The organism is Streptomyces prunicolor NBRC 13075, from assembly GCF_000367365.1.
Taxonomy (GTDB): Bacteria; Actinomycetota; Actinomycetes; order Streptomycetales; family Streptomycetaceae; genus Streptomyces; species Streptomyces prunicolor.
Genome location: NZ_BARF01000013.1, coordinates 1 through 57,671, shown reverse-complemented (window position 1 = coordinate 57,671; position 57,671 = coordinate 1). Strand labels below are relative to the sequence as shown.

The following is a 57,671-nucleotide window of genomic DNA, read 5'->3' as shown; positions in this document are numbered from 1 at the left end:
CCGGCCGCGCTTCGGCACCCGGCGGCCGGAAGCCGAGGAACGGGTCGGTGATACGGCCGCGCGGGGTGCGCACCTCGCAGATGATGCGCTGCCGGGTCGACCACAGCCGCAGGTGCGCGCTGTCGCAGCCCTGGGAAGCCGCGTAGCGCGTGGCGCCGGACACGGCCTGCCCGAACCGGGCCGCCTCCTCGGGGGCCATGCCGCGGGCCCGTGCCTGGTCCGCCGCGAACCGGTGACCGGCGGTCAGGTCCCCGTCGAGGCCGACCCCGACCGCGTCCGGCGGCGGCGCGGGCAGCGGGCCGAGGCCCTGGGTCGCGTAGACGGCGGGCTCCGTGAAGAGCGAACTGGGCTGCACGCCTTGCCGGTTGAGCTCCGTCGGGTGGGTGTGCCGGGCCGCGTCGACGACGTCGGGCGGGGCGGTCCGGGTGTCGTACAGGCACATCAGGTCGGGCGGGGCGCCGGTGAAAAGTTCGGTGGCGAGTGCCTCGTAGCGTTTCCACTCGGGGATCTGGCGTGCTGTGCGGCCGTCCCAGACCGGCTCGCCCGTCATGTGGAGCAGGCCCTCGGGGCTCGCGTGCGTGACGTAGTAGTCGAGGGCGGTGGCCATGCTGTTCGCGGGGCTGCCGCGGTACCAGCGGGCGGAGTCGCGGAAGTCGACCTGGCGGGCGTCGGGGCCGAGCACGTCCCGCAGCAGGTCCAGTTTGCGCGGGGTGGTGATGACCACCGGGTCCGGTTCGTCCTCGGCGAGGATGCCGTCCCTGAGGAACGGCACCACCACCGCCAGGAACTCCTCGTCGGACGAGTGGATGCCGGCGTGGTGCTTCACGAGGGGGACAGGCGGGGTGGGTTCTCCGTGTTCCATCGGTCTGCCTTCCTTGTCGGTCGGTTCACGGCAGTACGTCTTCGTTCCGTTCGCGGCCGTACGTCGTCACGGGCGGGTGGCCCGACGTCCCTCGGCCCAGACGGCCACCTGGCTGCGCGAGGTGAAGCCCAACTTGCTGAGGATGCGCTCCACATGGCCCTCCGCCGTCCGCAGCGCGACGACCAGCCGGTCGGCGATCTGCTGGTTGGTCAGCCCCTCCGCGATCAGCTCGGCGACCTCCGCCTCCCGCCGGGTGAGCGGGCTGTCGAGCACCGGCCGGGCCACGGACTCCCGCTCGCCCAGGGCGTAGGCGACCGCGTGGTCCGAGGTGAGTTCGAGGCCCTCGCGGTAGGCGCTCTTGAACGCGTCGCCCAGCAGCGCGCGGGCGCCTTCCTCGGCCTCGGTGCGCACCGGTCCGTGGGACGGGGTGCGGTCAAGCGCCACGTGGGCGTCCTGCCAGATCCGTTTGGCGGCGCCCAGCAGTACGGCGGCGGGGCGGCCCTCGCCGTCACGCGCGTGGACCGCGGCGAGCAGCTCCAGCGTCATGCCGGTGCCGAACACATCGCCGACCGCCCGCTTGAGCCGTAGGCACTCCCGGGCGTGGACCCTGGCCGCCGCCCGGTCGCCCTTGGCCCACTCGGCGAAGGCGAGGATGCGCAGGAGGTAGGAGTGGACCCACTGTTCGCCGTAGGTCAGGCAGACCTGCCGGAACTCCTCGCACAGGGCCATCGCGCGGTCGTACTCGCCCTGGATGGCGAGGACATGGGCCAGCTCCACGTACTTGAAGCCGACCAGGCTCATCGACTCGCCCTCGCGCGGCGGGAGGGAGAGCGCCTCCTCGTAGACGGCCCGCGCCCGGTCGTAGTCACCGCTGATCAGGCAGGCGCCGCCGCGACCGAAGAAGGTATGCGCGACCTCGGCCTCGTCGCCCAGCCGCAGGGCCAGTTCGCGGGCCTCCTCGACGAGGGGTGCGGCCCGGACCGCGTTGCCCTGGCTCAGCAGCATCAGGGCCAGGGCCCACAGGCACCGGGCCCGTGCGACGGACGGCTCGGGGGCGGCGGCGAGCAGTCGCTCCAGCCAGTACCTGCCCTCGACCAGGGCGCCGGTCGCGAACCAGAAGAACCAGAGGTGCCCGGCCAGCTTCAGCCCGGCCCGCAGCTCCCCCGGTGTGTTCAGGCAGAACTCGAACGCCGAGCGGATGAGGTCCGACTCCGCGTGCAGCCGGCGGACCAACTCCGGCTGGTCGGGGCCGAACCAGCGCCGCTCGCACTCCTCGACGAAGTCCAGGCACCAGTCCCGCACCCGGCGCCGGGCCGCCTCCTCCGCGTGGGCGCCGTCCTCGCGGAGCCGGTCGAGGCCGTACTGCCGGATCGACTCCAGCATCCGGTACCGGGCGTGGACGGCGTCGCCGTCCCGGACCAGCAGCGACTTGTCGACCAGACCGGCCACGGCGTCCACCATCTCGTCCCGGTCGAGGCCGGGCCCGGCGCAGACCTCCTCGGCCGCGCCCAGGTCGAAGCTCCCGGCGAAGACGGAGGCCCGCGCCCACACCGTCTGTTCCTCGGGTGTGCACAGGTCGTGGCTCCAGTCGACGGCCGCGCGCAGGGTGCGGTGCCGGGGCAGCGTGTCCTCACGGCCCCCGGTGTCCCCGCTGTCGGCCAGCAACCGGTGGCGGCGGTCGAGGCGGTCGAGCAGCTGCTGCACGCCGAGGGCGCGCATCCGTACCGCCGCCAGTTCGATCGCGAGCGGCAGCCCGTCCAGCCGGCGGCACAGGGCGGCGACCGCGTCCTGGTTGGCCGCGGTGAGGGAGAACCCCGGCAGTACGGTGGCGGCGCGATCGGCGAACAGGGCCAGCGCCGGGTACTCCAGCGCGGGCCTGGGCGGCAACGGCTCGCCCGGCGTCGGAGTCGCCAACGGCTGTACTTCCAGGACGTGTTGGGCGGGCACGTCCAGCGGATGTCTGCTGGTGGCCAGCACCCGCACCGCCGCGGTCTCCGCGAGCAGCGTCTCGACGAGCCGTGCGCACGCGTCCGCCAGATGTTCGCAGTTGTCGAGGACGAGCAGCAACTCCCGTTCCTGGAGCTGGTCGATGAGAACCCGCACCGGCGAACGCCCCGACACGTCACGGATGTTGAGCGCCTCGATCAGCGCGAGCGGCACCAGCGACGCGTCTCGCACACCCGCCAGTTGCACGATGTGCACCCCGTCGGCGAAGGCCCGTGCCAGCCGGGGCACGGCGTGCAGCGCCAGCCTGGTCTTGCCGACACCGCCCGTCCCGGTCAGACTCACCAGCCGGTGGGCGGCCACCAGCCGCTTGACCTCGGCGGTCTCCTGACGCCGGCCGACGAAGCTCGACGTCCTGACGGGTTGACCGGTGTACTGCCTTGTCACGGATACCTGCACAATCGGTCCCGCCTCCGAAAGTGGACTTCAAGAACTCTAGGGGCGGGAAACGGATGAAGCATCCACAGCCCGGCATTGCCACTTGAAGGCACTTTTCTGACGGAACCTGCGCGAAATCCGTCGTATGACGATCACCGATGGATCAGTCGTGCAACGACAGCCGTGGAGTCCTCCGGCCCGGCGGACGGAAGGACTCCACGGGACGTAAGGACTCCAGCGACCGTACGGCTCAGCCGGCGCTCAGCCGCACGAGAACAGCGGTGTCGGTGCGAGGCAGCGACACCGTCAACCGCCCCTCGGCCGCGTCCCATTCCACGCCCGCGTCCGAGGTCCCCGGATACAGCACGGTCGCGCGCACCGAGGCACCGCGCAGATGCGGGACCGTGAGAGCGCGCCCGGTGTCGTCCGACTTCCGTCTCCACACCATCACGTACGTCGACTCCGCCCCCCGCAGCCCGTGCGCGATCCACCCGTCCTCCCACCCGGGAAGACCCAGCGGCCAGAACGGATGCGCCGTACCGATCTCCCCCCGGACCTCCTTGTAGACGGAGACCGCCGAGCGGACGAGGTCGAACTGCTCGTCGTCCATGAGGTTGATGAAGCCGGAGAGGTGGACACGGCCGAGGAGCGGACCGGTGAGGGTGAAGGCGATCTCGTCGAAGGTCTGGTCCGGCTGGGGGTACGCCCACACCGCGGCCTGCTCCGGCGTCGCGGCGGTGGCCGCCGCCGCGGTGATGGGCGGGTAGCGCAGCGGGTCCTGCTGGTCGCTGGTGGACTGGAGCTGGGCGACGGCCAGTTGGGCGTAGTCCATGCGCAGGCCGCCCGATCCGCAGTTCTCCAGGACGAGTTGAGGATGGCGGTCGAGGAGTCCGGCCATCCAGTCGAGGTGGGCGCGGTGGTGCCCGAGCAGTCCGGCGCCCGCGCTCTCGGTCCCGTTCTCCGTGCCCGGGCCGATGTTGATGTTGTAGTCCAGCTTCAGATAGCCGACACCCCACTCCCCCACCAGCCGGTCCACGACCTCGTCGAGGTGGGCGCGGGCGGCCGGGTGGCGCAGGTCCAGGTGGTGCCGTCCGTGTTCCGTGACGCGCACACCGCCGCGCCGGAAGAACGCCTCGGGGGGCAGGGTCTGTGCCAACGGGCTGCGTACGCCCACGACTTCGGGTTCGAGCCAGAGGCCCGGGGCCATGCCACCCTTCGTGATGGCATCGAGGACTTCCTGTATGCCGCCCGGGAAACGGTTGGGCGCGGGCTCCCACGCGCCGACCGAGTCCCACCAGCCCTGGGCGTCGTCGTCGTACCAGCCGGCGTCGATGACGAAGACCTCGGCGCCCGCTGCCGCCGCCGACTCGATGAGCGGCAGGAGCCGTTCGGTGGTGGGGTCGCCGTTCAGGGTGTTCATGTAGTCGTTGTAGATCACCGGAAGGGTGTGGTGATCGGGGTGGTCGCGGCGGATGCCCCGGCGGTAGTCCGTGAGGGTGCCGAAGGCGGCGTCCAGGCCGCCGGTCCCCGCGCGGACGAGGACGGCGGGGACGGTGTGGAAGTCCTCACCGGAGGCGAGGAGTTGGTGCCACTGGTGGTGGGCGTCGTCGGGTCCGAACAGGGCGACGTAGGCCGCGCCCTCGCGTTCGCCGGTCTCGAAGCGCCAGCCCGCGCTGGACTCGATCTGCCACAGCCAGGCGTTGCCCTCCCGGTCGGTGAGGGCGGCGACCGGGAGGTGCCGGCCGGTGGACCAACTCCCCTGCGAGTAGCGCTCGAAGCAGCCGCGCCCCTCGCGCCCGTGGGCGAACCGGCTCAACGGCACGACCTCGTCACGGAGTTCGGCCCGGTGCCAACGGCATTCGGCGAGCCAGTCGTTGTCCGCCCAGTGCAACGTCAGCCCGTCGAGGCCGTCTTCGGCGACAGAGGATTCAGCGACGGAGGATTCGGCAACAGCGGAAGTGATCCCGCCGACGGTCAGAGTCGTCACGCTCTCCAACCGGAGGGGAGCGACGCCCTCGTTGACCAGCCGCACCCGTGAGCGCAGGAAGCTCGCGCCGGGGCTCGCCTCCAGGGTGACCTCGGCGGCCAGTCCGGTCACCGGGTCCGCGAGCCGGATCGTCGTACGCTCCAGGCCGCCGTCCCGCAGTGTCTGCGTGTCATGGCTGCGGTAGGCCAGGCGCTCGCCGATGGCCGTCTCGATGAAGCGCTCCCCCGACCACAGGCGCCCGTGACCGGTCGCGGTGACCTCGACGAGGGGGACCAGGCGGTCCCAGTCCTGGCCTGAACTCCCCAGCCTCACAGACCCGTTGGCGTCCAGGACGGCGTGCAACCCGAGCTCCGGGTGCGACCAGATACGGGACCTCTCGACTGTTTCGACGACACCGGTCAACACAATTTCCCCTTCTGGGACAGTTCGGTCCTGCGGCTCTCGTACAGGCGCTGAACTGGGGCTTCTCACTCGCCGGGCGGGATCTCCCCGCTCCGGTCGGCGTGTTCGAAAGGTAAATCCCCAGTTACGGTCTCTTGACGCCCACGTTGTGACCGCTCACAATCCTCGCATGGATGTGACCGGTCACACAAGCTTCGGCGGCCACGGCGACCCCCCTCAGGGGCCGCAGAAAGCCGCCAGTATCCGCGACGTCGCGGCTGCCGCAGGCGTCTCCTACCAGACCGTTTCGCGGGTCATCAACGGCCACCCGAACGTCAAGGAGGAGACCCGAAAGCGCGTCGACGCCGCCATCCAGACCCTCGGCTTCCGACGCAACGCCACCGCGTTCGCCCTGGCCAGCGGGGTCACCCGCTCGGTCACGGTCATCACGTCGAACACCGTCCTCTACGGCTATGCGGCCACCCTGCAGGGCCTGGAGGAGGCGTCCCGCGCCGCCGGATACGCGCTCGGCGTACGGGTCGTGACCCCGGAGGACGACCTGGACCGCACGATCGCCGCGGCCGCCGACACCGGTGGCGGCGTGGTGGTCATCGGCTTCGACGCGATCGGTGCCGCGGCCCTGGACCGCGTACCGGCGCATGTGCCGTGCGCGGCGCTGGTGGAGGCGCCACGGCCGGGCCGGACACCGAGCCGTCCCGCGGTGTGGGCCGACGACCGTGAGGCGGCCCGGGCCGCCACCGAGCACCTGCTGTCACTCGGGCACGAGACCGTCCACTACGTGGCGATCCCCGCCTCGACCGGAACCCGCCGCCTGGCACCGCGCGCCGAGGGCTGGCGCCAGGCCCTGGAAGCGGCCGGCGTCACCCCTCCCCCGACGTCGGGCAAGGGCTGGGACGCCCAGGCCGGCTACGAGGCGGGGAAGAAGCTCGCCCGGAACAAGGACGTCACCGCGATCCTGTGCGGCAACGACGACCTGGCGCTGGGTGTACTGCGGGCCCTGCATCACGCGGGCCGGCGGGTCCCGGAGGACGTCAGCGTCATCGGCTTCGACGACGCCCCGCACTCCGCATTCGTCACCCCGTCCCTCACCACCGTCCGCATGGACTTCCACGGTCTTGGCCGCGCCGCGTTCGGGCTGCTGCGCGCCCAACTCGACACCGATCAGCAGGAATCGGCGCCGGTACCGGCCGAACCCACCCTCATTCTCCGGGAGAGCTCGGGGCCACGGGACGCGTGAGCCGGACCGGAGGTCCGCCGTCGCCCCATCCGTTACGTCCGCCGCGCTCGCCGTATCCGTCGGCCGCCCTCCCCGCAGCCGTCGCACAACTCCGCAGCACCGCCCTGCCTTCCTCCCTTCCGCGTACGAACAGGGATCCGACATGAGAAGAGCCGTCTCCGTCCTTGCCACCGCCTGTGTCCTCGGGCTGACCGCGACCGCGTGCAGTGACAGCACGGGTGCCACCACGGCCGCCGCGCCCGAGGGTTCGGTCAACCCGACCGCCTCCCTCAAGGGCGTCAAGCTCACCATGTGGGTCGCCCAGAACAGCGTCTCGGAGCCCAAGCAGGCCATCGAGGCGTTCCGTTCGAGAAGGCCACCGGCGCCAAGATCAGCACCGAGGTCATACCGGACCCGTACGAGTCGAACGTCCCGACCAAGCTCGCCTCGGGCGTCAAGCCGGACCTGATGTTCTGGCAGCCCACGGGCAGCACCCTGCCGTTCGTGCAGCCGGCCAAGAACCTGCTGATCCTGGACAACGAGGACTGGGTCGCCAAGCTCGGCACCACGGAGAAGACCCTCGGCCAGGTCGACGGTCACCGCTACGCGGCCATCGTCACCAGCCCCGCGGTCCTCGGCGTCTACTACAACAAGGACGTCTTCGCGAAGGCCGGCATCACCACCCTGCCGAGCAGCTACGACGAGCTGCTCGCCGACGCCGCGAAGATCAAGTCGAAGGTCTCGGGCGTCGCGCCGTTCTTCGAGGTCGGCGGCGACAAGTGGCCGTTGCAGTGGCAGGTGCAGGTGCAGATGACGGATCTGCCGCAGTCCTTCTGGCACAACCTCAACAAGAACAAGGACAGTTGGACCAACAAGACCATCGTCGCCGCGATCACCAAGTACAAGACGAAGGTCCTCGACGGCGGTCTGGCGCAGAAGAACTACAAGACGGCCACGTTCGTCGACCAGGGCAAGGCGATCATGGACGGCACCGCCGCGATGGCCGTGAACGTCACCGCGCTCCAGTCCGAGATCCAGGCCACCTCCAGCACGGCGGAGATGGACAAGAAGCTCGGCTGGTTCCCGATCGCCAACAGCTCCGCCAAGGCCGAGTACTCGCCGGACCAGACGAACGGTGTCGTCGCCTTCAACACCGGTGACACCAAGCGGCAGAACGCGGCCCGGCAGTTCATGTCCTTCTGGCTCGGCCCGGACTACCCGGCCTACATCAAGGCCAACAAGCTGGTGTCGGTGGAGCCTTCGGTGGCCAACCCCGACGGTCTGCCGCAGACCGCGATCGCCCAGGCCAAGGCCCTCTCCAGCGCCCAGGGCGTCTTCCAGGTCAAGGCGCTCACCGCCCCGGACCTGCACCTCGCGCTCGCCGACATGATCTACGGCAAGAAGACCCCGCTCCAGGTCGCCCAGGCTGCCGAGGACCAGTTCAAGCAGGTCCTCGAGGCGCGCGGCGTCTCCGGTTTCTGACCGGCGCCCCTGAGCCCAGCCCGCCCCCGGGCCGCCGTCGGCGGCGTGCCCGGGGACCGTACCGGAGGTAAGAAAGTGGTGGACACCGCCACGATGGACGCTCTCGACGCCACGCGCGCGAAGAGCCGGGAACAGGACGAAGCCCGGGTCCGGCCGTCCCGGCGCGACCGGCTCCGCGGCAAGGCCAACCAGCCGTGGTGGTTCGCTCTGCCCGCGCTCGCCGTGTTCGGCGTGTTCTTCCTGCTGCCGAATCTACTGAACTTCGTCTACCCGTTCACCGATTGGTCGGCGTTCCACTCGCAGATCGGCTTCGTGGGACTGTCGAACTTCAGCACCATCCTGCACGACGGGTCGATGGCCCGTGACATCCGCATCACCCTGGAGTACGCGGTCCTCGTGGCCGTCTTCCAGAACGGCTTCGGTCTCGCCCTGGCCCTGCTGCTGGAGCGCGACACCCGCTTCAACCGCTTCTTCCGCGCGGTCTTCTTCCTCCCGGTACTGATCTCCGCGCTCGCCGTCGGCTACATCTTCCGCGCCCTGCTCGCCCAGGACGGAGCGCTCAACAGCGTGCTGTCCTCGCTCGCGGGACACCATGTCGACACCCCCTGGCTCGGCTCGACCACCTGGACGCTGGTGGTGGTGACCCTCATCCACGGCTGGAAGTGGATGGGCCTGGCCATGCTGATCTACTTGGCGGGCCTGAAGAGCATGCCCGGTGATGTGCTGGAGGCGGCCCGGATCGACGGGGCCGGCTGGTGGCGCACTTTCTGGTCGGTCAGGTTCCCGCTGCTCGCGCCCGCCGTCACCTTCAATGTGACGACCGCGCTGATCGGTTCCATGAACACCTTCGACATCGTGCAGGCGACCACCGGAGGCGGTCCCGGCGGCGAGACCGAGGTCTTCAACATCTACATGTTCCGCATCTTCGGCCAGGGCCTGTACGCGCAGGCGTCCGCGATGAGCCTGGTGCTCTTCCTCATCGTCGTCGTCCTCGCCGTGCCCGTCATCGTCGGCCTGCGCCGCAGGGAGAACAACCAGTGACCACCGCTACCGCGTTCGCCCCCGCGCACCGGCGCCCGCTGCGCTGGATCCAGCCGCTCGTCGTCCTGATCGTCGCCGGCGTCACCATCGGCATCCCGCTCTGGCTGGTCGCGGTCACCTCGTTCAAACCGCAGTCCGAGGCGATCAAGCCCAACCTGTCCCTGCCCCACCACGTCCAGGCCGCCGCGAACTACAAGCAGAGCTTCGACGAGGGCAAGATCGTCCAGGGCTTCGTCAACAGCCTCCTGGTCGTCGCCCCGTCCGTCGTCCTCGTGCTGCTCCTCGGAGCGGGCGCCGCCTGGGTGTTCGCCCGCCGCAAGGGCCGCCTGGTCAACACCCTGTACGCGCTGAGCATCAGCGGCCTGCTGCTCCCGCCCGCCGTGATCACCATCGTCATGGAACTGCGCCAACTCGGCCTGGCCGGCACCCGACCCGGCATGATCGGTGTCTACGCCGGGATGTACCTGTCCACCTCGATCTTCTTCATGACGGGGTTCATCCGAGCCCTCCCCGAGGAGCTGGAGGAGGCCGCCCGCATGGACGGCGCGGGCCCGATCCGGGTCTTCTTCCGCATCATCCTGCCGCTCCTGCGCCCGGTCATCGCCACCGCGACGATCATGGTGATGCTCTACGCCTGGAGCGACATCTTCTACGCCTTCTTCGTCCTCGGCGGCGGCGACAAGGCCACCCTGCCGCTCAACCTCTACCAGGTCGCCAACGCCCAGCTGTACCTCAACAACTGGCACCTGATCTTCGCCTACGTCGTGATGATGAGCCTCCCCATGGTCCTCGTCTTCGTCATAGCGCAGCGCCGCATCGTCTCCGGCATCACGAGCGGCGCCGTCAAGTAGGCCAAGCAGCCCCGGGGTTCGGCCTGTTGAGCCGCCCCGGTCACCCCCGAAGTACCCGACAGCCTCCCGCAACGCTGCGGGAGGAGGAGGACAGCCATGCCTCGAACACCCCGTAGATCCCGTTCCGTTCGCGCCCTCATGGGCGTGACCGTGGTGACCGCCGCCCTCCTGGGCACGGCGCTGACCGTCCCCGCCGCGCAGGCGGCCACCCCGACGCTGAGCGTCGACCTCGGCACCACCACCGGCGCGGTCATGCACGGAGCCAACGGCGCCCTGTACGGCCTCAGCGACGACGGAGTTCCGGGCGACAACCTCGTAACTCCCCTGCACATGACGTCCATTGCGCAGAAGGCGCCCGACGGCACCCAGCACCCGAACGGTGACGCGCTGGTCGTCCAGCCGGAGTTCGCCCGCGGTGGCGGCGGAGACAACCTCATCTACATGCAGGACATCTACGCCTCGTGGCCATACGAGAACCTCGGTCTGAGCGACTACCTCACCAAGGTCACCACGATGGTCACCAAGGTCGCGGCCCGCTCCGACGCGAGCACGTTCGTGTGGGTGCCGTTCAACGAGCCGGACGGCAACTGGTATACGGGGCTGGGCAGTTCGGCCACCGCCACGTACCAGAGTGCGCTCGCGAGCTTCGAGAGCGACTGGACGACGGTCTACAACAAGATCCGCTCGATCATCCCGAACGCGCGGATCGCCGGCCCGAACGAGACGCACTACGACGCCCGCCTGATGGGCGACTTCTATCCGTGGGCCAAGGCCAACAACGTCCTTCCGGACATGACCACTTGGCACGAGCTGGACCCGACCTCCCTCTCCAACTTCGAGGGCAACCTGGCCGCCTACCGCACCATCGAGACCAACGCGGGCATCAGCCCCCGCCCGGTCAACATCAACGAGTACGGCGACCGCCGCGACCTCTCGGTGCCGGGTCAGATGGTCCAGTGGATGTCCATGTTCGAGCGGAACAAGGTCTACGCCGACCAGGCGTACTGGGACATCGCGGGGAACCTGGACGGCAACGTCAGCCAGACCAACATCCCCAACGGCGACTGGTGGCTGCTGCGTTGGTACGCGGGCCTCACCGGCCAGACCACCAAGGTGACCCCGCCGCAGTCCAACGTCATCGACACACTGCAGGCCATCGCATCCCTCGACACCGGCCGCAAGCAGGCCCAGGTACTCCTCGGCGGCGGCACCTCCGGCTCGGCGAACACGGTGATCAAGAACGTACCGTCGTCGTTCGGCAGCACCGTCAACGTCTCGGTGGAGCGCACCGCTTGGAGCGGTTACGAGGGTGCAGGCCCGGCGCCGACCGTGCTGGCCCGCAGCACGTACACGGTCGCTTCTGACGGCAGCATCACCGTCCCGCTGACCAGCCTCGACCCGATGTCGGCCTACCGCATCGTCGTCAACCCGGCCGGCACCGGCACACCCACCGCCGCGAGCACCCCGGCGACGGCGTCGTACGAGGCCGAGAACGCGACCATCACCGACGGCACCGTCTACACCCAGGGCAGCGTCACCAACGCCTACGGGTACGCCACTTCGGGCACGAAGGACGTCGGCAGCCTGAACCAGTCGGACAGCAAGGTCGCCTTCACCATCAACGCGCCGACCACGGGCACGTACAACCTGAACGTCTTCTACGGCAAACTGTCCAGCGGCCCGGCGACCCAGACCCTCACGGTCGACGGCGGCTCCTCCCAGGCGGTCACCTACACACCGACCCTGAACTGGACCTACCGCTCCACGGCGAGCGCCTCGGTCTCCCTGACGGCGGGCACGCACACGATCACGCTGGCCAAGGGCACGAACGAAGTCACCCTCGACAAGATCGACCTCACCGCGGCCTCCACGGCGGACACCTCGTACCCGGCCACGTACGCGGACATCACCGGCTCGCCGACCTACAACTACACCGCGTCCGGTACGACGGGTGCCGGTGCGCTGGCCCTGACCTCGGGCACCTCCGCCGCCTTCGACGTCTACGCGCCGACCGACGGCTACTACACCGTGCACACCGACTACTCCTCCAACGGGTCGGGCACCCTCACCCTGGACGGCGCGACCGCCGTCACGCTGGCCTCCACGAGCGGCACGCTGACCGACAAGAGTTCGCGGCTGTATCTGTCGGCGGGCAACAACCGCATCACGGCGGCCACTTCGGGCTCGACCACGCTGACCCTGCGCGATCTGCGGGTGGCCGCGAGCGGTGACACCACGGGCGTCTCCGCCTACGAGGCCGAGAGCGCGACCCTCGCGGGTACAGCCGCCGCCACCTCGGACAGCTGGGCCTCGGGCGGCAAGTACGTCGGCTATGTCGGCAACGGCTCGGCCAACACGCTCACCTTCCAGGTAACGGCGGCCAGTGCCGGGCGGTACGTCATGAACGTCCGCTACGCCAACGACCAGGTCTCCGGCTCCGGGAACTACAACACCAACGTGGTCTCTCGGGCGGCCCAGATCTCCATCAACGGCGGCACCGCGCAGACCGTCATGTTCCGCAACAACTACAGCTGGTCCAGCTACTGGGACCTGCCCGTCCCGGTGACCCTCACGGCCGGCACCAACACCATCAGCTTCGCCAACGCGAGCGCCTACGCACCCAACATCGACCGCATCTCGGTCGCGCCGGTCTCCGGCTGACCGCCGACTCCGGTCGGGGCCCGGGCACTTGTGCCGGGGCCCCGACCGGGGGTTCCATCCCAGAGATTTATTCTCCACTACATTCGACATGTCGAACAATGCCTGAAATATCGAACAGAAGGGTGGCCCGGTGGTGAACGCCGAGAACAGCGAACACACCCATCCCGACACCTTCGTCATCGGAGTCGACTTCGGGACGTTGTCCGGGCGGGCCGTGGTGGTTCGTGTCGCTGACGGCGCCGAACTGGCCGCCGCCGAGCACCCGTACACCCATGCCGTCCTCGACCGGGCGCTGCCCGACGGGACGCCGTTGCCGCCCGACTGGGCGCTCCAGGTCCCCTCGGACTACGTCGACGTGCTGCGTATCGCCGTACCCGAGGCGCTGGCCCGCTCGGGTGTCCGGCCGGACCAGGTCGTCGGTATCGGCACGGACTTCACCGCGTGCACGGTCCTCCCGGTCCTCGCCGACGGCACGCCCCTGTGCGAACTCCCGGACCTCGCCGGCCGCCCGCACGCGTACGTCAAGCTCTGGCGTCACCACGCGGCGCAGGCCCAGGCCGACCGCATCACCGCCCTGGCCGCCGCCCGCAAGGAGCCCTGGCTGCAGCGGTACGGCGGGAAGATCTCCTCGGAGTGGGAGTTCGCCAAGGCCCTGCAACTCCTCGAAGAGGACCCCGAGCTCTACGCGTTGACCGAGTGCTGGACCGAGGCCGCCGACTGGATCGTCTGGCGGCTGTCCGGCATGTATGTCCGCAACGCGTGCACCGCCGGTTACAAGGGCCAGTACCAGGACGGCAGTTACCCCTCCCCCGACTACCTGGCCGCGCTCAACCCCGGCTTCGCCGGCTTCGTGGCCGACAAGCTGGACCAGCCGATCGGCCAGCTCGGCGACCGCGCCGGTGGGCTGACGGCGGAGGCGGCCTCGTGGACGGGTCTGCCCGAGGGCATCGCCGTGTGTGTCGGGAACGTCGACGCCCACGTCACCGCCCCTGCGGCCACCGCCGTTGAACCGGGCCGGATGGTCGCCATCATGGGCACCTCCACCTGTCATGTGATGAGCAGCGACCGGTGGGCCGAAGTGCCGGGCATGTGCGGGGTGGTTAAGGGCGGCATCCTGCCCGGCCTGTGGGGTTATGAGGCCGGGCAGAGCGGCGTCGGCGACATCTTCGGCTGGTTCGTGCGCACCGCCTTCCCCGCGTCGTACGCCGAACAGGCCGCCGCGCTCGGCCGCGACCCGCACGAACATCTCACCGCGCTGGCCGCCCAACAGCGGGTGGGCCAGCACGGGTTGATCGCGCTGGACTGGCAGAGCGGCAACCGCAGCGTCCTCGTCGACCACGACCTCAGCGGTGTCGTGGTGGGCCTGACCCTGTCCACCCGCCCCGAGGAGATCTACCGGGCGCTGCTGGAGGCCACCGCCTTCGGCACCCGCACCATCATCGAGGCGTTCGAGACGTCCGGCGTGCCGGTGCGCGAACTGATCGTCGCGGGCGGCCTGATGAAGAACCCGCTGCTGATGCAGATCTACGCCGACGTGACCCGCCTCCCCCTCGGTGTCATCGACTCGGCGCAGGGTCCCGCACTGGGTGCGGCGATGCACGCGGCGGTCGCGGCCGGCGTGTACCCCGACATCCGGGCCGCCGCCCACGCGATGGCCAAGGCCCGCCCGGCCGTGTACCAGCCCGACCCGGAACGCGCGGCCGCCTACGACCGCCTCTACGCCGAATACCGGCTCCTGCACGACTACTTCGGCCGCGGCGCCAACGAGGTCATGCACCGGCTGCGCCACCTCCGCGCCGAGGCCTCCGCCTGAGCGGCACCCCTTCCGCGCTCCGCCCCCGCTCGGCGGTCAACTCCCTTCGAAAGGAACCCTCATGAACACCAACCACGCGCCCTACCCCGGCCAGGAGATCTGGTTTCTCACCGGCAGCCAGGGCCTGTACGGCGACGACATCCTGCACCAGGTCGCCGAACAGTCCCGCAGCATCGCCGAGATCCTCTCCGGCCCCGGCAAGATCCCGGTCAGGACCGTGTGGAAGCCGGTCCTCACCGACGCCGACGCGATCCGCCGGCTGTGCCAGGAGGCGAGCGCCTCCGACACCTGTGTGGGCGTGATCGTGTGGATGCACACGTTCTCGCCGGCCAAGATGTGGATCGCCGGACTCAGCGCCCTTGACCGGCCGTTGCTGCACCTGCACACCCAGTACAACCTGTCGCTGCCCTGGCCCAGCATCGACATGGACTTCATGAACCTCAACCAAGCCGCCCACGGCGACCGGGAGTTCGCCCACATCGAGTCCCGGCTCGGCATCGACCGCAAGATAGTCGCCGGTCACGCCACCGACCCGAGGGTCGTCCGGCGGGTGGCGGCCTGGGCGCGGGCCGCCGTCGGCCGGCACGCCTCACGCACCCTGCGCCTGGCCCGCTTCGGCGACAACATGCGCGATGTCGCCGTGACCGAGGGCGACAAGGTGGAGGCCCAACTGCGGTTCGGCTACTCGGTGAACACGTACGCGGTCAACGACCTGGTGGCCGTGGTCGACGAGGTCGAGGACAAGGAAGCCGCCCAACTCGCCGCCGAGTACGCCGAGTCGTACGACGTCGTCCCGGCACTGCGCCCCGGCGGCATCCGCCACGACTCGCTGCTGTACGCGGCCCGCCAGGAGATCGGCCTGCGCACCTTCCTCACCGAGGGCAACTTCACCGCGTTCACCACCACCTTCGAAGACCTCGGCGGGCTGCGCCAGTTGCCCGGTCTCGCCGTCCAGCGCCTGATGGCCGACGGCTACGGCTTCGGCGGCGAAGGCGACTGGAAGACCTCCGCGCTGCTGCGCACGATGAAGGTCATGGGCGCCGGCCGGCCCGGCGGCACCACCTTCATGGAGGACTACACCTACCACCTCGGCCCCGGCACCCCCCGCATCCTCGGCGCCCACATGCTGGAAGTCTGCCCCTCGATCGCCGATGGCCGCCGAGCGCCCCAGCTGCGAAATCCACCCCCTGTCCATCGGCGGCCGCGAGGACCCGGTCCGCCTCGTCTTCAACGCGGCCCCCGGCCCCGCCGTCGTCGTCGGCCTCTCCGACCTCGGCGACCGCTTCCGGCTGACCGCCAACACCGTCGACGTCGTCACCCCCAGCGAACCCCTGCGCCGCCTGCCGGTGGCCCGGGCCGTATGGAAGCCGCGCCCCTCCCTCGCCGAGTCCGCCGAGAGCTGGCTGCTCGCGGGCGCCCCGCACCACACCGTGCTCAGCTCGGCCGTCGACACCGAGACCCTGACCGACTACGCCAACATGGCCGGCGTGGAACTGCTGACCATCGACGAGACCACCAGCACCGGACACCTCGCCAAGGAGATCCGCTGGAACGCCGCCTACCACCGCCTCGCCCAGGCCCTGTGACACCCGTGATCCTGATCTCTCTGCAAGGAGAACACCGATGACCGCGCGAGTCCGTGACGGCCTGCGGCACGAGGTACTGGACGCCAACCTGACCATCCCCCAGGCCGGACTGGCGACGCTGACCTGGGGCAACGTCAGCGGCGTCGACCGCCAGGCGGGAGTCTTCGTCATCAAGCCCTCGGGGGTGCCCTACCAGGACCTCGCCCTCGACCACCTGGTGACGGTCCGCCTGTCCGACGGCAAGGCGGTCGACGGCGACCTGCGCCCCTCCACCGACACCGAGACCCACCGCTGCCTCTACCTCGCCTTCCCCTCCATCGGCGGCATCACCCACACCCACTCCACCCACGCCGTCGCCTTCGCCCAGACCCGCCGCGACATACCGGTCCTGGGCACCACCCACGCCGACACCTTCGACGGACCCATCCCCTGCACCCCCGACCTCACCCCCGACCAGTGCAAGGAGGACTACGAGTACAACACCGGCCGGATCATCGCCGACCTGCTGAAAGGCGACGACCAACGGGCGACCGAGGTCCCGGCCGCCCTCGTCGCCAACCACGGCCCCTTCACCTGGGGCCCCACCGCCCGCACATCCCTCGAACACGCCATCATCTGCGAAGCCGTAGCGGACATGGCCATCAACACCCTGGCCCTGTCCCCGACAGCCCACCACCCCCACACCTGCTGGCCCGCCACTACACCCGCAAACACGGCCCCGACGCCTACTACGGCAACCCGGGACCGGGGGCGACCGCTGCCACAGTCACCCGTCTCGCTCAGAGCGCGACTCTCGGGCCGTCCGGGTGGCTGTGGCGTTGTTCGACCATCTCGCGGGTCAGGGCCTCGGTCTCCGGCTCGGGGAGCCGCTCAAAACCGTCCTCGGTGATCACCGAAACGATGGGGAAGATACGGCGGTTGAGGTCGGGGCCGCCGGTGGCCGAGTCGTCGTCGGCCGCGTCGTACAGGGCCTGAAGTGCGGCGAGGGCCGCGTCACGCCGGGACATGCCCTTGTGGAACAGCTTCTTGAGAGAGCCTCTGGCGTACGGGGAGCCGGAGCCCTCCGCGTGGAAGTCCGGCTTCTCGTAGGTGCCGCCGACGACGTCGAAGGTGAAGATACGGCCCTTGGCGCCTTCGGGGGCGGCGGGGTCGTAGCCGACGAGGAGCGGGACGACGGCGAGGCCCTGCATGGCCTGGCCGAGGTTCTGCCGGATCAGTCCTGCGAGGCGGGTGGCCTTGGCGTTGAGGGTCATCGGGATGCCCTCGATCTTCTCGAAGTGCGTCAGCTCGACCTGGTACAGCTTCACCATGTCCACCGCGAGCCCGACCGTACCGGCGAAGGCGACCGCGGTGTAGTCGTCCGCGGGGTGCACCTTCTCCAGGTCGCGTTGCGCGATCACGTTACCCATGGTGGCCCTGCGGTCGCCGGCGATCAGCACGCCGTCGCGGTAGGAGAGGGCCAACACCGTGGTGCCGTGCGGGAATTGGTCGGCTCCGGCGCGGACGCCCGCCGGGAACGGGCGGCGGGTGGGCAGCAGTGCGGGCCGGTGTGCCGCGAGGAACTCGGTGAAGGACGAGGTCCCGGGAGTGAAGAACTCGTCCGCCAACCGGCCACTCGTCTCATGCTCCGCCATACAACTCCCCCTCGCCCACGGACAGATAACAGATATTCGGAGTACTACCTGAACCGGCCGGGCGGGAAACGCGGTTGGGGTCAGAGTGCCTTGCGCCGGACCAGTACCCCGAGCACCAACAGGCCCGGGATCAGGGGCAGCCACACCGTGAGCAGCCGGTAGCCGAGGACGACGGAGGCGGCGGCCGACACCGTGGTTCCGGAGGCGGTGAGAGCGAAGACCAGGGCGGCGTCGAGGGAACCGATGCCGCCCGGGGTCGGCAGCAGGGCCGCGGCGCTGCTGGCGGCGAGGTACAGCAGTGCGACCCTGGCCGGGGACAAGGGCAGTTCGACGGCCTGGGTGACACAGATCAAGACCAGGCAGTTCAGCGCGGCGAAGGCCAGCGAGCCGCCCCACAGGGCAGCCGCCCGCTGCGGCCGGACGTGCACGGCCCGGATGTCGGTCAGCACCGTGCCGAGGGCCCGCCGACACCGGGGCCACAGTGGGCAGTTGAGAAGTACGGTCACGAGCACGACGATCGCGAGGACGACGCCCACCACACCCAGGGAGATGTCCGGGACGCGCAGCACCCCCGGACAGACCGTGGCGAGGACGCCGATGAGCACGACCCGGACGACCACACCTGCGGTGGCCTTGACCGCGAGAGCACTGGCCGAGCGCCCGACCGGCAACCCGCAGCGCATCAGGAAACGCAGATTGACGGCACCGGCGCCGAGCCCGGCGGGCAGCACATGGTTGGCGGCGGACGCGGCGAGCTGCGAGGCCACCAGCCTTCCGCCGGGCAGCCGTTGAGGCACCGCGCCCTGCTGGGCGAGGGCCGAGGACACCCACGTCCCGAGCGCGGCCGTCCCCGCCACCGCCAACCACCCCTGATCGGCGACAGCAAGCCGCCCGGCCCCGCTCTCGAGCACAGGCCAGTGCCGCCGCACCATGCAGACCACAGCGACCAGGACAGCGAGGGTCAACCCGGTCTGCCAGTAGGCGCGTCGGCGGCGGGTGGTGGGGGTCGTCGTCGGGGTGGGGGCGGGCGGTGCCGTCATCCGCCGCCGCCCTTCTCCGCGCTCGGCGCGACACGTAGTTCCAGCGTGCCGTAGCGATGGGCGGGCCAGTCGCGGGCGTACGCGGGTGGGCGGCCGCCGGTCGGCCCGATGTCGGCGACGGGCATACGGCGGGCCGTCCGATCGAGGGTCGTCAGGGACGTGTTGGCGTTGTGGCCCCCGATCGCGGCGGAGCCACAGCCCGCGTAGAAGGCGATCGGGATGGCGTCCTGGCCGGTGAGCAGACAGGGCTTGCGTACGCCGAGGCGGTGGAGTTCGGCGGCGGTGCGGAACCAGTCGCGGTGCTGGGTGTTCGTACGGCTCACCGTCCGTTCCAGGACAGCGAGTTGGATCGCGAGGTGGCCGACGAGGCCGATCGCGAGCAGGGTCACGGCCGCCCGCCGCCAGGCTCCGGCCGGTCTGGTGACCAGGTGGATCAGCGCGTCGGCGACCGGGATCGCCACCAGCGCGTAGGCGGGCAGCAGGAAGCGCGGGGCCGCGTATCCGATCATGAACAGGTACGGGAAGGCGGCCGTCACGGCGCAAGCGAGCGGGATGAGAGTGACCACGGTGCGGCGCGCGCGGACCGCGACGACCAGCCCGACGACGGCGAGCACGGGCAGCACGAGCCACCACACGTCGACCACCGGGTTGGGCATCTCCGCCGTGCACGGGCGGCACAGCGCGCGTCCGCCCAGGCTGCGCAACTGGTCGAGGACCGCGACGTTCCAGCCCAGTCCGCCCTCGATCGACGAGGCCTCGTGCAGCCGCTGCGTCAGGCCGCCGTAACTGACGTACGCCTCGATCACCCACTCCGCCGCGCCGGACGCGAGCCCGGCGAGGAGGACGACGAGCAGGCGCCACCGGCGGACGGCCACCACGAGGACGAGCAGGGGCAGCGTCGCCCAGACCGCGTCGGTCGGACGCATCCACGCCAACAGGGACGCGCTCGCCGCCAGGCCCCACAGCGCGGCCCGGTCCGAGCGGTCGGTCCAGGCCCGCAGGCAGCAGCCCGCCGCGGCGAGGGCGCCCACGGCGACCCAGTAGTTGGGCATGGCCTGCAGGCCGTAGAGGAGGGTCACCCAGAGGGAGGCGAACAGGGCGCCCGCCAGGGCGAGGACGCGGGCGGGGAACAGGCCGCGCCAAGCGCGGAGGGCGAGGAAGAGGGCCAGGCCGGAGAGTGCGGCGAGGTAGACGCGGAGCAGGACGGTGGACGAGGACCAGGAGGTGACGGGGGCGACCAGGAGGGAGATGCCGCGGGCCCGGGGTGCGCTGAAGAAGGCGGCGGGGGCGTGCGCGCTGAGCTGGCTGACGTACACGGTCTCGTCCCAGCCGAGGCCCAACCCGGGGCGTACGAAGACCAGTTGGGCCAGGGTGAAGGCCCCCGCCACGGCCGCGAGCGAGTACTCCGCGCGGCGGGACGCGGTCGGCGGTCCGAGCCGTCGGGTCCCGGCGAGTGTGGCGTACGCGCTGCCGGACATTGCCCACCCCTCCCCCTACAGTTTGTAGGGTTTCCAGCACCCTACAGCCCGTAGCCCTGAAGGCCGGAGCCAGGGAAAACATGGACAAACTACCGCGCTGGAGGCTGGACCGTGGTCGGTAATTCAGCCAAGCGGCTGACGGCCCTACACCTTGTAAAGCAGCGCCACCCACCTCACCACGCTGGCCAGGCGGGATGCCCCGGCGAACAAGAAGACCATGACTTACGCAACCGACCGCATCGAAGCCCTGCTGGACGAAGGCGTCCGCGACAAGGTCTACCCCGGTGCCGTCTGGGCCGTCGGCGACGCCGCCCGCGTGCGCGCCTCCGGCACGACCGGTGTCCTGGACCCCGACGAGCCGGGGGCGAAGATTTCCCCGGGCAAACCAAGTGACACACGCCCCCTCGCCTCACCAGCCGATCCAGCGCGAGCGCGAAGCCCAGAGGACATCGCCGCCCCGAACCAGAACACCTCTGATCCGGAGACCATGCGCCCTGGCCGTCCGTCCGGCGCCGATCAGCCCTTGGCCCAGGGCGGTCAGGTGGCCAGTACAGCCAACCCCATGATCGGATCCGGGACTCAATTTCATTCCGAACACTTTGTTGGTACGTCCTGACATACCTGTTGACATCCCCACAGAGACGGCCTCATAGTCTCTCCAACTAGAGCGCGCTACTAAAGCGCTCCAGTCGCTGAACAGGCGGTCTACACCAACGACCGCCGCAGAAGACGAGCCGCCACGCACGGCACATACACACCCCTCGCGCACCACGTCGCCACTCGGTGAACATGCATCGGCCGCCGACGCGGGACGCGCTTCCGACCGCCACAGACTCCACCCTGACAAGCACAGCGAGGTGCAAGGGACATGCGCAGAAACCACCGAGCCGCAGTTTTCACCGCCACCGTTCTGGTCGGCACTCTGTTCGCCGCCGGCTGTTCCAGCAGCTCGGGCGGCAAGAAGTCCACGGAGGACACCTCCGGCGCCTCCGCCGGCAAGGCCACCACCCCGCGCATGACAGTGGCCATGGTCACCCATGCCGCCCCCGGCGACACCTTCTGGGACCTGGTCCGCAAGGGCGCCCAGGCCGCCGCCGCCAAGGACAACGTCAAGCTCGTCTACTCCAGCGATCCCAGCGCCGGCAACCAGGCCAACCTCGTACAGAACGCGATCGACCAGAAGGTCGACGGCATCGCGCTCACCGCGGCCAAGCCGGACGCCATGAAGGACGTGGTGGCCAAGGCCAAGTCGGCCGGCATCCCCGTGGTCGGCTTCAACTCCGGTGTGAGCGACTGGAAGAAGCTCGGCATGCTCGAGTACTTCGGACAGGACGAGAACATCGCCGGCCAGGCCTTCGGCCAACGCCTCAACAAGCTCGGCGCCAAACACGCCCTCTGCGTCATCCAGGAACAGGGTCAGGTCGCCCTGGAGGCCCGCTGCGCCGGTCTGAAGAAGGGCTTCAGCGGCAAGACCGACATCCTCTACGTCAACGGCACCGACATGCCGTCCGTGAAGTCGACCATCACCGCGAAGCTCACACAGGACTCCTCCATCGACCAGGTGGTCACTCTCGGCGCCCCGATCGCGCTGACGGCGATCCAGTCGTTGACCGACTCCGGCAGCAAGGCCAAGCTCGCCACCTTCGACCTCAGCAAGGACCTGGTGAAGGCCGTCCAGGACGGCAAGATCGAATTCGCCGTGGACCAGCAGCCGTATCTCCAGGGCTACTTGGCGGTCGACGCGCTGTGGCTCTACAAGACCAACGGCAACTTCAGCGGCGGCAGCACCGCGCCCGTTCTCACCGGACCGGCTTTCATCGACAAGACGAACGTCGACAGCGTCGCCAAGTTCGCCGCCAACGGAACCCGGTGATGAGTATGACCCAGCATGCCGAGCCGGCGGTGACCTCACCGCCGGCCCCCGGCCCCAAGGAGGTTGACGGCCGGACCGTCGAACGTCCGCAGGTGCTACGGCTGTTGGCCCGCCCCGAGGTGGGCGTGTTCCTCGGCGCCGCCGCGGTGTACGTGTTCTTCCTGATCGCCGCTCCGCCCGTGCGCGAAGGCGCGTCGATGGCGAACATCCTCTACGGGTCCTCGACCATCGGCATCATGGCACTGCCGGTCGCCCTGCTGATGATCGGTGGCGAGTTCGACCTCTCCGCCGGTGTCGCGGTCATCACCTCCGCGCTCACCGCGGCCATGCTCAGCTACCAACTCACCATGAACGTATGGGTCGGTGTGATCGCCGCCCTGGTGGTCTCGCTGGCAATCGGCTTCCTCAACGGCTGGCTGGTGGTCAAGACCGGGCTGCCGAGCTTCCTGATCACGCTGGGCAGCTTCCTGATCCTCCAGGGCGTCAACCTCGCCGTCACCAAGCTGGTCACCGGCAACGTCGCCACCGACGACATCAGCACCATGGACGGCTTCAGCCAGGCCAAGAAGGTCTTCGCGTCGTCCTTCGACGTCGGCGGCGTGCAGGTGAAGATCACCATCGTGTGGTGGCTGGTCTTCGCGGCCATCGCCACCTGGGTCCTGCTGCGCACCAAGTACGGGAACTGGATCTTCGCGGTCGGCGGCAACAAGGACTCCGCGCGGGCCGTGGGCGTGCCCGTGGCGTTCACGAAGATCTCCCTGTTCATGCTCGTCGGCTTCGGTGCCTGGTTCATCGGGATGCACCAGCTGTTCTCCTTCAACACGGTGCAGTCCGGCGAGGGCGTCGGCCAGGAGCTGATCTTCATCTCGGCGGCCGTGATCGGCGGCTGTCTGCTGACCGGCGGCGCCGGCTCGGCGATCGGCCCCGTCTTCGGGGCGTTCATGTTCGGCATGGTGCAGCAGGGCATCGTCTACGCCGGCTGGAACCCCGACTGGTTCAAGGCGTTCCTCGGCGTGATGCTGCTCGGCGCCGTCCTCATCAATCTGTGGGTCCAGCGCACCGCGACCCGGAGGTGACCGACAACATGACAGGCAAAGAAGCCAACACCCACGGCGCCATCCTCCAGGACACGGAGCCGGAAGACGGGGACCGTCCGACCGTCCAGCTCCGGAACGCGGGCAAGGCGTACGGCAACATCCGTGCCCTGCACGGGGTCGACCTCGCGGTCCGCCCCGGCCAGGTCACCTGCGTCCTCGGCGACAACGGCGCGGGCAAGTCCACGCTCATCAAAATCATCTCCGGGCTGCACCAGCACACCGAGGGCGAATTCCTCGTCGACGGGGAGCCGGTGCACTTCACCACCCCCCGCCAGGCACTCGACCGGGGCATCGCGACGGTCTACCAGGACCTGGCCGTCGTGCCGTTGATGCCGGTGTGGCGCAACTTCTTCCTCGGCTCGGAGATGACGAAGGGCCCCTGGCCGTTCCGCCGTCTCGACATCGAGAAGATGAAGAAGACCGCGGACGAGGAACTGCGCAACATGGGCATCGTCCTGGACAACCTGGACCAGCCCATCGGCACCCTCTCCGGCGGCCAGCGCCAGTGTGTCGCCATCGCCCGCGCCGTCTACTTCGGCGCCCGCGTCCTGATCCTGGACGAGCCGACCGCCGCCCTCGGCGTCAAGCAGTCCGGTGTGGTGCTGAAGTACGTGGCCGCAGCCCGCGAACGCGGGCTCGGGGTCATCTTCATCACCCACAACCCGCACCACGCCTACATGGTCGGCGACCACTTCAGCGTGCTGCGGCTGGGCACCATGGAGTTGTCGGCGGAGCGCAGCGAGATCACCCTCGAAGAGCTCACCAACCACATGGCCGGCGGTACCGAACTCGCCGCGCTCAAGCACGAGTTGTCCCAAGTCCGCGGCCTCGACGTCGACGAACTCCCCGACGCGAGAGACCTGACAGCGCTGTAGCGGCATGTCCCCAGCAGGCAAGGCCAAGAGCCCCAACTGCTGGGGGACGTGCCCGGTCGCCAATGCCTCAGGCCGACGTCTCCGGTGCCTTGCCACTCGTACCGCGCACCACGAGCTTCGGATCCAGTACGGCCTCTCGGGCCTCCAGCTCCGGATTCTCCAGCCGTTCGACGGCGAACCGCACGGCATGTTCCGCCATCAGAGCCGCGTCCTGGCGGACGGTGGTCAGGCCGATCGGCATGAGATGGGAGAGGTGACTGTCGTCGTAACCGACAACCGACACATCACGCGGGACGTCGACGCCTGCGCGCGTCAGGGCCATCAACAGGCCCCACGCACACCGGTCGTTGCCCGCGAGGACCGCCGTCGGCAGGTCCTGCCCCCGATCGCGCTCCGCCAGGAACAGGCGGCCCGACTCGATGCCCGACTCCTCCGTGTGCTCCCCGGGAATGACCCGAACCTCGGCCTCCAGTCCGTGTCGGCGCATCGCGGCCCGGTAGGCACGCCGCCGATCGACCGATCCGGGGCCCCTGCCGCCGTCGATGTGCACGATTCGACGGTGCCCCAGTTCGACGAGATGCTCCATGGCCTGGTGCATCCCCTTGCCCTCGGCGCTGTGGACGAAGTCCACGCGGGCGCGGGGCACTCGGCGGCTGACCGAGACTGTCACCGCTCGGTGTCCGAGTTCGTCGAGATACGCGGCCTCGGCTTCGGGGCCGAGCAGGATCAGCGCCTCACAACGGTGGCTGAGCAACGCCTCGGCCGCCTTCGTCTCGCTGCGGCCGTGGGTGGCCGCGGAGAGCAGGACGTCGTAGCCGAGGCGTTCGGCCTCGGGGTAGATCCCCGCGATGAGGTCCGCGTGGAAGGTCTGGTGCACGGTGAACATCACGCCGAGCGTCCGGCTGCGGCCGCGGGCCAGCAGCCTGGCCGCGCTGTCGGGGTGGTAGCCGATCTCGTCGGCCACCCGCAGCACCCGCTGCCGCGTCTCCTCGCTCGCGCCCGGCTGACCGCGGAAGATGATCGAGACGAGCGCCCGCGACACGCCTGCTTTCGCAGCGACGTCCGCCATCGTGGGCCGCTGCTTTCCTGACGCATCCACCTGTGAATCCACCTTCCGCCGCGGCCAACCCTACGGGCCTCTCGAAATCTCCTGGCAACAAGGTATTGACATGACATTTGGACAGGAGTCATCGTACACAGACTAGAGCGCGCTAGTAGAGCGCAGCAGTGAATCTCCTGAACGCCTCCGTCTCCGGCACGAAAGGGAAACCAGCGTGATGCCGTTCGAAGTGCTGACCATGGGCCGCGTAGGGGTGGACGTATATCCGCTCCAGACCGGCGTGGGGCTGGCCGAGGTCACGTCGTTCGGCAAGTACCTGGGCGGGAGTCCGACCAACGTCGCCGTCGCCGCGGCCCGTTACGAGCGCTCCGCGGCCGTGATCACGAAGACGGGCCGGGACCCTTTCGGGGACTTCGTCCGCACGGCCTTGGACGGGTATGGCGTCGACAGCCGGTTCGTCGGCACGTCGGACATCGCGCCGACCCCGGTGACGTTCTGCGAGATCTTCCCGCCGGACGACTTCCCGCTGTACTTCTACCGGCTGCCCAAGGCTCCCGACCTGGACATCCAGCCGGCCGAACTGGACCTGGACGCCGTCCGGGACGCCCGGATCTTCTGGGTCACCGGGACGGGGCTGAGCGAGGAGCCGAGCCGCTCGGCCACGCTCGCCGCGCTGGCGCACCGGGCGAAGTCCGGCCCGACCGTCTTCGACCTGGACTGGCGGCCGATGTTTTGGACCGCCGCGGATCAGGCTCGTACGTACTACGCCGAGGCCCTGCGCCACACCACGGTGGCCGTCGGCAATCTCGACGAGTGCGAGGTGGCGACGGGTGAGCGCGAGCCGTACGCCGCCGCGAAGGCACTGCTCGCCGCAGGGGTGGAGCTGGCGGTGGTGAAGCAGGGTCCCAAGGGTGTCCTGGCCGTCGGCCGCGACGGTTCGGCCGTCGAGATACCGCCGGTGCCGGTGGACGTCGTCAACGGGCTCGGCGCCGGTGACGCCTTCGGCGGCGCGCTCTGCCACGGTCTGCTCTCCGGCTGGGACACCCGCCGCACGGTCTCCTTCGCCAACGCCGCCGGCGCCCTGGTCGCGGGCCGGCTCTCCTGCTCCGACGCGATGCCCACCGAGGCCGAGGTCGAGGCCAAGCTCCGCGAGGCCACCACCGCTTCCACCGAACGAAAGGCGTGACGACGTGCCGTCCGACATTGTGAGCCGGATCGTGGAGGCGCGGGTCAACGACCCCGGCGCCATCGCTACGGCGGCAGCACGCCGCGTGAAAGCCACCTCGCTCCTCGGCGCCCACGGCAAGGCGATGATCGTCGCGGCCGACCACCCGGCCCGCGGCGCCAACGGCGTCGGCGCCGACCCCACCGCGATGGCCGATCGCTTCGAGCTTCTCGACCGCCTGTGCACGGCGCTGGAGCGGCCCGGCGTCACGGGCGTCCTGGGCACGGCCGACATTCTGGAGGACCTGCTGCTGCTCGGCGTCCTGGACGGCAAGAGCGTCTTCGGTTCCATGAACCGGGCCGGGCTCGCGGGCTCCGTCTTCGAGATCGACGACCGCTTCACCGGCTACGACGCCGAGACCATCGCCGCGATGGGCTTCGACGGCGGCAAGATGCTCACCCGTATCGCCCTCGACGACCCGGCGACACCCTCCGTCCTGGAGAACACCGCCCGTGCCGTCAACGAGCTGAACGACCGTCAACTCATCGCCATGATCGAGCCGTTCCTCTCCTCCTGGCAGGACGGCAGGATCCGTAACGACCTCTCGACGGACGCCGTCGTCAAGTCGGTCACCATCGCCTCGGGCCTGGGCCGCCGCACCGCCTACACCTGGCTCAAGGTCCCGGTCGTGGCGGACATGGAGCGGGTGCTGGCCTCCTCGACGCTGCCCGCGCTGCTGCTGGGCGGCGAGGTCAAGGACGCCGAAGCGGCCTTCGCCTCCTGGGGCAAGGCCCTCAAACTCCCCACCGCGCAGGGCCTGATGGTCGGCCGTTCCCTGCTCTACCCCTCGGACGGCGACGTCGCCGGCGCCGTGGACCGGGCGGTGAGCCTGCTGTGACGGACACGAGCAAGTACCACCTGCCGAAGGGGACTTCGGCCGACGGCCCCTACGATCTCCTGGTCACGCCCGAGTCGGCGGGCTGGGGACACTCCGGCCTCAGGATCCTGACCCTGAGGCCGGGCGAAGCACACACCCTGTCCACCGGGGATTCCGAGTTCCTGGTCCTGCCGCTGACGGGTTCCTGCACCGTCACCACGGACGGCACGGCCTTCGAACTCACCGGCCGGACAGGCGTGTTCGCCTCCGCCACCGACTTCGCGTACCTCCCCCGCGAGTCGGTGGCCCTGATCAGCAGCGCGGACGGCGGGACGTTCGCGCTGCCCTCCGCCCGTACCGAGCGGAGCTCACTCTCCGCTCGGTACGGGCCCCAGAAGAACGTGCCGGTCGAACTGCGCGGCGCCGGGGCGTGTTCGCGGCAGGTCAACAACTACTGCCTGCCGGGCACGTTCGAGGCCGAGCAGCTGCTGGTGTGCGAGGTCCTCACCCCGGGCGGCAACTGGTCCTCCTACCCGCCGCACAAGCACGACACGGCGCGGCCGGGCCAGGAGTCGGAGCTGGAGGAGATCTACTACTTCCAGGTCGCGGGCGAGGACGGCTTCGCCTACCAGCGGGTCTACGGCACTGAGGACCGGCCGATCGACGTGCTCGCCGAAGTCCGCTCCGGCGACACCGTGCTGATCCCGCACGGCTGGCACGGCCCGTCGATCGCGGCACCCGGCTACGACCTCTACTACCTCAACGTCATGGCGGGCCCTGGACAGGACCGCGCCTGGCTGATCTGCGACGACCCCGCCCACGGATGGGTGCGGGGGACCTGGAAGTCCCAGGACGTCGACGACCGGCTTCCCTTCGAAGGACTCACCCAGCGATGACCACCGTACGACTCACCACCGCCCAGGCCCTGGTCCGCTTCCTCGCGAACCAGTACAGCGAGCGCGACGGCCAGGAACAGCGGCTGATCCCCGGGGTCTGGGGCATCTTCGGGCACGGCAACGTGGCCGGGATCGGCCAGGCCCTGCTGCAGGCCGCCGTCACCCAAGAGGCCGATCTGCCCTACTACCTGGCCCGCAACGAGCAGGGCATGGTGCACGCGTCGGTGGCGTACGCCAAGATGCGCGACCGGCTGGCGACGTTCGCCTGCACGGCTTCGACGGGGCCCGGTTCGACGAACATGATCACGGGTGCGGCGCTCGCGACGACCAACCGCATACCGGTCCTGCTGCTGCCCAGCGACATGTTCGCCACCCGCGCCGCCGACCCCGTGCTCCAGCAGTTGGAGGACACCCGGGGCGGGGACGTCACCGTCAACGACGCCTTCCGTGCCGTGTCGAAGTACTTCGACCGGATCTCCCGCCCCGAGCAGCTGATCCCGGCCGCACTCGCGGCGATGCGGGTGCTGACCGACCCGGTGGAGACCGGCGCCGTGACGTTGGCCCTGCCGCAGGACGTACAGGCGGAGGCGTACGACTGGCCGGTCGCCTTCTTCCGGCGCCGGGTCTGGCACGTGGGCCGCCCGGTGCCGGAACCGGCCGCCGTGGAGCGGGCCGTACGGCTGCTGCGCAAGGCACGCAAACCGCTGATCGTCGCGGGCGGCGGGGCCGTCTACTCCGGCGCCGAGACCCAGCTGCGGGCCTTCGCCCAGGCCACCGGCATTCCGGTCGCCGACACCCATGCCGGCAAGGGCGCCGTCCCCTGGGACCACCCCTGCGCGGTCGGCGGCATCGGCTCGACCGGCTCCTACGCGGCCGACGAACTGGCGAAGGAGGCCGACGTCGTCCTCGGCATCGGCACCCGGTACAGCGACTTCACCACCGCGAGCCACACCGTCTTCGGCAACCCGGACGTCGCCTTCGTCAACCTCAACGTCGCTCGGCTGGACGCGGTCAAGCACTCCGCGGAGCCGCTGGTGGCGGACGCCCGGCTCGGCATCGAGGCCCTCGCGCGAGCCCTGAAGGGCTGGGAGGTCGACCCTCAGTACCGCGAGCGAACCCGTCAACTCATCGGCCGTACAAGGGAGATCGAGGACGCGTGCTTCACCGTAGGCCACGGTCCGCTGCCCGCCCAGACCGAGATCCTCGGCGCGCTGAACGACGTACTGGGCGACCGTGACGTCGTCATCAACGCCGCCGGCTCCATGCCCGGCGACCTGCAACAGCTGTGGCGGGCGCGGGATCCGAAGGCGTACCACGTCGAGTACGCGTACTCCTGCATGGGCTACGAGGTCGCCGCCGGCCTCGGCGCCAAGATGGCCGACCCCTCGCGCGAGGTCGTCGTACTCGTCGGTGACGGCTCGTATCTGATGATGGCTCAGGAGATCGTGACCATGGTCTCCGAGGGTCTGAAGGTCATCGTCGTCCTCGTCCAGAACCACGGCTTCGCCTCGATCGGCGCCCTGTCCGAGTCGCTCGGTTCACAGCGCTTCGGCACCAACTACCGCTTCCGGAACGGTGGTTCGGGCCTGCTCGACGGAGACGTCCTCCCCGTCGACCTCGCCGCCAACGCCTCCTCGCTCGGCGCGGACGTCCTGCACGCCACCTCCGTCGACGAGTTCCGTACGGCGATGGAGAAGGCGAAGGCCGCGACCCGCACCACCGTCGTCCACGTCGAGACCGACCTGTACGGGCCGAACCCGCCGGGCCACGGCTGGTGGGACGTCCCCGTCAGCCAGACCTCCGCCCTGGAGACCACCCGGACCGCGCACGAGACGTACGCCGCCCACAAGCAGGCCCAGCGCCACTACCTGTAAGGACACCCTCCCGTGAAGACCATTCAGCACTGGATCGACGGCACGGCCGTCCCCGGCACGGACACCGCTCCGGTGTTCGACCCGGCCACCGGACGGCAGCAGGCCCAGGTGGTCCTGGGCGGGGCCGCCGACGTCGACACCGCCGTCACGGCCGCCGCGCGGGCCTTCGAGACCTGGTCCGAGTCGTCTCTCACCCAGCGCACCCAAGTGATGTTCGCCTTCCGTCAGTTGCTCGTCGAGCACGAGGAGGAGCTGGGCCGGATCATCTCCGCCGAACACGGCAAGACCGTCGACGACGCACGCGGCGAGATCACCCGCGGCCGTGAGGTCGTCGAATTCGCCTGCGGCCTCGGCGACGTCCTCAAGGGGTCCTTCTCCGACCAGGTCTCCCGCGGCATCGACGTGCACAACTTCCGTCAGCCACTCGGCGTCGTCGCGGGCATCACGCCCTTCAACTTCCCCGCCATGGTGCCCCTTTGGATGCACCCCATCGCCATCGCGACGGGCAACACCTTCATCCTGAAGCCCAGTGAGCGCGACCCGTCCGCCGCGAACTTCGTCGCCGAGCTGTACCAGAAGGCGGGCCTGCCCGACGGCGTCTTCAACGTCGTGCACGGCGGCAAGGACGCCGTCGACGCGATCCTCACCCACCCCGGCATCGAGGCCGTCTCCTTCGTCGGGTCGACCCCCATCGCCAAGTACGTGCACGAGCAGGGCACTTCGGCAGGCAAGCGCGTCCAGGCCCTCGGCGGAGCCAAGAACCACGCCGTCGTCCTCCCGGACGCCGACCTGGAGTTCGCCGCCAACCACATCACCGCCGGCGCCTACGGCTCGGCCGGCGAACGCTGCATGGCCGTCTCCGTCGCCGTGGCCGTGGGTGACGCGGCGGACGGGCTGGTGGAGGTGCTGGAGCGCAAGGCGCGCGAGGTGAAGGTCGGACCCGGTGACGCCCCCGGCGTGGAGATGGGACCGCTGGTCACCAAGGTCGCCCAGGAACGCGTCGAGAACGCCGTCGGCACCGCTGCCACGCAGGGCGCCACCGTCGTCGTGGACGGACGCGGGCTGAAGATCGACGACCCCACGTACGCCGACGGGTTCTTCACCGGCCCGTCCCTCCTCGACCACGTCACGGTCGAGATGGACGCCTACAAGGAGGAGCTGTTCGGCCCGGTCCTCGCGATCGTCCGCGTCGACACGCTCGACGAGGCCATCGCCGTCATCAACGCCAACCCGTACGGCAACGGAACCGCCCTGTTCACCGCCTCCGGTGAAGCCGCCCGCCGATTCCAGCGCAACGTCAAGGTCGGCATGATCGGCGTCAACGTGCCGGTGCCCGTGCCGATGTCGTACTACTCCTTCGGCGGCTGGAAGGACTCCCTCATCGGCGACTCCCCCATCCACGGCCCTGAGGGCATCCGCTTCTACACCCGCCCCAAGGTCGTCACGACCCGCTGGCCGCAGCCCGCCCAGCAGGTCGCCGCCGGCTTCAACTTCCCCACGTCCAGCTGATCCACAGAGTTCCCCCTCCCCCCTTCGCAAAGGACCGACCATGGCAACGGCGCCAACTCCCCTCCGTACCGTCGCGGGCAACCTCTGCCTGGGCTCCGCTCCCGACTCCTGGGGCATCTGGTTCCCCGAGGACGAGCACCAGGTGCCGTACACCCGCTTCCTCGACGAGCTGGCCACGGCCGGCTACCAGTGGCTGGAGCTCGGGCCGTACGGCTATCTCCCCACCGACCCGCAGCGTCTGAAGGAGGAGCTGGACGCCCGTGGGCTCCAGGTCTCCGGCGGCACCGCGTTCGGCGGGCTGCACCGTCCGGAGGCGTGGGACGAGATGCTCGCCCATGTCCGGCAGGTCGCCGCGCTGACCGCGGCCGCCGGCGCGCACCACCTCGTCCTCATCCCGCCGATGTACCGCGACGAGAAGACCGGCGCGTTCACCGAGTCGCCCGAGCTGACCGCCGTCCAGTGGGCGGGCTTCGGCCGATCCGCCGACCGGCTGGGCAAGTTGCTGCTCGACGAGTACGACGTACAGCTCGTCATCCATCCGCACGCCGACAGCCACATCCAGACCCAGCCGGAGATCGAGCGGTTGCTCAACGAGTCGGACTCCCGCTACACCAACCTCTGCCTGGACACCGGGCACGTGGCGTACGGCGGCGGCGACAACCTCGACCTGATCCGCCGCTTCGGCGAGCGCGTCGGCTACGTCCACATCAAGCAGATGGACCCCGCGGTGCTCGCCCAAGTCACCGCGGAGGACCTGTCGTTCGGGGAGGCGGTCAAGCGCGGGGTGTGCGTGTCACCTCCCGCAGGCGTGCCGAATCCGGCCGACGTGGTGGCCGAACTCGCGCGGCTGGACGCCGAGTTGTTCGTCATCGTCGAGCAGGACCTGTACCCGTGCGCTCCCGAGGTGCCCCTGCCCATCGCAATCAGCACGCGTGAGCACCTGGCCGGTTGCGGACTGACGGGTACCAGCCGCCCGCACCTCGACCGATAGGAGGCGGTGGCTATGGACGTCAGGGACGACACGACCACATCCCCGGCCACCGCGTTCGCGGACGACGCCCCTCTGGCGGTGTCACGGCGGCTGCGGCTCATCACCGTCATCGCCACCTTCGGCGGACTGCTCTTCGGTTACGACACCGGCGTCATCAACGGCGCCCTGCCCTACATGACCGACGACCTGGGCCTGACCCCCTTCACCGAGGGCATGGTCACCAGCTCGCTGCTGCTCGGCGCCGCGGTGGGCGCGATCACCGGCGGACGGTTCTCGGACGCGCGCGGACGGCGCCGTACGATCCTCGTCCTCGCCGTGGTGTTCTTCGTCGGCGCACTCGGCTGCACCCTCGCGCCGAACACCGCCGTCATGGTGGTGGCCCGCTTCGTGCTGGGCCTCGCGGTCGGCGGCGCCTCGGTGACCGTGCCGGTCTATCTGGCCGAGATCTCGCCCGCAGAGCGGCGCGGAGCACTGGTCACCCGCAATGAACTCATGATCGTCAGCGGTCAGTTGCTGGCCTTCACCTCCAACGCGGTCATCGCGCGGGTGGGCGGTGAGTCCGGCGGAGTGTGGCGCTACATGCTCGTGCTCGCCACGATCCCGGCCGTCGTGCTCTGGTTCGGCATGCTGGTCATGCCGGAGAGCCCACGCTGGCTGGCCTCCAAGACCCGCTTCGCCGAAGCCCTCGAAGTGCTCAAGCAGGTCCGGTCCCAGCAGCGGGCCGAGGCCGAACTCGCCGAAGTGTCCGCGCTCGCCGTCAAGGAGGACCAGGCGAAGCTCGGCGGCTGGCAGGACATGAAGTCCACGCCGTGGCTGCGCCGGCTGATGTTCGTCGGCTTCGGCATCGCGATCGTGCAGCAGATCACCGGCGTCAACACGATCATGTACTACGGCACCCAGATCCTCACCGACGCCGGTTTCACCGCCGACAGCGCCCTGACCGCGAACATCGCCAACGGCGTCATCTCGGTGCTCGCCACCTTCGTCGGCATCTGGCTGCTGGGCCGCGTCAACCGCCGCCCTATGCTGATGACCGGTCAGATCGGCACGACAGCGGCCCTGTTGCTGATCGGAGTCTTCTCCCTCCTGCTGCCCTCGGGCGACGGACGGGCCTTCGCGGTGCTCGCCATGACGGTCACCTTCCTCGCCTTCCAGCAGGGGGCGATCTCGCCGGTGACCTGGCTGATGCTGTCGGAGATCTTCCCGATGCGGATGCGCGGCTTCGGGATGGGTGTCGCGGCCGTGGTGCTGTGGCTGACCAACTTCGCGATCGGGCTGGTCTTCCCGTCCCTGGTCTCCGCCATCGGGGTCTCCAACACCTTCTTCCTCTTCGTGGTGGCAGGCGTCTTCTCGTTCACCTTCGTCAAGCTCTACGTCCCCGAGACCAAGGGCCGCACCCTCGAAACCCTCGAAGCCGAACTCCGGGCGCGCTTCTCCTGACCTCGTCTGCATAAGGAATGACCATGACCGTACGTGTAGGAGTCATCGGCGCCGGCTGGATCGGCAAGGAACACATCCAGCGCCTCACCCACACCGTCACAGGCGCCCGCGTCACCGCGGTCACCGACATCGACGCCGCCCGTGCCGAGGAGGCGGCGGCGCCGGTCGGTGCCCGGGTGCTGCCCGACGGCGCCGCCGTGATCGCGGCGGACGACGTGGACGCCGTGCTCGTGACGTCCTGGGGTCCGACCCACGCCGAGCACGTGCTGACCGCGATAGCCGCCGGGAAGCCGGTGTTCTGCGAGAAGCCGCTGGCCACGACCGCCGAAGACTGCCTGCGGATCATCGAGGCCGAGACGGCACACGGCCGCCGCCTGGTCCAGGTCGGCTTCATGCGCCGATACGACGCCGGCTACCGGCAGTTGAAGCAGGTCATCGACTCCGGCCGCATCGGCCAGCCGCTGATCGTGCACTGCGCCCACCGCAACCCGACCGTGCCCGAGTCGTACACGTCCGACATGGCGGCCCTGGACACGGCGGTGCACGAGGTGGACGTCCTGCGCTGGCTGCTCGACGACGAGATCGTCTCCACCCAGGTGGTCACCCCGCGCGCCACGAGCAAGCGGTTCGCCCACCTCAAGGACCCGCAGATCATGCTCTTCGAAACCGCCAAGGGCGTCCGGATCGACCTGGAGGTCTTCGTCAACTGCCAGTACGGCTACGACATCCAGTGCGAGGCGGTGGGTGAGGAAGGGCTCGTCCGGCTGCCCGACCCGGCCGCCGTCGGCGTGCGCAGCGCGGGGCAGCACAGCACGGAGGTGCTCACCGACTGGGTGGGCCGCTTCGCGGACGCCTTCAACACGGAGTTCCGCGAGTGGATCGCGGGGATCGCCGCCGGCAACGAGCCCACCGGCCCCTCGGCCTGGGACGGCTACGCGGCCACCGTCATCACCAGCGCGACCGTCGAAGCCCTGGAATCGGGCCACGTCATCGCCACCGACCTCAAGCCCCGTCCCGCCTTCTACGGAGGTGCCGCGTGAAGATCGCCCTCGACCCCTACATGTTCCGCGCCCTGCCCATCGACGACATGGTGCGCACGGTCGCCGAACTCGGCTACGACTACATCGAGTTGTCACCCCGCGACGACTTCATGCCGTTCTTCCTGCACCCGCGTGCGGACGACGACCGTGTGGCGGAGCTGAAGAACTCCCTGCGCACGCACGGGGTGAAGCTCTCCTCCGTGCTCCCGCTGTACAAGTGGTCCTCGCCCGACGAGACCGAGCGACAGACGGCCGTACGGTACTGGAAGCGGATGATCGAGATCACCGCCGAGCTCGAATGTCCGCTGATGAACTCGGAGTTCAACGGCCGCCCCGAGCGCGCAGCCGAGAGCGAGGCCGCCTTCTGGCGCTCATTGGAGGAACTGCTCCCGGTCTTCGAGCGGGAGGGCATCGCCCTCAACCTGGAGGCCCACCCGGACGACTTCTGCGAGGAGAACACCCCCGCCGTCGGCCTCGTCCGCGCCATCAACAAGCCCTGGGTGAACTACCTCTACTGCGCCCCGCACTCCTTCCACCTCTCGGGCTCCGACCCGACCGCGGACATCGCCGCGATGATGCGCTACGCCGGCGACAAGCTCCAGCACGTGCACATCGCGGACTCCTTCAACCACAAGGGGTCCAGCGGTCTGCGCTACATCCTCAACCCGCCGGGCACCACCGCACGCATCCACCAGCACCTCGACATCGACCAGGGTGAGGTCGACTGGGACGCCTTCTTCGGCACCCTGCGCGAGCTGAACTTCGACGGCGTGGCCACGGCCTGCGTCTTCGCCTGGGAGGAACGCGCCCGCGAGTCCTCGGCGTTCATGCTCGACCGCATCACCAAGGAACTCACCGTGTGAACGACCGCCTCATCAGGCCGACTTGAGATGCGCGTCGGCCGGCCGTGGCGCCGGTCCCGTCCAAGGGGCCGCGTCACGGCCGCCCGTACGTTACCCGCGCCGAACTGAAGACCATGCGCCCTCGGCGCGCCGTGCACTCACGGCATCCGGCCCACGGACTGACGGATGACCAGCTGAGTGCTCAGCACCACGTGGTCGTCCCCGGCGAGACGCTCCTCGCTTCCCAGTGCCAGACGTACGGCGGTACGGCCCACTTCCTCGTACGGCACCCGGACCGTGGTGAGCGCCGGGGACAGGTCGCCGGCGAAGGGCACGTCGTCGAATCCGACGAGCGACACATCACCGGGGACGTCCAGACCGGCCTCGCGGAGGGCGGCGAGCACGCCGACGGCCACCATGTCGGTGCCGGCGAAAACCGCCGTGAAGTCCAGTCCGGAGCGCAGGGCGTCCCGGGTCCGCCGATAGCCCGAGACGCGGGTGTACAGACCCGAGCTGTCCAACTCCTCGGCATACGGCACGTCATGGGCCCGCAGAGCTTGGCGATAGCCGGCCCGGCGCTCCTCGGAACTGCTCTGCAGCGGCTCGCCGCCGAGGAAGAGGATGCGCCGGTGGCCCGCCGTGAGCAGATGGTCGGCGGCCTGGAAAGCGCCCCCTTTGTTGTCGTACTCCACCACCGTGACCGGCAGCCCCTCGGGCAGCGGCGGGCGCCCGCACAGCACCAGCCGGGATCCGACGGCGTCCAGGGCGATGGCGTACCGCGCCATGCGCCGGTGATAGGCCTCGCCCGGAACCGCTCCGCCCACGAGGACCACTGCCGCCGCGTGCTGCTCTCGCATGAGCTGCACCAGGTCGTCCTCGCGATCCGTGTCACCGTGGGTGACACAGACGAGGCTCAACTTGCCTCGGTCGGCTGCCTCCTGCTCGACTCCGGCGGCGACATGAGCGAGCGACGGGCCGGTGATGTCCTGGATGACCAGTGCGACGGGGCCCGCGACCCGGCCGGACAGCGCCTTGGCATGGACGTTCACGACGTAGTGAAGTGACTCGACCGCCTTCATGACGCGGGCCCGGGTCTCCTCCGAGACCGGGTAGTTGCCGGCCAGGGCCCGGGAAACGGTTGCTACGGACACACCGGCCCGCGCGGCGACGTCTCGGATCGTGCTGGGCTTGCCCTGAACGGCGTTACCACTTGGACGCTTGCCGTTCCCGGTTCGAGGGCTCGTCGTACGAGCTCCGGTTTCCTGATCCGTCACAGCTCGACGCTACTGCATCGGAAGCCGCTTGAAGCGGGGGACGACGAGAACCGCCGCCATCCCGGCGGTAAACGTTTTCGCGTCCTGAGATCAGTCCGAAGGGAGGCCGGCCTCAGGCACTTCTGACGAGGTCCGAGCGCACAACCCGGTGGGTGGGATCGTCGCCCGCGGCGAGGCGTTCCAGCTCGTCGACCACTGTACGGCCCAGGCGCTCCAGTTCATTGCCGAGCGATCCGGCGATGTGCGGCGTCAGGAACACGTTCGGCAGCCGGTACAGCGGGGAGTCGGCGGGCAGCGGCTCGGGTTCGGTGACGTCGAGCACCGCACCGATCCGGCCGCTGACCAGTTCGTCGGTGAGTGCCAAAGGGTCGACGAGAGCGCCGCGCGAGGTGTTGATGAGCACGCCGCCGTCCGGGATCAGCGCGAGCTTCGCCCGGTCGAGCATCCGGTAGGTCTCGGGAATGTCGGGGGCGTGCAGGCTGACGATGTCGCTGGTGCGCATCAACTCGTCGAGCGGCAGGCGTACGACACCCAGACGGGCGGCCTCGGCATCGTCCACGTACGGGTCGTAGAGCGCGACCGTCAGGTCGAAGGGGCGCAGCAGTTCCAGGAGCCGTCTGCCGACTCTGGACGCCCCGATGATCCCGATGCGCCGGCCGAGGTTGCCGATCGGCCCGTGGTCTCCCGGCGCCGGGTAGACGTGCTCGGTCCGGAAGCGTTCGCGCAGGCCGAAGGCGCCCTTCCCGGCGAACAGGATCGCCGCGAGGGTGTATTCGGCGACCGGAAGCGCGTTGGCCCGTACCGCGCTGGAGACGGCGATGCCGCGCTCCCAGACCGCGTCACCGAGCAGACCGCGCACACTGCCCGCGGCGTGCAGGACGGTCCGCAACCGGGGTGCGGCGGCGAGCGCGTCCGCGCCGATGTGCGGACAGCCCCAGCCGGTGATCAGGATCTCCGCCTCGGCCATCGCGCGTACCGCTTCCGGATCGGTGAAGTCCCGTACGACCAGCGTGGGATCGATCTGTGCCACGTCCTGGAGCCGGGCCATCAGCCGGGGCGGGAACAGTTCGGGAAGGTGCACCGGGTCCATGGCGAACAGGGCGCGTGGCAACGGTGGCATGGGCATGGAGCTCCCGCTTCGGCCTGAGGTGGAGTGGAATCAAGAAGAAAACGTATTCCACGCTACTGATGAAATCGTCGACAGGTCAACGGGCCCTGCCGCGCTGTCGTCGACTGCCCGGAGCTCGACAACTGCTCGCCGGATTCGACAGGTTCGACAAATAACCAGGTCAAAGCTCATACGGAGGAGCCAGTAGGAGAGATCGGCGAAACACACGCGTTCCCGCCTCTTGTGGTCAGCCCTCTCCGAGCCCTACGGTCCCACGGTAAACGGTTACCGAATCATGTCGGACCGTAGCCCTTTCCCTCCCCTGAGCCGACCGCGCCGTCCCCTCATCGCAGCGCTGTCCCGTCCTTCCCCGGAGGACCTGATGAGTACTTTCCGCACGAGATCCGTCACCGGCGCGGCCGCCGCCCTCTCGCTGTCCCTCGTCCTTGCCGCCTGCTCCGGCGGCAGCGACTCCGACTCCGCCGCCGAGACCGGCACCCAGGGCAAGGTGAGTCTGGAGTTCTGGAGCTGGACCGAGGGGATCGAGGCCCAGACCAAGGTCTGGAACAAGGAACACCCCGAGACCCAGATCAAGTTCGTCAACGCGGCCGGCGACACGGTCTACCAGAAGCTCCGCGCCGCGGTGACCTCCGGCGACGCCCCCTGCCTTTCCAAGATGGACGGGATGAACCTGGCGAACTTCGCCGCCGACGGCCTGCTCACCGACATCACGAAGATCGCCGCGAAGTACAAGGCGAGCTACACCACCCCGGCCTGGAACTCCGTCAGTCCCGGCGGTGCCGCGTACGGCATCCCCACCGGCTCCTCCCCGCTGTTCACCGCCTACCGCGCCGACCTGTTCCAGAAGTACGGCATCTCGGCTCCCAGGACCTGGGACGACCTGATCGCGGCGGGCAAGGCGGTGCAGAAGAAGGACAAGAACGTCAAGATCTTCAACATGGCGGGCGAGGACCCGAGCACCCTGGTCGACCTGTCCTGGCAGGCCAACGCCCAGTGGTACAAGGTGGACGGCGACCACTGGGCCATCGCCTTCACCTCGCCCGAGGCACTGAAGGCGGGCGACATCGTCCAGGAGCTGGTCGACAACGACCTTGCCTCGAACGCCTCGTACGCCGATCCGGGCGTCTTCAAGACCTGGGACCTCGGCAGCACCATCCTGATGACCACGTCCACCTGGCAGTTGCCGATCTACGACACCAACTTCCCCAAGTCCAAGGGCAAGTGGCAGCTCGCGGACGCCCCGCTCTTCGACACCGCGCACCCGCAGACCTCCAGCAACTTCGACGTGACGGCCGTACTGAAGGGCTGCAAGTACCCGGACCGCGCGGCACAGTTCGCGGCCTGGCTGTCCAGCAGCAAGGAGTCGCTGACCGCGCTCACCGACCCCGCGTCCAAGTCCGGTCTCTTCCCCGCGGTCGACGACGTCTCCCCGTACGTCGACAAGATCATCCCGACCGACATGTTCAACGGGAAGTCGGACAGCGCGAACGTGATCACCACGGCCGCCTCGCGCGTGGGCGGCCAGTGGCAGTACGGCCCGGACTACGCCGCCATGTACTCCGAGATGCAGAAGCAGTGGGGCAAGGTCATGAAGAAGCAACTCACCGTCAAGGCGATGCTGACGCACCTTCAGGACTGGGTCCTCGCCGACCTGAAGAACAAGGGCGTCAAGGCCGTCGCGGGCAGCTGACCGGCCCCGCGCACCGCTTCGACACCCGCACGCACCTCACCTGGAGACATCCGTGTCCACCCTGACGCGACCGCCCCGAGTCGCCGCCGACTCCCCGGTCCGCCGGCGGACCTCCCGCCGCCTGAGCGGAAGGAAGGGAGCCTACAAGGGCGTCCTTTTCGCCCTGCCCTTCCTCGTGGGCTTCCTGTTCACCTATGTCCTGCCGATCGCCTACGCCTTCGGCCAGAGCCTGCACGAGAAGAAGAGCAGCGGCCTCGGCTTCGGCCCGACCAAGGTCGTCTACACCGGCTTCTCCAACTACTCGGCGATCCTGTCCGACGGCGCCTTCTGGTCGAGCATGCTGCGCACGCTGCTCTTCGGGCTCGTGCAGATCGCCGTCATGCTGGGGATCTCCCTGCTGCTGGCGCTGCTCCTCGACGGGGTGGCGGCGCGGGCGGTGCGGCTCTTCCGGGCCGGACTCCTCATCCCGTACGTCGTGCCGAGTGTCGTGTCCACCTTGATGTGGCTGTTCCTCTACAGCCCGACGATCAGCCCGATCGTCGATGTCGCCGGCCGTGCGGGGGTGCATCTCTCGTTGTTCGGCGGCCTCAACACCTATCTGTCGCTGGGCAATCTGCTGACCTGGCAGGGCATCGGTTTCAACATGATCCTGATCTCCGCGTCGCTGCAGGCGCTGCCCCGCGAGCTGTACGAGGCGGCCCGGCTCGACGGGGCCCGCGAGTGGCGGATTGCCTGGTCCGTCAAAGTGCCCAACATCACCGGCATCCTGGTGCTGACCGGCATGTTCTCGCTGATCGGCCGGCTGCAGTTGTTCGCCGAGCCACTATTGCTGAGGTACGTGGCGCCCGAGTCCATCAGCACCGACTTCACGCCGATGATGGAGATCTTCGACAAGGCGTTCAAGACCGGCAACTACCAGTACGCGGCCGCCGAGTCGCTGGTCCTGGCCGTGGTCACCGGCATCCTCGCCCTCGTCTTCTACCGCGTCACGAACAGGAAGATGTCATGAGCAGCCCCTCCCGGGCGGTCCGCCCGAGCAAGGTCGCCGGTGCCTCCGGCGGCGGGGTACGTCCCACCCGTGGTGCGATGGCCCTGACCACCGGACTGCTGATCGTCTTCCTGCTGTACTCGATCGCGCCCACGTGGTTCCTGCTGGTGTCGTCCACCAAGAACCAGACCGACCTGTACTCCACCTTCGGCCTCTGGTTCTCCGGCAACCACTTCGTCGACAACCTCCAGGCGATCTGGAACTACCACGACGGCGTGTTCGGGCGCTGGATCGGCAATTCCGTCCTCTACTCCACCGTCGGCGCGGCCGGCTCCACCTTCATCTCGCTCGCCGCCGGGTACGGCATCTCGAAGTTCGGATTCCGGGGCCGGGGCGCCTTGTTCGCGGTCATCGTCGGCGCGTCGCTGCTGCCGAGCACTCTGCTCGCGTTCCCGCTCTACCTCGTCTTCTCCGACATCGGGCTCACGAACACGATCTGGGCCGTGCTGATCCCGTACTTCATCAACCCGTTCGGCGTCTACCTCGGCAAGGTCTACGCCGACAGCTCCGTGCCCACCGAGCTGATGGAAGCTGCCCGGATCGACGGGGCCGGCGAGACACGGATCTTCTTCTCGATCGCGCTGAACCTCATGCGCACCGGTGGAGTCACGATCTTCATGCTCGACTTCATCAACATCTGGAACAACTTCTTCCTGCCCCTGTTCATGCTCAACGGCGAGCGCACCTTCCCCGTCACCCTGGGACTCTTCTCTTGGGTGCAGCAGGCACAGACCGCCCGAAACATGAACACACTCGTCCTCTCCGGTTCCCTGCTGTCGATCATTCCGCTGGCGATCTTCATGTTCGCGCTCCAGAAGTACTGGCGCAGCGGAATCCTGATGGGCAGCCTCAAGTAGTCCCGGTCGGACCGACCGGCACCACTTGTGTGACGGTCCCCCTGTGTACCCACACCGATGTCGCTCAGGCCACTCACTTACCGGGAGAACCACCAGTGAAGGACTTGGGCCGCATCCGACTCTTCTGCACCGATCTCGGCCCGGCCGCCGCTCCCCCGCTGGTCCTGGTGCACGGCTGGGGCGGCGACGGGAGGGAATGGTCGCGGCACGCCGAGGAGTTGGCCGGACCGTTCCGCGTCATCGTCCCCGATCTTCGCGGCCACGGTCGCTCCGAGGTACCGCAGGACGGCAACACCCCTGTGGAGATGGCCGACGACCTCGCCGCTCTCGTCGCCGCCCTCGGCGCCGGACCCGTGGTCGCCGTCGGACACTCCATGGGCGGCCAAGTGGTCAACCTGCTCGCCGTCCGCCATCCGCAGGCCGTACGGTCGGTCGTCGCCCTCGACCCGGCGCACGGCGCACACGGAACCGAGGTCGACGGAATTCCCGGCCGCCTGGCCGAGTATCAGGCCCACGGCGCCCGCGCGGCGGCCTCCTTCGTGGCCCGGGCCTTCGCACGGGATGCCCCGGCCGGGCTGCGCACGGCCCATGTCCGCACCATGCTCGGCACGCCGGACCACGTCGTCGCCCAGGCGTACGCGGGCATGTACACCGACCCGGGCGCGGTCGGTGTCCGCCCGGACAGCGAGGAGTACTTGCGGCGACGCCCGCAGCCCGCGCTGACCGTGTGGACGTCCGAGGAAGCCGCGGCCTGGGAGCGCACCACCCTGCACGTGCCGGGCTCCCGTGTGGATCACTGGGCCGGAACCGGCCACTATCTCCACGAGGAGCGGGCGGAGCGGACGATCCGGCTCCTCGGAGACTGGACGACGGAGACCTTCGCGTCGGGTTCGTGAAGCGGACCGCCCGCCTGCGCAAGGCAGTCGGGCAGCTTCGGTACGAGAGCCTCTCACTGAACCAGCTGCACACACCCGCGGCCCCAGAATGCGCTCCGCCCGGCGCGCGCTGACGGCACCGTCACCGCCAGGAAGCTGCGCGATCTGCTTCAGCGACTGATCACGGCGGGGCAGCGGCGCAGGGGCGTCCCGGACGATCGTCCTGCCCACCGAGCTCACCGCACAGCCTCAGAACGAGATCACCGAGCGGCCTCGTCGCCGTAGCAGCCCCTGTGTCGTGTTCGCCAGAGCCCATCTCCAGAGCCCGCCGACGTGGCCTTCCGCCAGACCGTGAGGCATTCGCAATGCGCCCGAAACCTCCACCAGAACCTGCGGACTTCACCTCCCGTACGGACGGCCTTCGGCGAATCGCAGCGAGCCATTGACACGTCCAGGGCCGTGAATCATTCTGGTCATCTGATCCGGTCATTTGATCAGAGCCCCCACCAGAGGGCTCCGGATCCGTCCCGACAGGGCGGCAACGCCTGGTCGGCCGGTGCCCGCACCTCCACGTCGCATCTGTCGAACACACACCCATCTCGGCTCGAAAAGGGATGATCAGCAATGAGTGCTACCACCACGAACGTCACACTGCGGTCGGTGCCGAACAGCACCCCGATCGAGGAAATCCTCGCGATCGTGGCCGACGACGGCGGCGTGATCATCAAGCAGTTCCTCACCCCCGACCAGGTCAGCCGGTTCAACGCCGAGGTCGAGCCCGCGATGCAGGCGCTGAGCCCCGGCACGAAGAACGACATGGAGGGCATCGCCGACTTCCACGGGACGAACACCAAGCGGCTGACCAACCTCGTCACCCTGAGCAAGACGTTCCGCGAGGAGATCGTCGATCACGAGCTGGTCAAGCCCCTCGCCGACGCCATCTTCAACGAGGAGTCCGGCTCGTACTGGATGACGACGGCCCAGGTCATCGAGATCGGGCCCGGGAACAAGGCGCAGCCGCTCCACCGGGACCTGGAGAACAACTACCCGTTCGTCGGGATGGGTCCGGCCGGCCCGATGGTCATGATCAACTTCCTGATCGCGCTGACCGACTTCACCGAGGAGAACGGCGCCACCCGCGTCATCCCCGGCAGCAACCACTGGCCCGACTACGAGGACCGCGGCACCCCCGAGATGACCATTCCGGCCGAAATGCAGGCCGGTGACGTCCTGTTCATCAACGGCAAGGTCTCCCACGGCGGCGGCGCCAACCGCACCACCGACTGTTACCGCCGTGGTGTCGCGTTCGCTCTCCAGCCCGGGTTCCTCACCCCCGAAGAGGCCTACCCCTTCATCGTCGACCGCGAGCTCGCCCGGTCGCTGCCCGAGCACGTGCAGCGTCTCCTCGGCTTCCGCTCCCAGTACCCGACGGGCTCCCCGGGCCTGTGGCAGGTCGACTACACCGAGCTCGCCGACTACCTCAAGTTCTGACTCCTCTCGCCGGCAACAGGCACCAAGAGAGCGACACGATTGGAGAGTCGGCCATGACCGACCCCGCTGTTTCGGTGGTACTTGAGGACGATCCGACCCCGCTCGTGCTGACGGTCGGCCGCACGCTGCGGGCCGGCACCCGCGACCCGGAGTCCCGTCGTCTGCTGGCGTCTCTCCGGGAGACGGTCGTCGTCAGGTCGAAGGACGACCCGCAGTCGGTCACGATCCGGTTCGGAGAGGGCCGGGTGTGGGTCGGTCATGGCAGCGCGTCCGATGCGGACCTCGTCCTCACCGTGGACCTGGCCGACCGTTTCGCCGTCGAGTCGGTCACCGGTGCCGAGCCCGACGCACCGCTCGTGGCCGACGTACTGCGCGTCCTACGACCGCCCCTGCCCCACTGGCGGAACGCGGCCGTGCGTTTCTGGGAGCTGACCTCCCAGGACCCCGGAATGCCCCGGGAGTTGGTCGTCGTATGCGAGGAGGAGGAGTTGGTCCTCGGCGGCGGTCTGCCGCGGTACGTCCTGTGCGGTGAGGCCGAGAAGCTCGCCCGTGTGCTGTCGGGGACCGACGTGTTCCTCGACGAGGTCTACACGGGCTCTCTCGCCGTCCGCGGCACCATGACCCAGTTGTCCGTCATGGCGGGCGCTTCGCTGAAGGTGAGGTTCCATGCCTGAGAACATCGAAAGCTGGCTCGCTGAACACCGCATCGAGAGCATCCGGATCGAGGGGACGAACCTCGAAGGCGCGTTCATCGGCAAGAACGTCTCGCCGCGGAAGTTCGCGTCCGGACTCAAGTCCGGATTCGCCTTCGCCGACGTGGCGTTCGGGCTCGATCTGGGCAACGCACCGCAGTTCGGGTTCGCCATGCCTTCCTGGCGGGGCGACCTGGCCGACATCTTTCTGCACGCCGATCTGTCGACACTCGTCGAGTGGTCACCGGGAAGGGCCTCGGTCATCGGCGGATTCTGGGCCCCGGACGGCGATCCGGTCTCGGCGTGTCCGCGCAACGCCCTGCAGCGGATGACCAAGCTGCTCGCCGATCGGGGCTACGACGCGAAGGTCGCGGTGGAGATCGAGGCCACCGTCTTCGAGGAGTCGATCCAGGAGGCACGGAGCAAGGGCTACCGCGACCTCACCCCGCTGGGAGGGAACGCCGGTTCGGCCTATCACCTCGCCAAGTCCAAGGACTGGGAGGACTACATGCTGGCGGTCGCCCGCCGGCTGGAGGAACTGCACATCCCGTGGGAGGCCTGGGGCGACGAAGCCGCCTCGGGGCAGATCGAGTTCAACGTCGCCCCGGCCGATCCGGTGACGGCCGCGGACTACTGGGCACGTATCCGTCAGGTCATGCGGGAGGTCGCCTTCGAGCAGGGCCGCTGTGTGACGTTCATGGCGAAGTGGTGCGACGAGTACGGACAGGCCTCGCACATCAATGTCTCGCTGGAGCGGGACGGCGAGAACGCCTTCTACGACGAGTTCGGCCCGTCGCAGGTGATGACCCACTTCCTGGGCGGTGTCATGGCCACCCTGGCGCCGGCGACCTCGTTCGCGTTGCCCGCGATCACGTCGTACCGCCGCCTCCAGGAGCTGGAAGGACCGCCGACGACGGTCGCCTGGGGCGTGGCCAACAAGAGCACGGCGGTACGCGCCGTCGTGGGCCACCCGAAGTACTCGCGCCTGGAGTACCGGACCCCCGGCGCCGACGCCAACATCTATCTGGTGCTGGCCGCGGTACTGGCGGGCGGAGTGGCCGGGCTCGACGGCAAGATCGAGCCGCCCGAGCCGTTCGACGACATGGCCTGGTGCCTTCCGCCGGGGATGCCGAAGATCCCGAACACCATCAGCAAGGCCGCCGAGGCCCTGCGGGCCGACACGCTCCTGACCGGTGTGCTGGGCCAGGAACTCGTGGACTACTGGCTCGGCACCAGGCAGTGGGAATGGCTGCAGTTTCACACCACGGGCGGGGACCCCGACGCGGGCCTCACCGAGTGGGAGTCCAACCGCTACTTCGAGCTGCCGTGATGGGGGCGACGATCGAGGCGGCGGTCCTCAACACCGCACCCGGAGCACTGGAGATCGAGCAACTCCAGCTGGACGACCCCGGACCCGACGAGGTGCTCGTCCGGGTCGTCAACGCGGGTCTGTGCCACTCGGATCTGCACGAGATCGACGGGACCTTCGAGACCGAGCCACCGATCCTCCTGGGCCACGAGGCCTCCGGAGTCGTCGAGGCCATCGGCTCCAACGTCATCGGGCTGCGTACGGGCGACTACGTCGTGACCTGCCTGTCCGTGTTCTGCGGGCGGTGCCGGTACTGCACCAACGGCCAGTTGACGCTGTGCGAGAACCGCAACGGGCTGTCGCACGACCGGCCCCGGCCACGCCTGCACAACGCGGCGGGCCACCCGGTTCGTCCGACGGCGGGGATCGGGGCCTTCGCCCAGGCCATGGTTGTCCACCAGAACGCCCTCGTGGCCATCCCCCGGGACATGCCCCTGGCCACCGCGAGCATTCTGGGCTGCGCGGTGACCACCGGACTCGGCGCGGTCTTCCGCAGTGCGCGGGTCCAGCCGGGAACCAGCGTCGTGGTCATCGGCACCGGTGGCATCGGCATGGCCGCCATCCAGGGCGCGAAGATCGCCGGCGCCGCCCAGGTCATCGCCGTGGACATCGTCCCGGAGAAACTGAAGGCGGCGGAGCGGTTCGGCGCGACCCACACCGTGAACGGGCGAGACGTGGATCCGGTCGAGGCGGTGCGCGAACTCACGCGCGGCGGCGCCGACTTCAGTTTCGAAGCCGTGGGAAACAGTGTCACGGCGGGGCAGGCGTTCTCGATGCTCGGACCCGGCGGCCTCGCCACGGTCGTGGGCATGGTGCCGGACACCGTGCCCATCGCCATCAAGGGCTCGGAGCTCTATCTCCAGGAGAAGCGGCTCCAGGGCTCCTTCATGGGATCGAACCAGTTCAAGGTGGACGTGCCCCGGTACGTCGACCTCTATCTGCAGGGACGGCTGCTGCTCGACGAGATGGTCTCCGAGCGCGTCACCCTGCGCGACATCAACAGCGGCTTCGCGACGCTGAGTTCGGGCAGCGCGACCCGGGTGGTCGCCGACATCGGGGAGATCTGATGCGACCGCTGGTGGGCATCACCGGACGCCGGCTGAGCGCGAGCCTGGTCCACGGCATGGACAAGAGGTTCGCCGGGCGTCACTACGACTCGTTCTTCTCCGACTACGCGCGCGGTGTCGCCGAAGCCGGTGGCATCCCCGTCCATCTGCCGTTCGAGGCGGGCAGCGCGGAAGCGGTGGAGCGTCTCGACGGCCTGATCATCACAGGTGGCCAGGACGTCCACCCCGGTCGCTGGGGCGGGGACGAGAGCGCGGTGCCTGCCGACGCCGACCCTCGCTGCGCCACCATGGCCCACGACGTCGAGCGCGACGCGTACGAGGCGGCGCTGATCGGCGCCGCGATCGACCGCGGCGTTCCGGTGCTCGGGGTCTGCCGGGGGCACCAACTCCTCAACGTGGCGCTCGGCGGCCGCCTCGTGGCCGACCTCCCGCCGAGCGTGGTGGAGCACTACTCACCGAACGCGGCCCTGACCGACGGCGAGCCCGACCACGTGGTGACGTTCACGCCCGGCTCGCTGGCCGCGTCGGTGTACGGCGGGAGCGCGCGGGTCAACTCCTGGCACCACCAGGCGGTGGACGCCCTTGGCAGCGGGCTGGTCGTCTCGGGACGGGCGTCCGACGGTGTCGTGGAGTCGATCGAACTGCCGGGCCTGCCCGTCCTGGGCATCCAGTGGCATCCCGAATGGCAGGAGACCACCGACCCCGCCTTCGGTTGGCTGACGGCAGCCGCATCCGGCACACACCCCAACCCCGGTCCCGTCACGGCCCGTTGAGCTCGTCGAGAGGAAAGCGATACCCATGAGCAGCACACACAAGCCCGCACCCACGACGAAGGACGAATGGCTCGCCCTGCTCGGCTCCCTGCGCATTCCCGAGGGAATGTGGGTGGACGGCGCATGGGCAGGTGCCCGCAGTGGGGCGACCACTCCTCTCACGGCGCCGCGTGACGGCCGGGTCGTCGCACACCTTCCGGCCGCCGACGAGGCCGACATAGACGCTGTCGTCAAGAGCGCGCGCAAGGCCTTCCTCCGCGGCGACTGGTCACGCCTCCAACCCCGTGAACGGGGCGAGGTGTTGATCCGCTGGGCAGACCTGCTGGAGGAGCACCGCGACGAACTCGCCCTCCTCATAGCACTGGAGATGGGCAAGCCGGTCACCGACGCCTGGGCCGTCGAGATGCGCACGGTCATCGGCCTCATCCGCTGGTACGGGGAACTCGCCGACAAGGTCATGGACGAGTCGCCGCGCGGCCGGGAGAACTCTCTGGCGCTGGTGACCCGCGAACCCCTCGGGGTGATCGCGGCCATCACCCCGTGGAACTTCCCCATGACCCTGTCGACGTTCAAGGTGCCCGCGGCCCTGATCGCCGGGAACAGCGTCGTGCTGAAGCCGGCCAGCCAGTCGCCCCTGTCGATGCTCCGCGCGGCGGAACTCGCCCACCAGGCGGGCGTTCCGGCCGGAGTGCTCCAGGTCGTCACCGGCAGCGGCCCGGTCACCGGCGCCGCCCTCGGCCGGCACCCGGACATCGCCACGCTGACCTTCACCGGCTCCACCGACGTGGGCAAGCAACTCCTCACCTACGCGGGCGAGTCCAACGCCAAGCCGGTCTGGCTGGAGCTCGGCGGCAAGTCGCCGAACATCATCTTCCCGGACGCCCCCGACATGGCCGAGGCGATCAGGACGGCCGCCTGGGCGATCGCATTCAACTCCGGTCAGATGTGTACGGCCGGGTCCCGGCTCATCGTCCACGAGTCGGTACGGGACGAGGTCGTCGCGGGCGTGGTCGAGCACCTCAAGGCTCTCCGCATCGGCGACCCGCTGGACCCGGCCACGCAGTTCGGCCCGCTGGCGAGCAGGCGCCACCGTGACGACGTACTGGCCGAGATCACCAAGGGAGCGGAGACCTCCGCCAAGCTCGCCCTGGGCTCCGACCAGCCACTCGACCAGCCCGGCTGGTACGTCGAACCGGCGGTGTTCGTCGACGTCCGGCCCGACGACCGACTCGCCCAGCACGAGATCTTCGGGCCGGTCCTCTCCGTCCTCACCTTCTCCGACGAGGCCGAGGCCGTCGCGATCGCCAACAACTCGGACTACGGCCTGGGTTCGTCGGTGTGGACCGGGGATCTGAGCCGCGCCCACCGGATGTCGCGGGCCATCGAGGCCGGTCTCGTCTGGGTCAACTGCTTCGAGGAGGGCGACTATTCGGTCCCGTTCGGCGGGCGCAAGCTGTCCGGCCACGGCGCGGACAAGAGCGTGCACGGGCTGGAGAAGTTCACCGCCCTGAAGACGACCTGGATCGCGCTGTGACCGCGACACGGGTGAGCGTGCTCGGCATGGGCCTCATGGGATCGGCGGTGGCGAAGGCATTCCTCGACGCCGGACACGACGTGGCCGTGTGGAACCGCACCCCGGCCAAGTGCGTGGCACTCGCGGACCAGGGCGCCCGGACGGTATGGACGCCGAGTGAGGCCGTTGCCTGGGGAGAAGTGACGGTCGCCGTGCTGTCCGACTACCGGGCGGTCGAGGAGGTCGTGACGTCGGTGGCCCCGGGATGCGCGGCTGCCGGAACGGTGTTCCTCAACCTCACCACCGGGGATGCCGCCGCGGCGGCGGACATGGAGAAGGCCTTCGCGTCCACGGGCATGACCTATCTGGACGGGGCGGTTCTGGCGTACCCCAAGGACGTCGGCACCACGGCGGACATCCTGGTCTCCGGCCCCGAGGCCGCCTGGCACAGGTACCGCGACGTCCTCGCCGCGATGGGTGCGGGAACGGTCCACACCTCGGAGGCCATCCACGAGGCGAATGTCATCGACACCGCCGCCACGGGCAGTTTCTTCTGCACCGCCCTCGGTGCCTTCTACGAGGCGAGCGCCTACGCCTCCCACCACGGTGTTCCGGCGGACCGGCTCGCCGTACACGCGCTGCGGTGGCTCGATCTGCTCCGTACGGAGATCCGGGAGGGCGCGGAACAGATCATGTCCGGTGCCTACGAGACCGATCAGGCCACCGTCGACACCTACGAGGCGGCGATGGCCCTGATCACCGACACCACCCGCGCGATCGGGCAGCCCGCCCACATCGGCGCCGGATTCCTCGCGAACCTCCGGGCGGCGCAGGCCGCCGGGCTCGGTGACCGGTCGCTGGCCGTCACCCATGAGGTCCTCGGGAGGGCCGGATGACCTTCGTGACCCGTGAGATCCAGCTGGCCTCCCGGCCGGCCGGCTGGCCCACCCACGACGACTTCCGCCTGGTCGAGACCGAACTGCCGGATCCCGGCCCCGGGCAGCTCCTCGTCCGCAACACCGTCATGTCGGTCGACCCGTACATGCGGGGCCGGATGAACGCGGGCAAGTCCTACGTCCCGCCCTTCGCGGTCGACGCGCCCCTTGAGGGCGGGGCCGTCGGTGAGGTGATCAAGTCCTCCGACGACGCGTTCACGGTGGGCGACATGGTCGTCCACGACTACGGCTGGCGCGAGCACGCCGTGGTCGATGCCGTACGGGCCACGTCGATCGACACCGGCCGCGCGCCCGCTTCGGCCTACCTCGGGGTGCTGGGCATGACCGGCCTCACCGCGTACACGGGCCTGGTGCGTGTCGCCGAACTGGAGCCGGGCGACATCGTCTTCGTCTCCGGGGCCGCGGGCGCGGTGGGCAGCGCGGTCGGCCAGATCGCCCAGAACCTAGGTGCAGCGAGGGTCATCGGCTCGGCGGGATCCCCGGCGAAGGTCCGCTACCTCCTGGACGAACTCGGCTTCGACGCCGCCTTCGACTACCACGACGGACCGGTCGCCGAACAACTCGCCCGGCACGCCCCGCAGGGCATCGACGTCTACTTCGACAACGTCGGCGGCAAGCACCTCGAAGGCGCGCTCACCCACATGCGGGACTTCGGCCGGCTCGCCCTGTGCGGCTCCATCGCGTCGTACAACGACGACAGCGCGATCCACGGGCCGCGCAATCTGGGACTCGCCATCGTGCGACGGCTGAAGCTCCAGGGATTCATCGTGTACGACAACGACGACCTGGCCGGGGAATTCCAGGCACGGGCCGCCGAATGGCTGGCGAACGGCCGGCTGACATATCAGGAGACCTACGTAGACGGTCTCGAAAACGCCGTGGACGCACTTCTCGATGTCTTCCGGGGTGCCAACCTCGGAAAGATGCTCGTGCGTCTCGCGCACTGAATCCCTTTGATGTCCCCCTGAAATACCCGGTATTCCCAAGGAGTTCGGCATGCGGAGAATTCGAGCGGTCGTGTACGGCGCCGGCGCCATGGGTGCCCTGGCGACCAGGCTCATGACCGAGAAGGGCGTCGAGATCGTCGGCGCCATCGCGCGGAATCCCGATAAAGTCGGCCGCGATCTCGGGGAGTTCGCCGGAATCGGCCGGCTCAACGTCCCGATCGAGGCGGACGCGGAACAGGTGCTGGCCACCCGCAGGCCGGATGTCGTCCTGCACGCGACGCAGAGCTTCCTGCCGGAGATCAAGGACCAGTTGGCGCTGTGCGTCCGCAGCGGCGCGAACGTGGTGACGATTTCCGAGGAATCCCTCTATCCCTGGTCCTCCTCCCCCGGCATCGCCGCCGAACTGGACGCGCTGGCCAAGCGGAACGGTGTGACGATCACCGGCTCCGGCCACCAGGACTCCTTCTGGCTCCACCAGGTCAGCGCCCTCCTGGGCAGCGCGCACCGCATCAACTCGGTCTACGGAAAGGCCACTTGGAACGCCGACGAATACGGCGCCGCCATCATCCAGAGCAAACACGTCGGAGAGACCCTGGAGCAGTTCCAGGAGTCCATGGCGTCCGAACACCGCCCGCCGACCTTCGGCGGCAACCTGCTCTCGGCACTGGCGCAGGCCACCGGCCTGACTCCCAAGGAGTGGAAGACCGAGATCAGCCCCGTCGTCGCGGACGAGGACCGGTACTCCAACAGCATCGGCGTAACCCTCTCCAAGGGGACGGTGATCGGCTACGCGGACATCGACGTGATGACCACTGTCGAGGGGCCCACCTTCACCTTCGAGATGTCGGGCTATGTCTTCGGTGAGGGCGAGAGCGACATGAACAGGTGGGTCGTCAAGGGCGAGCCCGACCTCTATCTCGACAACGGCCCGGTGCCCAGCTACACGACGACCTGTACGCAGTGGGTGAACCGCGTCCCGGACGTCATCAACGCCCCGGCCGGCTTCGTGACCCCGGACCAACTGCCCCCGCTCCGGTACCGGGCGCTGCCGATGCACAACTACGTCACCCCCGGCGCTCTCGCGTAACGAGCAGCCGACACACAGCCGCACCGGCACGGACATCCACTGCATCGAAATCGAAGGAGACACACATGACCCGCACCGTCGCGGTGGTCGGGCTGGGACAGATGGGCCGCAGCGCTCTCGGCATCCTGCTCGACCGGCTCCCCGACACACAGTTCGTGGCCCTGGACCGGTCCGAGGAAGCGGTCAGGCACGCGGAATCGCTGGCACCGGAGCGGGTGACCGGGCGGATCGCCGACGTGTCGAAGGGCGAGGTGGACCTGACGGGAGTCGACGCCGTCGTCAACCTCACGGGCCCCTTCTTCGCCGGTTCCGACGCCGTGGCGCGCGCCGCGCTGGCCGCCGGCGCCGCCTACGTCGACATCTGCGACGACGTCGAGGGTACCGAGGCCATCCTGGCCCTGGACGACGAGGCGAAGAAAGCGGGTCTGCCTCTCATCACCGGTGCGGGCCTCTCCCCCGGCGTCTCCAACTGGATGGCCAGCCGCCTGCTGGACGCCCACCCCACCGCCGACGGCGTCCAGGTCGTCTGGCTCGTCCACGAGAGCGACCCGGGCGGTCTCGCCCCGCTGCGGCACATGCTGCACATGGCCGTGAGCACCTGCCCCGTCTACCGGGAGGGGAAGTGGGAGCAGTCGGCCGGCTTCGTACCGTCGACCGCCGCGTCGTACGCGTTCCCCGAGCCGCACGGTGTCATCGAGGCCTACGACACCGCCCACCCCGAACCGGTCACGCTGTCCCGGCACTACCCGCAGCTGACGTACGCGAGCTGCAAGGGCACGCTGCGGCCCGCCTGGGCCAACGCCGCCTTCTCAACGCTCGGCCGGATCGGCTTCGGCCACACCGACGTCACGGTCGACATCGACGGCACGCAGGTGGAGCCCGCCGAGTTCCTGTGGAAGCTGATGTGGGCCCGCTACAACCGCAAGCCCGAGAAGCAGCCCAGCGCCTCCTCGGCGGTCCTCGTCCAGGCCCTGGCGGGCCAGGAGGTCCTCGGCTCCCTCGCGATCACCGACGACGCCCCGATGTCGCGTACCACCGGACTCGGCGCCGCCGTGGCGGCGGTCGTGCTCCTGGACCATGGTGCCCTGCCGGGCGCCTGGGGACCCGAGGCACTGCGCTGGGACGTCGCACTGCCGCTGTACGAAGACATCCTTGTGTCCCTCGCCGGCGAGGGCTCCCGCATCACGCGCGTGCAGCCCACGCCCGCGGCCTAGTTCAAAGGTTGCCGCCATCATGCAGACAGAGAATCGGAGCGAGCCGGTGCGGACGCTGCCGGCGGCCTTGCGCGGCTGGGCACGCGAGAGTCCGGACCGAGTGGCCCTGCGCCATGGGGCAGAGCAGCTCACCTACGCCGAACTGGACACCGGCGTCGACCGCGTCGCCGTAACACTGGCGGCGCGCGGCGTGGGCAAGGGCGACCGGGTCGTCCTCATCGGCCGGAACAGCGTGGCCTGGGTCGTGGCGTACCTCGCGTGCCTGCGCCTGGGCGTCATCGTGGCCCCGGCCAACAACCGCCTGAACCCAGGGCAGTTGAGCGACCAGTGCGAACTGGTCGAGGCGAAGGCCGTCCTCCACGACGCCTCCACCGCCGAACTCGTGCGGGGCAGCGCGCAGTCGGACCGTGAGGTGATCGAGCTCGGCGAGCTGCTCCGCCGGGCCGACGAGTCGGCCGAGCCTGCGGCCCCTGCCCTTCCGGACGCGCCGAGCCCCGGTGACCTCGCCCTCATCAGCTTCACGTCCGGGACGACGGGCGTCCCCAAGGGCGCGATGCTGAGTCACGAGGCCCTGTTCAAGGGCGCCCTCGCGGTCGCCGAGTTCCACGGGAGCACCCAGGACGACAGCACGCTGGTCCTCGTACCGATCTTCCACAACACGGGATTCAACGACCAGTTCGGGCACATGCTCCTCGTCGGCGGCTGCACCCATCTGCTGACGAAGTACCGTACGGCCGACGCGATCGCCGAACTGCGGGAACGCCCGGTCACCTTCCTCGCCGCGGTCCCGAGCATCCTGCGCATGCTCATGATGTCCGAGGAGGCCGAGCACATCTACGGCCCCGCCTCGAAACTCTTCTTCGGCGGCAGCCCGATGCCCGCGGCGTGGATCGATGAACTCCTCGGCCGATGGCCGCACTTGCGACTCACCCACGCCTACGGGCTGAGTGAGTTCACCTCGATCGTCAGTTTCCTGCCGCACGAACTCGTCGCGTCCAAGGGCGAGTCGGTCGGCCTGCCGGCGCCACGCGTACAACTCAAGGTCGTGGACGGGCAGGGCCGTCGGCAGTCCCCGGGGGTGACCGGCGAGGTGTGGGTGTCCGGTCCCACCCGGATGACCGGCTACTGGCGTCAACCCGGGCTCACCGAAAAGAAGTTCAAGGGTGAGTGGCTCCGCACCGGAGACCTCGGCTATCTCGACGACGAGGGCCTGCTGTGGCTCACCGGGCGGGTCGACGACGTGATCAACCGGGGCGGCGAGAAGATCCTGCCGTCCTTCGTCGAGTCGTGCATCGCCCAGCGTCCCGACGTCGGTCAGGTGGTGGTGTTCGGTATCGACGACCCGGTCCTGCAACAGCGGGTGGCCGCGGCCGTCGAGCCCCGCCCGGACACTCTCTTCGACGAGCGCGCGGCCCGCGACCACCTCGCACAGCGGCTCCCCGACTACGCCGTCCCCGAGCGCTGGACCGTCTACGACAAGCTGCCACTGACGGCCTCGGGGAAGGTCGACCGCCGCGAGGTCGCGCGGCGGTTCTCACACCAGGCGGCCTCGGCAGCACCGGACGTATAAAAGCGTCTGCTGTCTTTGTGCGCGGAGCAATAATTCCGACGTCGTCATTGACATGGTTACCGGGCGGTAGAAACATCCCGCACAACTTCATCGAAGGAGATGAGTTGTGCGCCTGAAAACGCCCTTACGATTACGGACCGCTGCCGCCACCGGAATTGTCGTGGCCCTCTCGGTCGCCGCGTCCGGGCCCGCGGCGGCCACGCCGACCGTCGGTGCCTATGTCGCACTGGGTGATTCCTACGTGGCCGGGCCCGGCATCCCGCAGACGGTCGACGACTCGGGGATATGCGCCCGTTCCGACCACAACTACCCTTCGCTGGTGGCCCGGGCGGCCGCCCCCACGGCCTTCATGGACGTCAGTTGCAGCGGCGCGGTGACGAACGACATGACGGGCCGCCAGCTCGGCATCGCGCCGCAATTCGACGCGTTGACGTCCGATACGGGACTGGTCACGCTCACGATCGGCGGGAATGACGCCGGATTCGCAGGAATTGTCGTCACCTGCGTCGTGCTCAGCTTTTCCGACCCCACGGGCGCACCCTGCGAGAAGAACTACGACAGCGGCGGCACCGACCAGATTCTCCAAAAGCTCAACGAGACCGCGCCGAAGGTCGGAGCCGTGATCCAGGGGATCCACCAGCGCTCCCCGCAGGCACGGGTGGCCGTCGTCGGCTACCCGGATCTGCTGCCCGACACCAAGTCGAAGTGCGCGGTGGACGTTCCCGTCGCGACCGGCGACGTGCCGTACCTGAACGGCATCGAACAGCGGCTGAACCAACTGCTCTCCGCCCAAGCCGCCGCCAACGGCGCCGAGTTCGTCGACACGTACAGCTCCGGCGTCGGCCACGATCTCTGCCAAGCGGCCGGCACCCGCTGGGTCGAGGGCCTCCTGGACGTCCAGGACGCGGCGCCCATCCACCCGAACGCTCTCGGCATGGCGAACACGGCAGCGCAGGTGCTGTCCGGACTTCGGTGAGTGCCAGCTACACCATCACCGGCAAGCGTCTCTGGGCCGAACAGCTCCTGCCCGAATCACCGATGGATCAGCTCGCGTACCCGTAGAACCCACGACCGCTCTTGCGCCCCAAATGCCCGGCAGCGACCATGCGGCGCAAGAGCGCGGGAGGCGCGTACAGCGGCTCCTTGTACTCCTCGTACAGCGTGTCGGCGATGGACTCGACGGTGTCCAGGCCGACGAGATCCAGCAGCCGCAGCGGCCCCATGGGGTGCGCGCAACCGAGCTCCATCCCGCGGTCGATGTCCTCGGCGCTCGCCGAACCGGCCGCGACCATCCGCACCGCGGCGAGCAGATACGGCACCAGCAGGGCGTTGACCACGAAGCCCGAGCGGTCCGGGGCCTGGACGGTCACCTTGCCGAGCTGCTCGGTCGCGAAGCGACGCGTACGGTCCAGAGTGTCCGCACTCGTGGTGAGCGCGGGGATCAGCTCGACCAGCTGCTGGACCGGAACGGGATTGAAGAAGTGCATCCCGATGACCTGCCCGGGGCGCTCGGTGGCGACGGAGAGATCGACGATGGGCAACGAAGAGGTATTGGTGGCCAGGACCGCGTCCGGATCGGCGACGACCTTGTCCAGGGTCCGGATGACGTTGGTCTTGATGTCCCGGTTCTCGGCGACGGCCTCGATGACGAACTGACGGTCCGCCATGTCCCCGAGGTCGTGGGTGAACGAGAGCCGGGCCAGGGCGAGGTCGCGTAGCTCCTCGGTGAGTTTTCCGCGCCGGACTCCGCGGTCGAGAGAGCCGGTAATACGGCGCCTGCCGGCGACGGCGGCTTCAGGAGTGGTCTCCGCGACGAGAACGTCGAGGCCACCGCGTGCGGCGACTTCGGCGATACCGGAGCCCATCAGGCCACAGCCGACGACACCGAGACGGGAGATGGTTTCCATGGTGAAGTCCTCTGCGTCTAAGGGAGGTTCCGGGCTATGACGATGCGCTGGACCTGGTTCGTGCCCTCGTAGATCTGGGTGATCTTCGCGTCGCGCATCATGCGCTCGACCGGGTAGTCGCGGGTGTAGCCGTAGCCGCCCAGGAGCTGGACCGCGTCGACCGTGACCTCCATCGCCACGTCCGACGCGAAGCACTTGGCCGCCGCGCCCTGGAAGGTGAGGTTCTTGTCGCCGCGTT

The 57,671-nt window shown here is 69.2% G+C and carries 45 protein-coding genes and 3 pseudogenes (1 of these 48 running past the window's edge); 37 read left to right on the top strand and 11 right to left on the bottom strand.

The genetic code is table 11. The features are described from left to right. The 3 genes from SPR02S_RS05670 to SPR02S_RS05660 all read right to left on the bottom strand — a co-directional run. Window positions 1–862 carry the 5' portion of an anti-sigma factor RsbA family regulatory protein gene (locus tag SPR02S_RS05670; RefSeq protein ID WP_019055962.1) on the bottom strand. Its footprint begins 116 nt before the window's first position, so only the first 862 of its 978 coding nucleotides appear in the window; the start codon lies at window positions 860–862; its stop codon lies off the left edge, out of view. Between the two features lie 66 nt (window positions 863–928). Continuing rightward, entirely contained in the window at window positions 929–3,253 is a 2,325-nt protein-coding gene (locus tag SPR02S_RS05665) for an ATP-binding protein (RefSeq protein ID WP_026150258.1), read from the bottom strand. Window positions 3,254–3,494: 241 nt separating this feature from the next. After that, window positions 3,495–5,633, bottom strand: coding sequence for a glycoside hydrolase family 36 protein (locus tag SPR02S_RS05660; RefSeq protein ID WP_019055960.1), 2,139 nt, complete (start codon window positions 5,631–5,633; stop codon window positions 3,495–3,497). Between the two features lie 169 nt (window positions 5,634–5,802). Between SPR02S_RS05660 and SPR02S_RS05655 the strand changes: the two genes are divergently transcribed. From SPR02S_RS05655 to araD, 8 genes and pseudogenes are all read left to right on the top strand, one after another. Further along, window positions 5,803–6,870, top strand: coding sequence for a LacI family DNA-binding transcriptional regulator (locus tag SPR02S_RS05655; protein WP_052346921.1), 1,068 nt, complete (start codon window positions 5,803–5,805; stop codon window positions 6,868–6,870). Between the two features lie 291 nt (window positions 6,871–7,161). After that, the gene (locus SPR02S_RS55190; protein WP_306305714.1) at window positions 7,162–8,331 is read left to right on the top strand and encodes an extracellular solute-binding protein; all 1,170 of its coding nucleotides are present in this window, start codon (window positions 7,162–7,164) and stop codon (window positions 8,329–8,331) included. Window positions 8,332–8,406: 75 nt separating this feature from the next. After that, the gene (locus tag SPR02S_RS05645; RefSeq protein WP_019055958.1) at window positions 8,407–9,372 is read left to right on the top strand and encodes a carbohydrate ABC transporter permease; all 966 of its coding nucleotides are present in this window, start codon (window positions 8,407–8,409) and stop codon (window positions 9,370–9,372) included. Next, complete coding sequence (locus SPR02S_RS05640; protein ID WP_019055957.1) at window positions 9,369–10,223, top strand: carbohydrate ABC transporter permease; 855 nt, start codon at window positions 9,369–9,371, stop codon at window positions 10,221–10,223. The genes SPR02S_RS05645 and SPR02S_RS05640 overlap by 4 nt, the downstream gene beginning before the upstream one ends. 96 nt (window positions 10,224–10,319) lie before the next feature. Beyond that, on the top strand, window positions 10,320–12,884 hold the full coding sequence (locus SPR02S_RS05635; RefSeq protein WP_026150255.1) for a CBM35 domain-containing protein: 2,565 nt from the start codon (window positions 10,320–10,322) through the stop codon (window positions 12,882–12,884). 130 nt (window positions 12,885–13,014) lie between these two features. Further along, window positions 13,015–14,697 carry a ribulokinase gene (gene araB, locus SPR02S_RS05630; RefSeq protein WP_019055955.1) on the top strand — a complete coding sequence of 561 codons (1,683 nt, stop codon included), beginning with the start codon at window positions 13,015–13,017 and terminating at the stop codon, window positions 14,695–14,697. 61 nt (window positions 14,698–14,758) lie between these two features. After that, window positions 14,759–16,283: pseudogene (gene araA / locus SPR02S_RS55185) on the top strand (L-arabinose isomerase). Between the two features lie 37 nt (window positions 16,284–16,320). Continuing rightward, window positions 16,321–17,027, top strand: a pseudogene (gene araD / locus SPR02S_RS55180) (L-ribulose-5-phosphate 4-epimerase AraD); the annotation flags it as partial. Window positions 17,028–17,062: 35 nt separating this feature from the next. Here araD and prcB read toward each other — a convergent pair. The 3 genes from prcB to SPR02S_RS05595 form a co-directional block, all read right to left on the bottom strand. After that, window positions 17,063–17,917, bottom strand: coding sequence for a proteasome subunit beta (gene prcB / locus SPR02S_RS05605; RefSeq protein WP_026150252.1), 855 nt, complete (start codon window positions 17,915–17,917; stop codon window positions 17,063–17,065). Between the two features lie 80 nt (window positions 17,918–17,997). Further along, window positions 17,998–18,957, bottom strand: a complete 960-nt coding sequence (locus SPR02S_RS05600) for a lysylphosphatidylglycerol synthase transmembrane domain-containing protein (protein ID WP_019055950.1) — start codon at window positions 18,955–18,957, stop codon at window positions 17,998–18,000. Further along, window positions 18,954–20,435: a hypothetical protein gene (locus SPR02S_RS05595; RefSeq protein WP_019055949.1), complete on the bottom strand. Its 1,482-nt coding sequence runs from the start codon at window positions 20,433–20,435 to the stop codon at window positions 18,954–18,956. The genes SPR02S_RS05600 and SPR02S_RS05595 overlap by 4 nt, the downstream gene beginning before the upstream one ends. Before the next feature lie 217 nt (window positions 20,436–20,652). Here SPR02S_RS05595 and SPR02S_RS62160 point away from each other — a divergent pair. From SPR02S_RS62160 to SPR02S_RS05580, 4 genes and pseudogenes are all read left to right on the top strand, one after another. Further along, a pseudogene (locus SPR02S_RS62160) lies at window positions 20,653–20,841 on the top strand (serine hydrolase domain-containing protein); the annotation flags it as partial. A gap of 462 nt (window positions 20,842–21,303) precedes the next feature. Next, window positions 21,304–22,308, top strand: coding sequence for a sugar ABC transporter substrate-binding protein (locus SPR02S_RS05590; RefSeq protein WP_019055948.1), 1,005 nt, complete (start codon window positions 21,304–21,306; stop codon window positions 22,306–22,308). Beyond that, window positions 22,308–23,384, top strand: a complete 1,077-nt coding sequence (locus SPR02S_RS05585) for an ABC transporter permease (protein WP_019055947.1) — start codon at window positions 22,308–22,310, stop codon at window positions 23,382–23,384. Before SPR02S_RS05590 ends, SPR02S_RS05585 begins: the two co-directional genes overlap by 1 nt. Before the next feature lie 8 nt (window positions 23,385–23,392). Further along, window positions 23,393–24,280, top strand: coding sequence for an ATP-binding cassette domain-containing protein (locus tag SPR02S_RS05580; RefSeq protein ID WP_026150251.1), 888 nt, complete (start codon window positions 23,393–23,395; stop codon window positions 24,278–24,280). 67 nt (window positions 24,281–24,347) lie between these two features. Here SPR02S_RS05580 and SPR02S_RS05575 read toward each other — a convergent pair whose 3' ends face one another. Next, entirely contained in the window at window positions 24,348–25,349 is a 1,002-nt protein-coding gene (locus SPR02S_RS05575) for a LacI family DNA-binding transcriptional regulator (protein WP_019055945.1), read from the bottom strand. Between the two features lie 208 nt (window positions 25,350–25,557). Between SPR02S_RS05575 and iolC the strand changes: the two genes are divergently transcribed. The 9 genes from iolC to SPR02S_RS05530 are packed head-to-tail and all read left to right on the top strand — an operon-like array spanning window position 25,558 to window position 35,995. Continuing rightward, a complete protein-coding gene (iolC, locus tag SPR02S_RS05570) occupies window positions 25,558–26,526 on the top strand; it encodes a 5-dehydro-2-deoxygluconokinase (RefSeq protein WP_019055944.1) in 969 nt (322 codons plus the stop codon). Between the two features lie 4 nt (window positions 26,527–26,530). Then, window positions 26,531–27,403, top strand: coding sequence for a Cgl0159 family (beta/alpha)8-fold protein (locus SPR02S_RS05565; protein ID WP_019055943.1), 873 nt, complete (start codon window positions 26,531–26,533; stop codon window positions 27,401–27,403). Continuing rightward, the gene (iolB, locus tag SPR02S_RS05560; protein ID WP_019055942.1) at window positions 27,400–28,278 is read left to right on the top strand and encodes a 5-deoxy-glucuronate isomerase; all 879 of its coding nucleotides are present in this window, start codon (window positions 27,400–27,402) and stop codon (window positions 28,276–28,278) included. Before SPR02S_RS05565 ends, iolB begins: the two co-directional genes overlap by 4 nt. Beyond that, window positions 28,275–30,152, top strand: coding sequence for a 3D-(3,5/4)-trihydroxycyclohexane-1,2-dione acylhydrolase (decyclizing) (gene iolD, locus SPR02S_RS05555; protein ID WP_019055941.1), 1,878 nt, complete (start codon window positions 28,275–28,277; stop codon window positions 30,150–30,152). The genes iolB and iolD overlap by 4 nt, the downstream gene beginning before the upstream one ends. A gap of 12 nt (window positions 30,153–30,164) precedes the next feature. Further along, the gene (locus tag SPR02S_RS05550; protein WP_019055940.1) at window positions 30,165–31,661 is read left to right on the top strand and encodes a CoA-acylating methylmalonate-semialdehyde dehydrogenase; all 1,497 of its coding nucleotides are present in this window, start codon (window positions 30,165–30,167) and stop codon (window positions 31,659–31,661) included. 40 nt (window positions 31,662–31,701) lie between these two features. Continuing rightward, a complete protein-coding gene (locus tag SPR02S_RS05545; protein WP_019055939.1) occupies window positions 31,702–32,652 on the top strand; it encodes a TIM barrel protein in 951 nt (316 codons plus the stop codon). Window positions 32,653–32,664: 12 nt separating this feature from the next. Continuing rightward, window positions 32,665–34,092, top strand: coding sequence for a sugar porter family MFS transporter (locus SPR02S_RS05540; RefSeq protein ID WP_019055938.1), 1,428 nt, complete (start codon window positions 32,665–32,667; stop codon window positions 34,090–34,092). 23 nt (window positions 34,093–34,115) lie between these two features. Continuing rightward, window positions 34,116–35,132, top strand: a complete 1,017-nt coding sequence (locus SPR02S_RS05535) for a Gfo/Idh/MocA family oxidoreductase (RefSeq protein ID WP_019055937.1) — start codon at window positions 34,116–34,118, stop codon at window positions 35,130–35,132. Then, entirely contained in the window at window positions 35,129–35,995 is an 867-nt protein-coding gene (locus tag SPR02S_RS05530) for a sugar phosphate isomerase/epimerase family protein (protein WP_019055936.1), read from the top strand. Before SPR02S_RS05535 ends, SPR02S_RS05530 begins: the two co-directional genes overlap by 4 nt. A 137-nt stretch (window positions 35,996–36,132) precedes the next feature. On the opposite strand, the gene SPR02S_RS05525 is transcribed toward SPR02S_RS05530, so the two are convergent. After that, a complete protein-coding gene (locus tag SPR02S_RS05525) occupies window positions 36,133–37,248 on the bottom strand; it encodes a LacI family DNA-binding transcriptional regulator (RefSeq protein WP_078622820.1) in 1,116 nt (371 codons plus the stop codon). Between the two features lie 112 nt (window positions 37,249–37,360). Beyond that, window positions 37,361–38,374, bottom strand: a complete 1,014-nt coding sequence (locus SPR02S_RS05520) for a hydroxyacid dehydrogenase (RefSeq protein WP_026150249.1) — start codon at window positions 38,372–38,374, stop codon at window positions 37,361–37,363. A 364-nt stretch (window positions 38,375–38,738) separates the two neighbouring features. On the opposite strand from SPR02S_RS05520, the gene SPR02S_RS05515 reads away from it, so the two are divergent. The 16 genes from SPR02S_RS05515 to SPR02S_RS05440 all read left to right on the top strand — a co-directional run bounded on the left by SPR02S_RS05515 (window position 38,739) and on the right by SPR02S_RS05440 (window position 56,502). After that, entirely contained in the window at window positions 38,739–40,067 is a 1,329-nt protein-coding gene (locus tag SPR02S_RS05515; protein ID WP_019055933.1) for an ABC transporter substrate-binding protein, read from the top strand. 52 nt (window positions 40,068–40,119) lie between these two features. Then, a complete protein-coding gene (locus tag SPR02S_RS05510) occupies window positions 40,120–41,076 on the top strand; it encodes a carbohydrate ABC transporter permease (protein ID WP_019055932.1) in 957 nt (318 codons plus the stop codon). Continuing rightward, window positions 41,073–41,972 carry a carbohydrate ABC transporter permease gene (locus SPR02S_RS05505; protein WP_019055931.1) on the top strand — a complete coding sequence of 300 codons (900 nt, stop codon included), beginning with the start codon at window positions 41,073–41,075 and terminating at the stop codon, window positions 41,970–41,972. Before SPR02S_RS05510 ends, SPR02S_RS05505 begins: the two co-directional genes overlap by 4 nt. 95 nt (window positions 41,973–42,067) lie before the next feature. Further along, a complete protein-coding gene (locus SPR02S_RS05500) occupies window positions 42,068–42,868 on the top strand; it encodes an alpha/beta fold hydrolase (protein ID WP_019055930.1) in 801 nt (266 codons plus the stop codon). A 603-nt stretch (window positions 42,869–43,471) separates the two neighbouring features. Then, entirely contained in the window at window positions 43,472–44,338 is an 867-nt protein-coding gene (locus SPR02S_RS05495; protein WP_019055929.1) for a phytanoyl-CoA dioxygenase family protein, read from the top strand. A 53-nt stretch (window positions 44,339–44,391) separates the two neighbouring features. Next, on the top strand, window positions 44,392–45,012 hold the full coding sequence (locus SPR02S_RS05490; protein ID WP_019055928.1) for an SCP2 sterol-binding domain-containing protein: 621 nt from the start codon (window positions 44,392–44,394) through the stop codon (window positions 45,010–45,012). After that, the gene (locus SPR02S_RS05485) at window positions 45,005–46,360 is read left to right on the top strand and encodes a glutamine synthetase family protein (RefSeq protein ID WP_019055927.1); all 1,356 of its coding nucleotides are present in this window, start codon (window positions 45,005–45,007) and stop codon (window positions 46,358–46,360) included. The genes SPR02S_RS05490 and SPR02S_RS05485 overlap by 8 nt, the downstream gene beginning before the upstream one ends. Continuing rightward, on the top strand, window positions 46,360–47,466 hold the full coding sequence (locus SPR02S_RS05480; RefSeq protein ID WP_019055926.1) for a Zn-dependent alcohol dehydrogenase: 1,107 nt from the start codon (window positions 46,360–46,362) through the stop codon (window positions 47,464–47,466). Before SPR02S_RS05485 ends, SPR02S_RS05480 begins: the two co-directional genes overlap by 1 nt. Continuing rightward, window positions 47,466–48,239 (top strand): gamma-glutamyl-gamma-aminobutyrate hydrolase family protein, encoded by a 774-nt coding sequence (locus SPR02S_RS05475; RefSeq protein WP_019055925.1) that lies wholly within the window; start codon window positions 47,466–47,468, stop codon window positions 48,237–48,239. Before SPR02S_RS05480 ends, SPR02S_RS05475 begins: the two co-directional genes overlap by 1 nt. 25 nt (window positions 48,240–48,264) lie before the next feature. Next, a complete protein-coding gene (locus SPR02S_RS05470; RefSeq protein WP_019055924.1) occupies window positions 48,265–49,773 on the top strand; it encodes an aldehyde dehydrogenase family protein in 1,509 nt (502 codons plus the stop codon). Continuing rightward, window positions 49,758–50,648: an NAD(P)-dependent oxidoreductase gene (locus tag SPR02S_RS05465; RefSeq protein WP_245607501.1), complete on the top strand. Its 891-nt coding sequence runs from the start codon at window positions 49,758–49,760 to the stop codon at window positions 50,646–50,648. The genes SPR02S_RS05470 and SPR02S_RS05465 overlap by 16 nt, the downstream gene beginning before the upstream one ends. Then, the gene (locus SPR02S_RS05460; RefSeq protein WP_019055922.1) at window positions 50,645–51,655 is read left to right on the top strand and encodes an NADP-dependent oxidoreductase; all 1,011 of its coding nucleotides are present in this window, start codon (window positions 50,645–50,647) and stop codon (window positions 51,653–51,655) included. The genes SPR02S_RS05465 and SPR02S_RS05460 overlap by 4 nt, the downstream gene beginning before the upstream one ends. A 49-nt stretch (window positions 51,656–51,704) precedes the next feature. Beyond that, entirely contained in the window at window positions 51,705–52,742 is a 1,038-nt protein-coding gene (locus SPR02S_RS05455) for an NAD(P)H-dependent amine dehydrogenase family protein (protein ID WP_043258095.1), read from the top strand. A gap of 65 nt (window positions 52,743–52,807) precedes the next feature. Continuing rightward, a complete protein-coding gene (locus SPR02S_RS05450; RefSeq protein ID WP_019055920.1) occupies window positions 52,808–53,956 on the top strand; it encodes a saccharopine dehydrogenase family protein in 1,149 nt (382 codons plus the stop codon). Window positions 53,957–53,975: 19 nt separating this feature from the next. Then, window positions 53,976–55,526, top strand: coding sequence for a class I adenylate-forming enzyme family protein (locus tag SPR02S_RS05445; protein WP_043258094.1), 1,551 nt, complete (start codon window positions 53,976–53,978; stop codon window positions 55,524–55,526). A 160-nt stretch (window positions 55,527–55,686) separates the two neighbouring features. Then, on the top strand, window positions 55,687–56,502 hold the full coding sequence (locus SPR02S_RS05440; protein WP_019055918.1) for an SGNH/GDSL hydrolase family protein: 816 nt from the start codon (window positions 55,687–55,689) through the stop codon (window positions 56,500–56,502). A gap of 67 nt (window positions 56,503–56,569) precedes the next feature. Here the strand turns inward: SPR02S_RS05440 and SPR02S_RS05430 are convergent, their stop codons facing one another. Beyond that, the gene (locus SPR02S_RS05430) at window positions 56,570–57,433 is read right to left on the bottom strand and encodes a 3-hydroxybutyryl-CoA dehydrogenase (protein ID WP_019055916.1); all 864 of its coding nucleotides are present in this window, start codon (window positions 57,431–57,433) and stop codon (window positions 56,570–56,572) included. A 17-nt stretch (window positions 57,434–57,450) separates the two neighbouring features. Next, window positions 57,451–57,671 (bottom strand): acyl-CoA dehydrogenase family protein (locus tag SPR02S_RS55175; RefSeq protein WP_019055915.1); only part of this gene is annotated, 221 nt, incomplete at its 5' end.

What these genes read in the sequence shown, in the direction of transcription:
- SPR02S_RS05655 (WP_052346921.1), top strand. Translation starts at nt 5,803, where the DNA reads ATGGATGTGACCGGTCACACAAGCTTCGGCGGCCACGGCGACCCCCCT.
- SPR02S_RS05635 (WP_026150255.1), top strand. Translation starts at nt 10,320, where the DNA reads ATGCCTCGAACACCCCGTAGATCCCGTTCCGTTCGCGCCCTCATGGGC.
- prcB (WP_026150252.1), bottom strand. Translation starts at nt 17,917, where the DNA reads ATGGCGGAGCATGAGACGAGTGGCCGGTTGGCGGACGAGTTCTTCACT.
- SPR02S_RS05600 (WP_019055950.1), bottom strand. Translation starts at nt 18,957, where the DNA reads ATGACGGCACCGCCCGCCCCCACCCCGACGACGACCCCCACCACCCGC.
- SPR02S_RS05595 (WP_019055949.1), bottom strand. Translation starts at nt 20,435, where the DNA reads ATGTCCGGCAGCGCGTACGCCACACTCGCCGGGACCCGACGGCTCGGA.
- SPR02S_RS05590 (WP_019055948.1), top strand. Translation starts at nt 21,304, where the DNA reads ATGCGCAGAAACCACCGAGCCGCAGTTTTCACCGCCACCGTTCTGGTC.
- SPR02S_RS05585 (WP_019055947.1), top strand. Translation starts at nt 22,308, where the DNA reads ATGAGTATGACCCAGCATGCCGAGCCGGCGGTGACCTCACCGCCGGCC.
- SPR02S_RS05580 (WP_026150251.1), top strand. Translation starts at nt 23,393, where the DNA reads ATGACAGGCAAAGAAGCCAACACCCACGGCGCCATCCTCCAGGACACG.
- SPR02S_RS05575 (WP_019055945.1), bottom strand. Translation starts at nt 25,349, where the DNA reads ATGGCGGACGTCGCTGCGAAAGCAGGCGTGTCGCGGGCGCTCGTCTCG.
- iolC (WP_019055944.1), top strand. Translation starts at nt 25,558, where the DNA reads ATGCCGTTCGAAGTGCTGACCATGGGCCGCGTAGGGGTGGACGTATAT.
- iolD (WP_019055941.1), top strand. Translation starts at nt 28,275, where the DNA reads ATGACCACCGTACGACTCACCACCGCCCAGGCCCTGGTCCGCTTCCTC.
- SPR02S_RS05545 (WP_019055939.1), top strand. Translation starts at nt 31,702, where the DNA reads ATGGCAACGGCGCCAACTCCCCTCCGTACCGTCGCGGGCAACCTCTGC.
- SPR02S_RS05540 (WP_019055938.1), top strand. Translation starts at nt 32,665, where the DNA reads ATGGACGTCAGGGACGACACGACCACATCCCCGGCCACCGCGTTCGCG.
- SPR02S_RS05535 (WP_019055937.1), top strand. Translation starts at nt 34,116, where the DNA reads ATGACCGTACGTGTAGGAGTCATCGGCGCCGGCTGGATCGGCAAGGAA.
- SPR02S_RS05520 (WP_026150249.1), bottom strand. Translation starts at nt 38,374, where the DNA reads ATGCCCATGCCACCGTTGCCACGCGCCCTGTTCGCCATGGACCCGGTG.
- SPR02S_RS05515 (WP_019055933.1), top strand. Translation starts at nt 38,739, where the DNA reads ATGAGTACTTTCCGCACGAGATCCGTCACCGGCGCGGCCGCCGCCCTC.
- SPR02S_RS05505 (WP_019055931.1), top strand. Translation starts at nt 41,073, where the DNA reads ATGAGCAGCCCCTCCCGGGCGGTCCGCCCGAGCAAGGTCGCCGGTGCC.
- SPR02S_RS05495 (WP_019055929.1), top strand. Translation starts at nt 43,472, where the DNA reads ATGAGTGCTACCACCACGAACGTCACACTGCGGTCGGTGCCGAACAGC.
- SPR02S_RS05490 (WP_019055928.1), top strand. Translation starts at nt 44,392, where the DNA reads ATGACCGACCCCGCTGTTTCGGTGGTACTTGAGGACGATCCGACCCCG.
- SPR02S_RS05485 (WP_019055927.1), top strand. Translation starts at nt 45,005, where the DNA reads ATGCCTGAGAACATCGAAAGCTGGCTCGCTGAACACCGCATCGAGAGC.
- SPR02S_RS05480 (WP_019055926.1), top strand. Translation starts at nt 46,360, where the DNA reads ATGGGGGCGACGATCGAGGCGGCGGTCCTCAACACCGCACCCGGAGCA.
- SPR02S_RS05475 (WP_019055925.1), top strand. Translation starts at nt 47,466, where the DNA reads ATGCGACCGCTGGTGGGCATCACCGGACGCCGGCTGAGCGCGAGCCTG.
- SPR02S_RS05470 (WP_019055924.1), top strand. Translation starts at nt 48,265, where the DNA reads ATGAGCAGCACACACAAGCCCGCACCCACGACGAAGGACGAATGGCTC.
- SPR02S_RS05460 (WP_019055922.1), top strand. Translation starts at nt 50,645, where the DNA reads ATGACCTTCGTGACCCGTGAGATCCAGCTGGCCTCCCGGCCGGCCGGC.
- SPR02S_RS05455 (WP_043258095.1), top strand. Translation starts at nt 51,705, where the DNA reads ATGCGGAGAATTCGAGCGGTCGTGTACGGCGCCGGCGCCATGGGTGCC.
- SPR02S_RS05450 (WP_019055920.1), top strand. Translation starts at nt 52,808, where the DNA reads ATGACCCGCACCGTCGCGGTGGTCGGGCTGGGACAGATGGGCCGCAGC.
- SPR02S_RS05445 (WP_043258094.1), top strand. Translation starts at nt 53,976, where the DNA reads ATGCAGACAGAGAATCGGAGCGAGCCGGTGCGGACGCTGCCGGCGGCC.
- SPR02S_RS05430 (WP_019055916.1), bottom strand. Translation starts at nt 57,433, where the DNA reads ATGGAAACCATCTCCCGTCTCGGTGTCGTCGGCTGTGGCCTGATGGGC.